Here is a 56,196-nt window from a genome sequence, read left to right on the forward strand (position 1 = left end):
TCGCCGAGCTGGGCCTGAAGTCGTCCGCCGAGGGCCGCCGTTTCGACGTTCCGGAGATCACCCTGTGACCATCCAACTCCCGGACAGCAGCGGGGCATTGCGGGCGTACGAGCCCCGCCAGGAACCCCTCGCCGTCACCTCCGGCACCCCCTTCACCTCTCGTACGGTGTTCTCGGCGGCCCATGTCGTCGCCGACCCCTTCGCCGACACGAGCCCCGACTCGGCCGCCGCCGTCGACTGGGACGCCACCCTCGCCTTCCGCCGCCACCTCTGGTCGCACGGCCTCGGTGTCGCCGAGGCGATGGACACCGCCCAGCGCGGCATGGGCCTGGACTGGGCGGGCGCGGCCGAGCTGATCCGCCGAAGCGCCGCCGAGGCCAAGGCGGTTGGCGGCCGGATCGCGTGCGGTGTCGGCACCGACCAGCTCACCGGCCCGGCGTCCCTGGCGGACGTACAGGCCGCGTACGAGGAGCAGTTGGCGCTCGTCGAGGCGTCGGGCGCGCAGGCCATCCTGATGGCGTCCCGCGCGCTCGCGGCCGTAGCCAAGGGGCCTGAGGACTACCTGGAGGTCTACGGCCACCTGCTCCGTCAGGCGTCCGAACCGGTCGTCCTGCACTGGCTGGGCCCCATGTTCGACCCGGCACTTGAGGGTTACTGGGGCTCGTCCGACCTGGACGCGGCCACCGACACGTTCCTCGAAGTCATCGCGGCCCACCCCGACAAGGTGGACGGCATCAAGGTGTCGCTCCTGGAGGCTCAGCGGGAGATCGACATCCGGCGCCGACTGCCGCAGGGTGTGCGGTGCTACACCGGCGACGACTTCAACTACCCCGAGCTGATCGCGGGCGACGACCAGGGCTTCAGTCACGCCCTGCTCGGCATCTTCGACCCGCTCGGCCCGCTGGCGGCGGAGGCGGTCCGCGTCCTGGACACCGGGAACACGGCGGGCTTCCGCCAACTCCTCGACCCGACAGTCGAGTTGTCCCGTCACCTCTTCCAGACCCCCACCCGCTTCTACAAGACCGGCGTGGTGTTCCTGGCCTGGCTCGCGGGCCACCAGACGCACTTCACCATGGTCGGCGGACTCCAGTCCGCCCGCTCCCTCCCGCACTTCGCCCGCGCCTACGAACTCGCCGACGGCCTGGGCCTGTTCCCCGACCCGAAGCTCGCCGAGGAACGGATGAAGAACCTGCTCGCCCTGTACGGAGTGACCCAGTGAGCAACCCCGACCTCTCCCGCTTCTCCATCAACCAGATGACGGTGAAGCAGCTCGCCATGCCCGAACTGGTCGACGCCTGCCTGGAGTTGGGCGTCCCCGGCGTCGGGCTGTGGCGCGAGCCCGTCCAGTCGTACGGCGTGGAGGCGACCGCGAAGCTGGTCCGCGACGCGGGGCTCACGGTGACAACGTTGTGCAGGGGCGGCTTCTTCACCGCGCTCGACCCGGCCGAACGCGCCCGCGCCCTGGACGACAACCGCCGCGCCGTGGACGAGGCGGCCGTGCTCGGCACGGACACCCTCGTCCTCGTCTCCGGCGGTCTGCCCGTCGGCTCCAAGGACCTGCACGGCGCGCGGGAGCGGATCGCCGACGCGCTGGGGGAGTTGGGGCCCTACGCCGAGGAGCGGGGCGTACGGCTGGCCATCGAGCCGTTGCACCCGATGTTCGCCTCCGACCGCTGCGTGGTCTCGACGCTCGCCCAGGCCCTCGACCTCGCGGAGCGGTTCCCCGCTCAGCAGGTCGGGGTCACGGTGGACACGTACCACATCTGGTGGGACGACCGGGCGCCCGAGCAGATCGCCCGGGCGGGTGCGGGCGGCCGTATCCACACCTTCCAACTCGCCGACTGGACAACGCCGTTGCCCGAGGGCGTGCTCAACGGCCGTGGGCAGATCGGGGACGGTGCGATCGACATGCGGGAGTGGAAGTCGTATGTCGAGGCGGCCGGTTACGACGGCCCCATCGAGGTGGAGCTGTTCAACGACGGGCTGTGGGCGCGGGACGGGCGGGAGGTGCTGGCGGAGACGGCCGCGAGGTTCGTGGAACACGTCATCCGCTGAGCGTCCGGTGCAGTGCGGCGAGGCCGTCCGCGTAGATGCCGTGGAAGAGGGCGATGGCCTCGTCGTCGCTGATGCCGTCCGGTGTGAAGGTGCCGGACCACTCCACCCGGGCGGTGTCCTGCCCGGGTGTCTCGCGCACCGTGAGGGTGGAGACGTAGCCGGTGACGGGGAAGGGCGCCTGGACGATCGAGTAGGTGTAGGTGCGGGCCTTGTCGTCAAAGGCTTCCAGGCGCTCGACGATCACGCCGCCGTCCTCGTTCCGGAGGCTGCGGACGCGTCCGCCGTCGCCGAGTTCGCTGGCGGGGATGTAGGGGAGCCAGTCGGGCAGTGAGTCGAAGCCGCCGATGAGCTGCCAGACGCGGTCGGGCGAGGCGGGTATGTCGAGGGACGCGGTGGTCGTGGCCACGGGATCCTCCTGGGGGCGTAGGGGGTGTAGGGGTGATGGGTCAGACGGTGGTGGGTACGGGGGCGTCCTGCGCTATCAGCCCCTCCGCGCGCAGATCCGTCCAGAACGCGGCCGGGATCGGCTCGGCGAGAGCGGCCAGGTCCTCGGCGATGCGGCTGGGCCTGGTGGCGCCGGGGATCACGGCTGCCGTCGCCGGATGGGCGAGGGAGAACTGCAGCGCGGCGGACTTGATGCCGACCCCGTGCCGCCGGGTGAGCGCCTTGATCCGCGCCACCTTGTCGATGATGTGCGCGGGCGCCTGCTGGTACTCGAAGTGCGTTCCGCCGGCGAGGATGCCCGAGCTGTAGGGGCCGCCGACCACGATGTCGACGTCCTGCGCGGCGGCGTCCGGCAGCAGGCGCTGCAGGGCGCGGTCGTGGTCGAGGAGGGTGTAGCGGCCGGCGAGGAGGAAGGCGTCGGGCTGCGGCTCGTCCAGGTCGAGGGTCAGCTCCAGCGGCTCCACGCGGTTCACGCCCAGGCCCCAGGCCTTGATGACGCCCTCCTCGCGCAGCTTCCGCAGGGCCCGGAACGCGCCGGTGCGGGCGGTCTCGTAGGCGGCCAGCCACTCGTCGCCGTAGAAGTCCTGGGCGACGTCGTGCACCCACACGATGTCGAGGCGGTCCGTCCGCAGGCGCTTGAGGCTGTCCTCGACGGAGCGGAGGGTGGCGTCGGCGGTGTAGTCGTTGACCATCTTGTTCGGACGGCCGTGTTCGAAGAGGCCGCCCTTCTCGCCGAGGTCGCGTGCGGCCGGGTCCTCGATCTCGTCGAGGATGACGCGGCCGACCTTCGTGCTGAGGACGAACTCGTCGCGGGGGTGCTGCGCGAGTACGTCACCGAGCCGGATCTCGGAGAGTCCCGCGCCGTAGAAGGGAGCGGTGTCGAAGTAGCGGATGCCCTGGTCCCAGGCGGCTTCGACGGTGGCCGCGGCCTCCTCGTCGGGGATGGCGCGGAACATGTTGCCGAGCGGCGCGGTGCCGAAGCCGAGGGCGCCGGGCAGGAGGGACTTGATGCTCATGGGGGGATCCTTGCGATGGCGATGAGTACCGATGAGTACCGAGGGATGGCGATGAGTGCCGAGAGGTGGCTATGAGTGCCGAGAGATGGTGATTCCGGCTTATTCATCCGTGAATGCGCGATCCGTCGGTCTTGCGTGTTCGAGGTTAGGATCCCTGGGTGAGACTGTCCAAGACTTGCTTGGACATACTTGAGTCCTCCGAGGTCCTACATGCTTGACCTGCGCCAACTCCGCTACTTCGTCGCCGTCGCCGAGACCGAACACGTCGGCCGGGCCGCCGAGCGGCTGCACATCTCCCAGTCGCCGCTCAGCCGGCAGATCGCCCAGCTGGAGAAGAACCTGGGCCTGACCCTTTTCGAACGCAGCCAGCAGCGCATCCGGCTGACCTCCGACGGCCGGGTCTTTCTGACCGAGGCGCGTGCCCTGCTCCGCCACGCGGACCGGCTGGAGAACCTCGGCCGGCGGCTCGGCCGCGGCGAGGAGGGCGGACTGTGCATCGGTTACGTGGCCGACGCCATGCACACGGGCGTCCTGCCCACCGCCCTGCGCACCCTGCGCGACCGGCGCCCGGGCATTCACGTCGCGCTGTACGACCAGGAGTCGGCCGAGCAGTTCGAGGGACTGCGCCAGCGCAGCCTCGACATCGCCCTCGTGCGCACGCCGCCGCCCGAGGAGGACCCGGACCTGGACGCGGCCCCTCTGCTGCGGGACCCGCTGCTGCTCGCGCTGCCCGCGGAGCATCCCCTCGCGGGGCGGGCGGAGTTGACCCCCGAGACCCTCGACGGGCAGCCGTGGATCGCGGTGGGCGACTCCCAGGACCCGGCCTGGCGCGACACGTTCGTCGCGTCGTGCGTGACCTCCGGCTTCACCCCGGACATCCGTCTGGACGCGGCCGATCCGCTCACCGCGCTGGGACTGGTCGCCTCCGGTCTCGGCCTCGCGCTCATCCAGAAGAGCATGATGCGCGGCACGACCGACGGCGTCGCGGTACGCGAACTGCCCTGGCACGGAGCGTCCGTCCAGCTGTGGGCGGCCTGGCACCGGGTCGATCTACGGCCGGTGGTCGCCTCGTTCCGCGAAACGGTCCTCGCGGGCCGGGGCGCCGCCTGACCGCGGGTGCGGCCGGAATGTGAGAGTCACCTTCACACAGCTCGTTTTTATAAATGCAGATCAGGGTCCGTGCGGTGCGCGCTATTCCTGTGACTAGCCTGTCGATTTAGGTTTTTCGGAGCTTTTCGGAACCGTATCTCCCCAGGTCATGTCTGTAGGATCGTGCTTGCCGCGGGGCCGGGATAAAGCCCGGAAGCGCGGCCTTCCGGGCTTTCTCTTGTATGAGAGAAGCCTGAGAGGTGCATAAGAGAAGTAATTCGAGAAACAAACAAGGAGTTAACTGTGAACGTGCGTATCGCCGCCGTCTCCGTGGCCTCCGCGGCGCTTGTCGCCGTCGGCGCCACCTCCGCCGTCGCCGCGCCCGCCCCGGCGGGCATCACCCTCAAGGCCAACCACAGCACCGTGAAGCTGGGCGACGTGGTCACCTTCACCGGCAAGACCACCGGCCTGAAGGAAGGCAGCAAGGTCACGCTGCAGGTCAAGAGCGGTGCGACGTGGAAGTCGCTGCCGGTGACCGCCAAGGTCAACCACAGCGCCTACAAGCTGACCGACAAGTTCCAGAAGAAGGGCGTCCAGGTCCTGCGCGTCAAGGACGGCGCCGCCGTGTCCAAGGGTGTCTCGGTCACCGTCCGCTGACGTCGGCCACCCCGCACTGACACACCCCTGAGCCCTGCCCCACCCCGTTCGATCCGGGGTGGGGCAGGAGGTCAGGAGTATGCCGTACCGAAAGCCCAACACCCGCACCGCGCGGGTTACTTCTTCTTTGCCGCCCGCTTGGTGAGCACCGTCAGCACCACCGGGACCAGCATCTCGACGACCCGTGCGACGGTCGCCGGCGGCAGCCCCGTCTTCTTGGCCACCGCGTTCGCCACCGGCCTGGCCGCCTTCGCCAGCACCCCGGCCATCAGCCCGCCGGTCGCGAATCCGCCCAGCGTGGCCACGCCCTGGAGCGGAGCCTCCTGAGGCGTCTCCACGGTCTCGGCGACCGCGGCCTCACCGGACAGCGCCGAGGCCGTCGTCCCGACGACCTCCCGCGCGCCCGCCTCGTCCGTGCCCAGCAGCCCCGCGATCTCCTGGACCTTGTCGTCGCCCAGCTCGTCGAGGACGGCGCCCTGGAAGGTCGTAGCAGAGTCTTCGCTCATGTCTGAAACGCTACGTCCGCCCCGTTTTATCGGCACCCGGAGGCCGTCGCGGAGGCGTCCCGAAGCCGTTCTGAAGAATTTTCAAGATGCCGTACAACCCTCTCCCCACCACGCCGGTCCTACTTGGCATCAGGACTCTTGGAGGGGGATCTGGGGGGATCACGAGGGGTTCTGATGCTGGAGGGGAAAACCCGAGGGGGCACGGTCGACGGACCGGGCCCCCTCGAATTTATGGTCTCCGAGGGCCTCTAGAAGAACACCCCGCACCGCAGCAGCACATTCGCGTACGGCCGCGCCTCGCCCGTCCGTACGATCAGCCGCGCGTCCGCCGACAGCTCCTTGAGCCGCTCGTGGGAGACGAGGTCCAGGCCGTCGGGGAAGCGTGCGTCGAGCAGGGCCGTGGCCGCGCGGTTGGCGCTCCGCACCTCGGTCGCCGCCGTCGCGCCCTCCACCACCAACTCGGCCAGCAGCCCGTCCAGCACCTCCGCGAACGACGGCACCCCGGCCCGGAACGCCAGGTCCACCACCCGGGGACCGACCGGGATCGGCATCCCGGCGTCGCACACCAGCACCCCGTCCCCGTGCCCCAACTCGGCCAGCGCGCCGGAGAGATGACGGTTGAGAATCCCTGCCTTCTTCACAGTGCGGCTACCTCGTCCGCCGTCGGGAAGGAGTCCTGGGCACCCTTACGGGTCACGGCCACCGCTCCCACCCGGGCCGCGTACGCCGCCGCCTCGGCCAGGTCGGAACCCGTGCCCAGCTTCCAGGCCAGCGCCGCGGTGAACGCGTCGCCCGCGCCCGTCGTGTCCACGGCGTCCACCTTCACGGACGGCACCCGGGTCACCCCGTCCTTGGACGCCACCAGCGCGCCCTCCGCGCCCAGCGTCACGACCACCGAACGCGGCCCCTTCGCCAGCAGGATCCGCGCCCAGTCCTCGGGCCGCTCGCTCACACACGCGTCCCCGAGGATCACCTTCGCCTCGTGCTCGTTGACGATCAACGGGTCGCAGGCGGCCAGGACTTCGGACGGGAGCGGCCGCGGCGGCGACGGGTTCAGCACGAACCGGCTGCCGTCCGCGAGACTCCGTACGACCTCTACGACCGTCTCCAGCGGGATCTCCAGCTGTACCGAGACCACCCGGGCGGCCTGGAAGAGGCACCCGGCGGCCTGGACGTCCACGGGGAACAGCCGTCCGTTGGCGCCAGGCGACACCACGATGCTGTTGTCGCCGGACGGGTCCACCGTGATCAGCGCGACCCCGGTCGGCGCACCGCCGACCAGCACGCCCACCGTGTCGACCCCGGCCGCCCGCTGCGAGTCGAGCAGCAGCCGGCCGTACGCGTCGTCGCCGACCCGGGCCAGCAGGACCGTACGGGCTCCCAGCCGGGCGGCGGCGACCGCCTGGTTGGCGCCCTTGCCGCCGGGGTGGACGGCCAGGTCGGAACCGAGGACCGTCTCGCCGGCGCCCGGCCGCCGCTCGACGCCGATCACGAGGTCGGCGTTGGCCGATCCCACGACCAGAAGGTCGTAGTCGTACATCAATTGACTCCCCACAGTGGTGACTTGGAGTGTTGATCCGGTCGTTGTCGGGCGATGGCTGTCAGCCGGTGAAACCGGCCACGTTCTCCTTGGTGACGACCTTGACCGGCACCTTCACCGTCGTCTCCACCTTCTTGCCCTGAGCGGCGCGCAGCGCGTTGTCCACGGCAATTTTGCCGAGTTGGCTGGGCTGTTGCGCCACGGACGCGTACAGCGTGCCCTGCTTCACGGCGGTCAGGCCGTCCGGCGTGCCGTCGAAGCCGACGACCGAGACCGATGTGCCGGCCTTGGAACCGAGCGCCTTGATCGCGCCGAGGGCCATCTCGTCGTTGGCGGCGATGACGCCCTGGACGTCGGGGTGCGCCTGGAGCAGGTTCGACATCACGTCGAGGCCCTTGGTGCGGTCGAAGTCGGCCGGCTGCTGGGCGACGACCTGGATGCCGGGGTAGGCCTTCAGCCCCTTGGCGAAGCCCTCGGCCCGCTCGCGCGCCGCCGAAGTACCCGCCTGGCCCTGGAGAATGACGATCTTGCCGGTGCCGCCGAGCTTCGTGGCGATGGTCTTGGCGGCGAGTTCACCGCCGACGACGTTGTCCGAGGCGACGAGCGTGTCCACGGCCGCCTTGTTGACGCCCCGGTCGACGGCGATGACCGGGATCTTCGCCTTGTCGGCGGCCTTCACGGAGTTGCTCGCCGCGTCCGAGTCCACCGGGTTGACGATGATCGCGCCGTAGTTCGAACTAGTGAAGTTCTGCAGCTGGTTGGCCTGTTGGGAGGCGTCGTTCTGGGCGTCCGTGACGGTCAGGTCCAGGCCCAGCTTCTTCGCCTCGGCCTGCGCGCCCGACCGGATCTGCACGAAGAACGGGTTGTTGAGCGTGGAGAGCGACAGACCGAGCTTGGGCTTGGCGGACGTGGAGGAGTCGTTGTGCAGGAAGGAGGTGGCACCGACGATCGCGATGGTGACGACGGCCGCGAGCGCGTAGGTGGTCGCCTGCTTGCCCTTGCTGCCACCGCCACCACCCGTACCGGAGGCGGGAGTTGCCCCCGCCTTGCGGCGCACGGTGTCGAGCAGGACCGCCAGCGCGATGACGACACCGATGACGACCTGCTGCCAAAAGGCGGACACGGAAAGGAGGTTGAGGCCGTTGCGCAGCACCGCGAGGATCAGCGCGCCGATGAGGGTGCCGGACGCCTTGCCGGTGCCGCCCGCGAGGGAGGCGCCGCCGATGACGACCGCGGCGATCGCGTCCAGCTCGTAACCGTCGGCGGCCTGCGGCTGCGCCGAGGAGAGCCGGGAGGCGAGGACGATGCCCGCGGCGGCGGCGAAGACACCCGACAGGGCGTAGATCGCGAGCTTCTGCTTGGAGACGCGCAACCCCGAGAGGCGCGCGGCCTCTTCGTTGCCGCCGATCGCGTACATCGAGCGGCCGATGTACGTCCGCCCGAGGACGAAGGCGGCGATGAGCCCCATCACGATCATCACCAGGACCGGCACCGGCAGCCAGCCGCCGAGCGTGTCACCGAGGTGCGAGACCGAGTCCGGGAAGGCGATCGGGGAGCCCTGTGAGATCACCAGCGACAGACCGCGTGCCACCGACAGCATCGCCAACGTCGCGATGAACGGCGGGAGTTTGCCGTAGGCGATGAGGAAACCGTTGACCAGGCCGGCCGCGATACCCGTGGCGATCGCGAGGACGACGGCGAGGACGACCGGGACGCCGTGCTGCGTGGCGCTCCACGCGAGGACGGTGGCGGACAGGGCGGCCACCGAACCGACCGACAGGTCGATGCCCGCCGAGACGATCACGAAGGTGACGCCGAAGGCGAGGATGGCGGTCACGGCCGCCTGGACACCGACGTTGAGGAGGTTGTCGGTGGTCAGGAAGTCGCCGGACAGCGCCGACATGGCGATGACCAGGACGATGAGCGCGGTCAACGCGCCGTTGTCGAGCAGCAGTCGGCGGATTCCCGAGACGCCACTCGCGCCCGGCGTGCTCTTGAGCGTGTCAGTGGCCACGGTGGCCCTCCACAGCGGTAGTTGCTTGAGCGGTAGTCGCTTCGGTTGATGTGCCGGGTGTGCCGGGTGTGCTGACGGCGAGTGCCATCACGGAGTCCTGCGTGGCCTGTTCGGCGGACAGCTCGCCCGCGATACGCCCCTGGGCCATGACCAGCACCCGGTCGCTCATGCCGAGAACTTCGGGCAGATCGCTGGAGATCATGAGCACGGCGGCACCACCGGCGGTGAGCTGATTGATCAGCTGATAGATCTCGACCTTGGCGCCGACGTCGATACCGCGCGTCGGCTCGTCGAGGATCAGCACCTTGGTGTCGGCGAGCAGCCACTTGCCGATGACGACCTTCTGCTGGTTGCCGCCGGACAACGTCCGCACTTGCTGCCCGAGCCCGGCCATCCGCACGCCGAGCTGCTTCGCGATCCGCGCCGCAGCCTCGCGTTGCCCCTTGAGATCGACAAGCCCACCCTTGGTGGCGGCCCGCATGGTGACGAGCCCGAGGTTCTCCTCGACGGACTGGTCCAGGACGAGCCCCTGCCCCTTACGGTCCTCGGGCACGAGCCCGATCCCGGCAGCCATGGCCGCGTTGACGTCATGCTTGGGGATGAGCCCACCCGAGACGGTGACGGCACCCTGGTCGTACGGGTCGGCCCCGAAGACAGCCCGTACGACTTCGGTACGACCGGCCCCGACGAGCCCGGCGATGCCGACGACCTCACCGGCCCGCACCTCGAAGCTGATGTCGTGGAAGACCCCGTCCCGGGTGAGCCCCTCGACGGAGAGCAACGCGGCGCCGGCGTCCGGCCGTTCACGCGGATACTGCTGCTCGATGGACCGCCCGACCATGAGCCGTACGAGCTCGTCCTCGGGCGTGGAGGCAGGCACCTGCCCGACGGACTTCCCGTCCCGGATGACGGTGACGCGGTCCCCGAGGGCGGCGATCTCCTCAAGATGATGGGTGATGAAGACGATCCCGACCCCGTCCGCGCGCAGTTGACGCACGATCGCGAAGAGCTTCTCGACCTCTTCGGAGGTGAGCACGGCGGTCGGCTCGTCCATGATGAGCACGCGCGCGTGCAGGCTGAGGGCTTTGGCGATCTCGACCATCTGGAGCCGCGCGATACCGAGTTCACGGACGCGCGCGCGGGGAGAGACATTGACCCCCACCCGCTCCAGCAGAACGGCGGCATCGGCCTCCATCCGCTTCCGGTCGATCATCCCGAGCCGACGCGGCTGCCGCCCCAGAAAGATGTTCTCGGCGACCGTCAGATCGGGAACGAGGTTGAACTCCTGGTAGATGGTGGCGATCCCGAGCCGCGCGGAGTCCTGCGCGCTGTGGATACGCACCTCCTCGCCACCGACCACGATCCGGCCGCCGTCGGGCCGGTAGGCACCGGAGAGCATCTTGATGAGCGTGCTCTTGCCGGCACCGTTCTCACCGAGCAGCACATGGACCTCACCCCGACGCAGATCGAAGTCGACGCCGTCCAGCGCGACGACACCGGGGAAGGTCTTGCGGATGCCCTCGATGCGCAGCAACTCGTCCTGGTTGCTCACGACTTGCTCCTTCGAACGGGGGATGACGAGCGAACAGGGGATGACGAGGTTTCGGGCTCACCGGGCCCACCGGGTTCGCCGCACGAGCGGCGCACGACGAGCCTGGCGGGAAGGGTCACGGACTGCGGCGCCCGCCCCTCGATCCGGTCCACGAGCGCCCGTACGGCGGCCCGCCCGAGGTCTCCGGTCGGCTGGGCGATCGCGGTGATCGGCGGATCGGTGTGCACGAACCACCGGATGTCGTCGAACGCGGCCAGCGCGAGATCCTCCGGAACCCGAAGTCCACGCGCGCGTACGGCGTCCAGGGCACCCAGGGCCATCAGGTTGTCGGCGGCGAAGACGACCTCGGGCGGCTCGGCCAGATCGAGGAACCCTTCGGTCACCCGCCGCCCGCTCTCGACCTGGAAGTCGCCCTGCCCGATGTAGTCGTCGGGGAGGGGAATCCCGTACTCGCCGAGCGCGTCCCGGAAGGCGGCGACACGCTCGCTACCGGTGGTCGTGGCCGAAGGCCCCGCGATGATGGCGAGCCGGCGATGCCCGAGCCCGTGCAGATGCGCGACGAGATCCCGGATCGCGGCCCGCCCGTCGGCCCGCACGACGGGCACGTCCAGGCCGGGGATCCACCGGTCCACGAACACCATGGGCGTCCCGGCCCGCGCGGCGTCCAGCATGCCGGGGGAGCCGCCGTCGGTGGGGGAGACGAGCAGTCCGTCGATACGCCGGTCCAGCAGCGTCCGCACGTGGTGGTCCTGCAACTCCGGCCGCTCGTCGGCGTTCCCGATGATCACGCTGTACCCGAGCGCACGGGCCTCTTCCTCGACGGAACGGGCCAGCTCGGTGAAGTACGGGTTGAGCACGTCGCTGATGACCAGGCCGAGGGTGCGGGTCTGATCGGTGCGCAGCGAACGGGCGACGGCGTTCGGGCGATACCCCAGCGCCTCTACGGCGGCCAGCACACGCGTGCGCGCGTCGTCACTGACCGACGGATGGTCGTTCAGCACCCGCGACACCGTGGCCACGGAGACCCCGGCCTCGGCGGCGACGTTCTTGATGCTCGCCATCGCCGTTCCACCTCCTTGTGGAATCGATTACATGGAGGATTGGAATCGATTACATGCGAGTTAACAAGGGGGTGAGACCGAATTGTGATTTAGGGGGAGGGGGTGCGGTGGGTACGAGGGGCTACGAGTCGGATCCCGTCGTGGTGTGCCTCCCTGTGCAAGTTCGTGCAAGTTCCTCGCCTCCACCTGGCACTGGGCGCAAGATCGGGCACAGGTGATCCGACAACGCGTGGAGGCAGCGATGGCTCTGATCAAGCTCGGCCAGGACCCGGAGAGCCCCGACGGCAAGTCGCCCACCATCTACCTGGACGACGAGAAGGGGACCTATCTGGTGCAGGGATGGAAGGTGGCCGACGAGGGGCGGCGTACGCAGTTGGACCTGCCCGGTCACGAGGACGTGATCGAGATCCCGAAGCGCATGGTGCAGTTCTTCCCGGAGGTGAACGGCGGTGGCACAGCCGACTCTTGAGGACCGGCTGAGGCGCTGTGCCCGTTCTGCCGTCCACTTGGAGATGCGTGACGGGTATATGCGCTCCGACCCTCGGTTCGTCGCCTGGCTGAACGGCGTCCGTGACGACCCGGCGGACAGCGACCCGGAGCGTCGCCCATGGCTGCGACTCGTTGCCGACCTCGTGGCCCAGGGGGTGCAGGTACGGCGGGCCCGGATCGTGTCGGAGCCGGTGTCGGACTACATCAGGTTCGAGCACCACCTGACCGCCCCCAACCTGGAGGCCGGTGAACAAGTTCGCTGGCTACCGCGGCGCCGCGCGTCCGGCCTGGCCCTGCCCGGCAATGACTTCTGGCTCTTCGACGCCGACACGGTGGTCTTCCATCACTTTGCCGGCGATGGCGAACTCGCCCCGGATGACGAGGAGTTCACCGATGCCCCGGCGGTCGTGAAGCTGTGCGGGAGCGCCTTCGAGGCCGTTTGGGACCTGGCGGTGCCACACTCGGACTACCAACTCACCTGATCGACAATCCTCAGCGTGACGTCATCAAGTGTCCAGCAAGCACGTCAGGCCCTCGGTCGGCGTCTTCGCGAGATTCGCAAGGATGCCGGCCTCTCGGCGCGTGCACTGGCCCGGCTCGCAGACTGGCATGAGTCGAAGTGCTCGCGGTTGGAGAGGGGACACACACCACCGTCCGACGCGGACATCCGGACATATACAACGCTCTGCGAGGCTCAAGGTCAGACCGCAGACCTGATTGCCACGGCACGAGGTATCGAGGGTGCCTATGTCCAATGGCGGCGCATGGAGCGAGCGGGCCTGAAGCGCGTCCAGCAGTCCGTGGCGCCGCTGTTCGAGCGCACGCGCCGCTTCCGCGTCTACCAGTCCTGGGTGATTCCCGGCCTGCTCCAGTCGGCCGCATACACGCGTGCCGTGCTGAGCACCGTGGCCCGTCTCCGGGATGTGCCGGACGACGTCGAGGACGCGGTGACCGTCCGGATGGACCGACAGCGCGTCCTTCACTCCGGTGATCATCGATTCGCGATGCTCGTCGAGGAGTGGGTGCTGCGCACGGTCATCGGCGACAGCGAAACCATGGCCGGAGCGCTCGGCCATCTGATCTCTGTCGCGTCACTGCCCTCGGTCAGTCTGGGCGTGATCCCCCTGGGCACGCCGCGTGGAGCCGGATGGCCGGTGGAGTCGTTCACCGTGTACGACGACGTACAGGTCAACGTGGAACTCGTCTCTGCACACCTGACCGTCACGCAGCCCGGCGAGATCGCGGAATACACCAAGGCGTTCGCCGAACTCTCCGCCATCGCCGTTTACGGCACCCCGGCCAGGTCGCTCATCACGGCCGCCATCGACGACCTCACATGATCGCTGCGCAAGTCCATACAAGTTCGTAGCCCCAAAGGCGCCGCTGCCTTCAACCTGGCCCCATGGGCACAAAGCAGCAGCAGACGTATCCCGATCCGATTCCGGTAGAGCTGCCGACCGGCTTCAACGCTTGGCTGCTCGACTGCGTACCGGCCCCCGGTTGCAAGGTGTGCGCCGCGAACTGGAAGCAGCTCAACGCGGCGAAGGACGCCGAAGACATTACGAAGGCGGCGAGGCACGCGACGGAGATCCGAGACCACGCAAGTGGGGTGCACTGACGGGCATGCACATCGGACGGCGACGGCTCGACGCGGGCCCCGGTTGAGGAACCCCGCTCCCGGTCCGCCGAGTGCGCGACTGGGAACGACCGGTGACCTGCGTCCGGTGCCTGTCCTTCTCTCCCATGAACTCCCGCCCGGGACAAGGGCGGCGGCGGTCACCGATGGCCGCGTTCAGCCAACCAGGAAGGTGCAGCGACGCAGAACGGAACTGACCTGTACGCGCTCGACATTGCCGGCGCCTCATTCGCGAGGGCGTGCGGCGGCCCCTGCACCGAGGGGCGCGTGACCCTGGCCCGGATCGGTGCGGACGCCTGGGCGTTAGGCGACAGCAAGCGACTCGACGCGGAGCCGCTGAGGTTCACCACGGAGGAGTTGGACGCGGCCGGCATCGACCCGACGCGGTTCGGCCTGAACGTCTGATCCGCCCCTCGATGTCGGCCGGGCAGCCGGGCCCATCCCTCACCCTTGGGCCCGGCTGCCCGGCCGACTCTCCTCGAAACGGGACCAACTCGTGCACCACCACGCCTATTTGTGGACCGGCCCGAAGGCGAGCTTCGACAACGAGGCCCTACGGCGACCCCCGCACCCGGAGTTACCTCCCGCCGGAAGCAAGCCGGAACTGATCCAGCGCTACCGCGAAGTGGCGGCGGAGTTCCCGACGATGGATCTTCCCCCGCTGGAAACGGCGTACTGGCTCATCAAGCCCCGCTCGCTCGTGCGGGCCACATGGGACGAGGCGAAGGAAGCGGCGTCATGGCTCGGTGAACAACTCGCCCGGTACGCACCCCGGTTCGCCTCCGAAACGCAGCGCGACACCACCCATCTGATCCGCCTGGTGAACTCCGCTGCCGAGCGGCTGGAGTCGGGGGCGGACGTCTCACTCGGCTTCTACCTCGAACGCCCCGCGTATCTGTCCGTGTCCCTGGTGACGTGCTCCCCGAACCGTTCAAAGCCTGAACTGCGCTGCCCCGTGCGGTAGTTCGTCCAGCACATCACCTCAAGCGGCATCAAGCTCGCACCACACGAGCTTCCCCTGCTTGCCGTTCCGGGACAGCGGCTGCCAGCCCCACTGGTCGGCGCAGGCCCGGACGAGTGCGAGACCGCGGCCATCCTCCGAGTCGCCGAGTTTCTCCAACGCCCGTGGCGGCTCCGGCGGTTGGGGGTCTGCGTCCCACGCCCCGAGCCGCAGCACCCCCGCCGCCCAGCCCACCCGCAGGGCGGCGGGCCCCTCCGCATGCCGTACGGCGTTGGCGACCAACTCCGTCGCGAGGAGTTCGGCGGTATCGGCCAGCCGGATCAGACCGTGCACGGTGAGGATCAGGCGCAGGGTGCGGCGACTGACGGCGACGGCACGTAGGTCGTTGGGGATGTAGAGGCAGTACTCCCAGGGCGCGGGTGGGTTTTCGGGCATGCGTCAACTCCGGTTCGGTGATGGGGGTTTCGGAGAGCTGCGGGGTGCCGCGGGCGGTGGCTTGCCGCAGCCGTCCTGGCAGGACGGAGCGGTGCGCTTCCGGTGTCCCGGGATTTCCGCAGCGTGTGCGTCGCATCACTGACGGTAGGTCTATAACTTCATGTTCGGCAAGCGGATCGCGTAATCTGCCCCCGTAAGGAGTCGCGCACGCAAGCGCGTTGAGTCGAGGAGCGGCAGATGGCGCTGAGGCGCGAACCAACGGCTCGACAGATGCGTCTGGCTGTCGAACTGCGCAGACTCCGGGAGGCGGCAGGCCTCTCGGCCCGGGAGGCCGCGGGGTTGCTGGGAGTGGGTTCCGCCCAGATCAGCCATATCGAATCCGGCCTCGCGGGCGTGAGCGAGAAGCGCCTGCGCCGCCTTGCGTCCCACTACGTATGCACGGACGAGGCGTTCGTCGATGCCCTGGCCGCCCTCGCGACCGACCGGACACGCGGCTGGTGGGAGGACTACCGAGGGGCACTCCCCACACCGTTCCTCGACCTCGCCGAACTGGAGCACCATGCCACGTTCCTGCGAGAGGTCCAGTTCCTGTTCATTCCCGGCCCGCTTCAGACAGAGGGCTACGCTCGCGCCGTCTACGCCTACCGCGTCCCGGAACTCCCGGACGAGGAACTCGAGTCGCGCGTCCGCCATCGGATGCAGCGCAAGGTAATCCTCGAAGGCCCCAACCCCACCCCGTACGAGGTGGTCGTCCATGAGGCTGCGCTGCGCATCATGGTGGGAAATCGCGCCGCCTCACGAGCCCAACTCGCTTGCCTTGTCGAGATTTCCGAAGCCGACCACGTCACCGTGCGCGTCATCCCCTTCGAAATGGAGGCGTTCGCCGGCGCTGCGAGCGCCATGACTTATGCGGGAGGCCTCGTGCCCAAGCTGGACACCGTTGTACGCGATGCGCCCCACGGCGCGGCCTTCATCGACTCCGAAGCCCAACTGGGCGCCTTTCGAACGCTTTTCCGTAAAGTGGAGGCTGCATCGCTCGACCCTGAACGGTCGCGCGACTTTATCCACAGGTTGGCGAAGGAGCTGTGAGGCACCCCATGGGCACCCCCGACAACTGGAGGAAGTCGTCCTACTCGGGCCCCGGCGACGGCGACTCCTGTGTGGAGATCGCAAACGGCCTCACCCGAGTAGCGATACGCGACTCCAAGACCCCGGCCCGAGCCACCCTCACCTTCCCCGCCGAGGCATTCACCGCCTTCGTCGACGGGCTGGCCAAAGAGCTGTGAGGCACCCCGTGGACACCCGTGACCTCTGGCGCAAGTCGTCCTACTCCGGCGCGGGTGACGGTGACTCCTGCGTGGAGATCGCCAACCACCTCACCCGCATAGCGATACGCGACTCCAAGACCCCGACCCACGCCACCCTCACCTTCCTCACCCCCACCTTCACCACCTTCATAGAGGCCCTGAAGCCGCACCCCCACCCCTGACCACACCCCTGACCCCACCCCCCTGTCAGACCCACCCGCTACCGTCGACCCATGTCCAACCAGGCAGCAAAACCGGGGACCCCCAACGGCGAGCGAAACCTCGCCGTCCTCGAAGGCGTCCTGGAACGGATCACCTACGCCAACGAGGAGACGGGGTACACAGTCGCCCGCGTCGACACCGGCCGAGGCGGCGGCGATCTCCTCACCGTCGTAGGCGCGTTGCTCGGCGCCCAGGCCGGCGAGTCTCTCCGCCTGGAGGGCCGTTGGGGCTCGCACCCCCAATATGGCAAGCAGTTCACCGTGGAGAACTACACGACCCTCCTCCCCGCCACCATCCAGGGCATTCGCCGCTACCTCGGCTCAGGCCTCGTCAAAGGCATCGGCCCCGTCTTCGCCGACCGCATCACCCAGCACTTCGGCCTGGAGACGCTCCAGATCATCGAGGACGAGCCCAAGCGCCTCATCGAGGTCCCGGGGCTCGGCCCCAAACGCACCAAGAAGATCGCCGAGGCCTGGGAGGAGCAGAAGGCGATCAAGGAGGTCATGCTCTTCCTCCAGACCGTCGAGGTGTCCACGTCGATCGCGGTGCGCATCTACAAGAAGTACGGCGACGCGTCGATCTCCGTCGTCAAGAACCAGCCGTACCGCCTCGCCTCCGACGTCTGGGGTATTGGTTTCCTCACCGCCGACAAGATCGCCCAGTCCGTCGGCATCCCGCACGACAGCCCGGAGCGCGTCAAGGCAGGCCTCCAGTACGCCCTTTCGCAGGCCACCGACCAGGGCAACTGCTACCTCCCCGAAGAGCGGCTCATCGCCGACGCGGTGAAGCTCCTGCAAGTCGACACCGGGCTTGTCATCGAGTGCCTCGCCGAACTCGCCCTCCCGGACGAGGAGTCCGGCGACCCCGGGGTCGTACGCGAAAAGGTCCCCGGTCCCGACGGCAGCCCCGACCCCGTCACCGCCGTCTACCTCGTCCCCTTCCACCGCGCCGAACTCTCCCTCGCCGCCCAGCTCCGCCGCCTCCTGCACGCGGACGCGGACCGCATGCCCGGCTTCCACGACGTGGCCTGGGACAAGGCGCTCGGATGGCTGAAGGGGCGTACCGGCGTAGAGCTCGCGCCCGAGCAAGAGGCCGCCGTCAAGCTCGCCCTCACCAAGAAGGTCGCCGTCCTCACCGGCGGTCCCGGCTGCGGCAAATCCTTCACCGTGCGCTCGATCGTCGAACTGGCCCGAGCCAAGAAGGCCAAGGTCGTCCTCGCCGCCCCCACCGGCCGCGCCGCGAAACGCCTCGCCGAACTCACCGGCGCCGAGGCCTCAACTGTCCACCGCCTGCTGGAGTTGAAGCCCGGTGGCGACGCCGCCTACGACAAGGACCGTCCCCTGGACGCCGACCTGGTCGTGGTCGACGAAGCCTCCATGCTCGACCTCCTCCTCGCCAACAAACTCGTCAAAGCCGTACCCCCAGGAGCCCACCTCCTCTTCGTGGGCGACGTGGACCAACTCCCCAGCGTCGGCGCCGGCGAGGTGCTGCGCGATCTGCTGGCCGACGGGGGGCCGATCCCCGCCGTACGCCTCACGCGCGTGTTCCGTCAGGCCCAGCAGTCCGGCGTCATCACCAACGCGCACCGGATCAACTCCGGCCAACACCCGGTGACCGACGGCATGAAGGACTTCTTCCTCTTCGTCGAGGACGACACGGAGGAGGTCGGCCGGCTCACCGTCGATGTGGTGGCGCGGCGGATTCCGGCCAAGTTCGGGCTGGACCCGCGCCGGGACGTGCAGGTCCTCGCACCCATGCACCGGGGACCGGCGGGCGCGGGCAATCTCAACGGGCTGCTGCAACAGGCGATCACGCCCGGCCGGCCCGACGTCGCCGAGAAGCGGTTCGGCGGCCGGGTCTTCCGGGTCGGCGACAAGGTCACCCAGATCCGCAACAACTACGAGAAGGGCGAGAACGGCGTCTTCAACGGCACGGTCGGCGTCGTCACCTCACTCGACCCGGTGGACCAGCGCCTCACGGTGCTGACGGACGAGGACGAGGAGGTTCCGTACGAATTCGATGAACTGGACGAGCTGGCGCACGCGTACGCGGTGACCATTCACCGTTCGCAGGGCAGTGAATATCCGGCCGTCGTGATCCCGGTCACCACGAGCGCGTGGACGATGCTTCAGCGGAACCTGCTGTATACGGCCGTGACCCGGGCCAAACAGCTGGTCGTCCTCGTCGGTTCGCGGAAGGCGATCGGTCAGGCGGTCCGCACGGTGTCGGCGGGCAGACGCTGCACGGCACTGGACTTCAGGCTCTCGGGCCCGTGAGCACAGGCGTTCGGGGCCGCCGTAGGACTCATCACAAAAAATGATCGATCAAATGAGTCGGGAAGGTCACACAGCACTTCCAGATGCCGGGGTGGAGGGGGCAGGATGAGCAGGTTGGCGGCACTGAGTGCCGCCAATAGGCCCAATGGTCGACCCCGAGTGCACTCTCCTGCGCCAAATGGGGGATGGTAGAGACAGTCAGGGCAACCTCGAAGAAGAGGCACAACGTCGGTGAGGGATGACGTGAGCGACAACTCTGTAGTACTGCGGTACGGCGACGGCGAGTACACCTACCCGGTGATCGACAGCACCGTCGGCGACAAGGGCTTCGACATCGGGAAGCTCCGCGCCCAGACCGGTCTGGTGACGCTGGACAGCGGCTATGGGAACACCGCCGCCTATAAATCCGCCATCACCTACCTCGACGGTGAGCAGGGCATCCTCCGGTACCGCGGCTACCCGATCGAGCAGCTGGCCGAGCGCTCCACGTTCGTGGAGGTCGCCTACCTGCTCATCAACGGCGAGCTGCCGACCGTCGACGAGCTCACCGTGTTCAAGAACGACATCACGCAGCACACCCTGCTGCACGAGGACGTCAAGAACTTCTACAAGGGCTTCCCGCGCGACGCCCACCCGATGGCGATGCTGTCGTCGGTCGTCTCGGCGCTGTCCACCTTCTACCAGGACAGCCACAACCCGTTCGACGAGAAGCAGCGCAACCTCTCCACGATCCGGCTGCTCGCGAAGCTTCCGACGATCGCGGCGTACGCGTACAAGAAGTCGATCGGCCACCCGTTCGTCTACCCGCGCAACGACCTCGGCTACGTCGAGAACTTCCTGCGCATGACCTTCTCGGTCCCGGCGCAGGAGTACGACCTCGACCCGGTCGTCGTCTCCGCGCTCGACAAGCTGCTGATCCTGCACGCGGACCACGAGCAGAACTGTTCCACGTCCACGGTCCGCCTCGTCGGTTCGTCGCAGGCCAACATGTTCGCCTCGATCTCGGCCGGCATCAACGCGCTGTGGGGCCCGCTGCACGGCGGCGCCAACCAGTCCGTCCTGGAGATGCTGGAAGGCATCCAGGCCAACGGCGGCGATGTCGACTCCTTCATCCGCAAGGTGAAGAACAAGGAGGACGGCGTCCGCCTGATGGGCTTCGGCCACCGGGTGTACAAGTCCTTCGACCCGCGCGCGAAGATCATCAAGGCGGCGGCGCACGACGTCCTCTCGGCCCTCGGCAAGTCCGACGAGCTGCTGGACATCGCGCTGAAGCTGGAGGAGCACGCGCTCTCCGACGACTACTTCGTCTCGCGCAACCTCTACCCGAACGTCGACTTCTACACCGGCCTGATCTACCGGGCAATGGGCTTCCCGACCGAGATGTTCACGGTCCTGTTCGCCCTGGGCCGCCTCCCGGGCTGGATCGCCCAGTGGCACGAGATGATCAAGGAGCCGGGTTCTCGTATCGGGCGCCCGCGTCAGATTTACACGGGTGTCGTCGAGCGGGACTTCGTCCCGGTCGAGGGTCGCTGAAGCACTGCGACAAGAGCTCCGCTGGGTCCGTTGTTCGTTCACCGCGGGCCCGGTGGGGGCTGGTCGCGCAGTTCCCCGCGCCCCTAAAAAGCAGCGGTGCCCGGCGTCCCCAAGGCAACAGGGCGCTGCAGCACAGCAACAACTCCGGACCACAGCAAGATCGCGCCCCTTCAACCCCCTCGCCTAACGCGGCGAGTGAGCCGAAGGGGCGCGTCGTTGTCGAGAGGCCGAGCGCGCGGAGGCCCGAAGGGTCGAGCACGGTCGGCCTCTCGACAACGACTTCTGCGCCCCGGAGGCGAACCGAAGCCTTAAAAAAGAGAGGTGAAGGCGCCCTGCCGACGGTCCCCCCACGGGCCGGCGTACAGGGCGCCTTCCCATGTCCCGGTGCGGATTCCCCCCACGGGATCCGGCCGGGCGCCTTTGAGAAACCAGCGCCTGAATCGCTGTCGTACCGAAGCTCGATGGATCTGAGCTTCGTTGAGCAGAACGAGCAAAACTCCTCGTACTACTGGGTGTGGTGCCAGTGATGTGTGCGATCTGCCGGGACACCGCACGACGGGAGGGCCGCTCAAAGCTCCCCGGTGTACGTGTCCCGGCAACGCATCTCTGAGGAAGTCCCCCAAGACATCCTCAGATGCCAGTTCGCGCCCCCCAAGACGCTTGCTGACATCGTCAACTTAGACCTTCGAACCCCTTCGATGGTTACGTTCACACCACTGTGATCTGCGTCTCTTGCATATGTCCGTTAGATGCGCAAGAGCCCCGATGTCGTGGTCGGGACCCCAGCGTAAGGATGATGCGCGAGCCTTGTGAAGAGCTTATGTGAGGCCGTCGTCGGTCTCTAGAGGGACTCCTACTTCAGGTTCCCGTAACTCCCGGTAACTTTGCGGAACTTCAGCGAAATGTCCTGAGTCGCAGGCTGTTGGAGACCACGAAGACCGACGAGAAGGCCATCGCGGCGCCCGCGATCATGGGATTCAGCATGCCCGCAGCGGCCAACGGAAGCGCCGCCACGTTGTATCCAAAAGCCCACACGAGATTGCCCTTGATCGTGCTGAGCGTCCGCCGCGACAGCCGGATCGCGTCCGCGGCCACCCGCAGATCCCCGCGCACCAGCGTCAGATCGCTCGCCTCGATCGCCGCGTCCGTCCCGGTGCCCATCGCGAGCCCGAGATCGGCGGTGGCGAGCGCGGCGGCGTCGTTGACCCCGTCGCCGACCATCGCGACGCTCCGCCCCTCGCCCTGCAGCCGCCGTACGACAGCGACCTTGTCCTCGGGCAGCACCTCGGCGATGACGTCCCCGGGGGCGATCCCGACGGCGGCGGCCACGGCTTCGGCGACCGCGCGGTTGTCGCCGGTCAGGAGCACCGGAGTCAGCCCGAGGGCCCGCAGCTCCCGTACGGCCTCCGCGCTGGTCTCCTTCACCGCGTCGGCGACCGCGACGACTCCGCGAGCGGTTCCGTCCCAGCCGACCACCACGGCCGTACGTCCGCCGCTCTCGGCCTCGGACCTGGCGCGGGCCAACTCCTCCGGGAGATCGTCGTAGAGGCGCCCCACGGCCACCTCGCGGCCCTCCACGCGGCCGCGGACGCCGCGTCCGGGCACGTTCTCGAAGTGCTCGGCGGACGGCAGCGGTCCCACCCGCTCCTCCGCGCCCGCGGCGACGGCCCGCGCGACGGGGTGCTCGGAGGCGTGCTCCAGGGCGCCCGCGAGGCGCAGCAGCTCCCGCTCGTCGGTGCCGTCGGCGACGTAGACCTCCTGGAGGGTCATGCGGCCGGTGGTGATGGTGCCGGTCTTGTCGAGGACGACCGTGTCGACGCGGCGGGTGGACTCCAGGACCTCGGGGCCCTTGATCAGGATGCCGAGCTGGGCGCCGCGGCCGGTGCCGACCATGAGGGCGGTCGGGGTGGCCAGGCCCAGCGCGCACGGGCAGGCGATGATCAGCACGGCGACGGCCGCGGTGAACGCGGCGGCCACATCACCGGTGACCGCGAGCCACACCCCGAACGTGCCGACCGCGATCAACAGCACCACCGGCACGAAGACCCCGGAGATCCGGTCCGCGAGCCGCTGCACCTCGGCCTTGCCGTTCTGCGCGTCCTCCACCAGCCGCGCCATCCGCGCGAGTTGGGTGTCCGACCCGACCCGACTGGCTTCTACGACCAGTCGCCCGCCGGCGTTCACGGTCGCACCGGTGACCGTGTCACCCGGTGCCACGTCCACCGGTACCGACTCGCCGGTCAGCATCGACGCGTCGACCGCCGAGGCGCCCTCGACGACGGTGCCGTCGGTTGCGATCTTCTCCCCGGGCCGTACGACGAAACGGTCCCCGACCGCCAACTCGGCCACGGGGAGCCGTACTTCACGCCCGTTCCGCAGAACTGCCACGTCCTTGGCGCCCAGTTGCATGAGCGCGCGCAGGGCCGCGCCCGCACGGCGCTTCGAGCGGGCCTCCAGATAGCGGCCCAGCAGGATCAACGCGACGACTCCGGCGGCCACTTCGAGGTAGATCGTCGAGGCGCCGTCCGTACGCGAGACGGTGAGGCGGAACTCGTCGTGCATGCCGGTCATGCCCGCGTCGCCGAAGAACAGCGCCCACAGCGACCAGCCGAACGCGGCCAGCGTGCCGACCGAGACGAGGGTGTCCATGGTCGCGGCGCCGTGCCGCGCGTTGGTGAACGCGGCCTGGTGGAACGGGAGTCCGCCCCAGACGACGACCGGCGCGGCGAGGGTGAGCGCGAGCCACTGCCAGTTGTCGAACTGGAGGGCCGGGACCATCGAGAGCAGCACGACGGGCAGGGCGAGGAGCGCGGAGACGGTCAACCGCTCGCGCAGCGAGGCGAGTTCGGGATCGGGGGTGTCCTCCGTGGCTTCCGGCTCCGGCGGCGCGGGTTCCTCGGCGGTGTACCCGGTCTTCACCACGGTCGCGATGAGGTCGGCGACCTGGATGCCCGCCGGGTAGCTCACCTTCGCCTTCTCCGTCGCGTAGTTGACGGTGGCGGTGACGCCGTCCATGCGGTTGAGCTTCTTCTCGACGCGGGCCGCGCAGGAGGCGCAGGTCATCCCGCCGATGAGCAACTCGACCTCGGCGGCGGGGGGTTCGGGGGCCGCGGCTATGGGTGTCCCCGCGGTGGTACCGATGGTGGTGGTACTGGTCATGTCCGGACTCCAGACATCGGACCGGACCGCGCGGAGCCAGTATCAGCTGGTCGGCACGGCCCGGTCGAAGAACAGAAGTGTCGTACGGGTGCTGCTCGGGCTGACGCCGATACCGGTCAGGCCTGGCCGGCGAACTCGAAGCCCGCCTCGTCGACCGCCGCGCGCACCGCCTCGTCGTCGAGCGGGGCGGCGGAGACGACGGTGACCTCGCCGGTCGACGCGACGGCCTTCACCGAGGTGACGCCGGGCAGCCCCGAGATCTCGCCGGAGACGGAGCCCTCGCAGTGTCCGCAGCTCATCCCGGTCACCTTGTAGACGGTGGTGACGGAACCCTGGGTGTCGGTCTGGGCGGTCATGTCGTTCTCCTCGTGGAGGCGTGTGAGGTCGGAGTGGCCCACGGTGGCTCACTCTGTCCTCAGAGTATACCCCTAGGGGGTATTTCTCCAAGAGGGGTCGCGCCGGGCCAGCGACCGCACCCAGGCGATGCCGAGCAGGGCGACGATCACCATTCCGCCCACGGAGAACGTCGTGAAGAGATGCTCCTGCTGGTCGGTCGGCCTCGGGATGTACCCCTGGGCGAACAGCTGCTTGTCGAGGCCCGTGCCCGACAGCCGCGCGACCAGCCAGATCGCGATGCCGTGCGTCGAGTCCCACAGGGCGTGCAGCAAGGAGACGCCGAGATACGTGCCGACGACCGGGCCGGTGAAGCGGAAGCGCCCGTTCAGCTGCCGGTACGTCAGCAGGACGCCACCCGCGATCGCCGTCCACAGGCCGTGCCCGAAGGGGGCGAGGACCCCGCGCAGGATCTCGGTCTCCAGGAGTGCCCGCAGATCGATGCCCTTCGTGGAGACGGCCGCGTTGAAGGCATACCCGGCGCTCTCCAGGGCCGCGAACCCGAAGCCGACCGTCGCGCCCAGCACCAGCCCGGCGCGCATCCCGTGCAGCCGGGGCTGCCGGCGCAGCACGAACATCAGCGCCCCGAGCTTCACGGCCTCCTCGATGAGGCCGACGCCGACGAACATCCACAAGGAGGGGTGCAACAGGTAGTACTCCATCACCGAGGCGCCCAGCACCCCGAGCGTGCCGCCGGTCAGGAAGCAGCCCAGGATCACGCTGACGCCCAGGTCGCGCCCGTGCCGCTCGTACGCCCACAGGACGAAGGTCACCGGCACCAGGAAGCTGCCGAGCAGGATCAGCGTCGGCAGCAGGGTGGTGTTCTTCGTCGCGTACGTGACCAGCGCGGTCAGCACCCACAGCGCCAGCCCGCCGCCCAGACAGTGCTTCCACAGTCCGGTACGGATCTGGGGGTACGTCGGCGGCGGCTGCTGCGGCCCGGGGATACGGGCCCGGGGCGCACCGGGCGGCGGAGAGTAGGTCACGGCAAATCCCCTCGTACTCCTACAGGGCAGATTTACCGGCACTTTATGGTAGATACGCTCCATGTCGCAGTCCGGGACACTCGTCCTGATCATGACCATCGCCGTACTGGCGCCCCTGCTGGCCTACGCGATCGGCCGGTGGTTACCGGTCCCGCTGGTCATCTTCGAGATCCTGCTGGGCATCCTCGTCGGCCCGGACGTACTCGGCTGGGCGGGCGACGGACAGGTGATCGACACCCTCTCCAACCTCGGTCTGACGATGCTGATCTTCCTCGCCGGGTACGAGATCGAGTTCGACAAGATCCGCGGCGACACGCTCGAACGGTCGGTACGCGCGTGGCTGATCTCCCTGGCCGCGGGCCTGGCCCTTGCCACTGCCCTCTCCGGCTGGTCCAAGGGCGTCTACATCGGCACGGCCCTCACCAGCACCGCCCTCGGTACGGTCCTGCCGGTGCTGCGCGACGCCGGTGATCTGCACTCCCGCTTCGGTTCCGTGATGCTGGCGTTCGGCGCGGTGGGGGAGTTCGGCCCGATCATCGCGATGGCACTGCTGCTGAGCGGCCGCGCCCCGGGCCGTTCGACGGCAGTGCTCGCCGTGTTCGCCCTGCTCACGGCGGCGGCCGTGTGGTGGGCGATGCGCCCGCGTCCGCCGTGGTTCTCCCGGGTCATCGCCAGGACCCTCCACAGCAGCGGCCAGTTCGCCGTACGACTGGTGGTGCTGCTCCTCGCGGTCATGCTGGGTATCTCCGGCGCCCTCGGCCTCGACACCCTCCTCGGCGCCTTCGCCGCCGGCCTGATCACCCGCCTGGTGCTGCACGGCGCGGCTCCCGAGAGTGCGGATTCGGTCCTGGAGAAGGTCGAGGCGATGGGCTTCGGTTTCCTGGTGCCGGTGTTCTTCGTCGTCACCGGCATCGAATTCGACCTGGACGCCCTCCTGTCCGGGGGCCACGCCCTGCTGCTCCTCCCGGTGTTCCTGGCTCTCTTCCTCCTCGTCCGCGGCCTCCCGGTCTACGTCCTCGCCCCGCGCGATCTCGTACGACGGGACCGGCGCGCCCTCACGTTGTTCGCGTCCACCGCGCTGCCGCTGGTTGTCGCCATCACGACGATCGGGGTGGACGACAAGGTGCTGAAGCCGGCGGACGCGGCGGCGCTGGTGGGGGCGGCGATGGTGTCGGTGCTGGTCTTTCCGCTGGTTGCATTGAGGTTGCGGGGGGAGAGGGTTGAGGGGGAGGGGGCGGGTATGGGTTCGGAGTCGTGGTGAGGGGGATGGGATCGGTTCGCCTCGGACGGGCGGGGTAATGAGCGCCCGGAAGGGGCGCGGGGCTGTATCGACATGCGGCTCTGGCGCGCGGCACGACCAGCCACAATGGACCCGCAGACCGCAACGGCGATGGGAACGCAGATGAGAGCGGTGGTCTTCGACCAGTACGGAGAGCCGGCCAAGGTACGCGACGTACCCGACCCCCACCCCGCACCCCACGGAGTGGTCGTCCGGGTGGAAGCCACCGGCCTCTGCCGCAGCGACTGGCACGGCTGGCAGGGCCACGACCCGGACATCACCCTGCCCCACGTACCGGGACATGAACTCGCCGGTGTCATCGAGGCAGTTGGCGACAGGGTCACCGCCTGGCACCCCGGCGACCGAGTCACCGTCCCCTTCGTCTGCGCCTGCGGAACCTGCCCCACCTGCGCCGCGGGCGACCAGCAGATCTGCGAACGCCAGACCCAGCCCGGCTTCACCCACTGGGGTTCCTTCGCCCAGTACGTGTCGCTGGACCACGCCGACGTGAACCTCGTAGCCATGCCGGACGAGATGACCTTCACGACGGCGGCCTCCCTGGGCTGCCGGTTCGCGACGGCGTTCCGCGCGGTGGTGCAGCGGGGCAGGGTCGCACCGGGCGAGTGGGTCGCGGTGCACGGCTGCGGGGGAGTGGGCCTGTCGGCGGTGATGATCGCGGCGGCCTCCGGCGCCAGGGTCGTCGCGGTCGACATCTCACCCCAAGCGCTCGCGCTGGCAAGGAAGTTCGGGGCGACGGAGTGCGTGGACGGCACGCACACCCCGGACACGGCACGGGCGGTACGCGAACTGACCGGCGGCGGCGCCCACTTGTCCCTGGACGCCCTGGGCTCCCCGGCGACCTGCGCGGCCTCGGTGAACGGCCTGCGCCGCCGGGGCCGCCACATCCAGGTGGGCCTCCTCCCCTCCTCGTCCGGCACGACCCCGATCCCGATGGCCCGAGCGATCGCCCTGGAACTCGACCTCCTCGGCAGCCACGGCATGGCCGCGCACACCTACCCACCCATGCTGGAACTCGTCCGCTCAGGAGTACTCCGCCCCGACCTCCTGGCCACCACCACGATCACCCTGGACGAGACCCCGGCGGCGCTCGCCGCGATGGGTTCGGCGCCGGGGGCGGGGGTGACTGTCATCGAGCCGTGGAGGTGAGGGCGGTCCACCAAGAAATCGACGCGCGTGTGCACACACGGTGTTTCGGCGAGGGTGACCGGAGTCGTTGAACGGTGCGACCGGATCGGAGGGGCGTCGAACGGCGCGGGCCACGAACGGGTGCTGCTAGCTTCGCGTCCGTGATCGTGTATCCGCTGTGGCATGTCGGCCACCAGAACGAAGCCGGCGACGACGGCTCGACAGTGCACGTCGACGAGAGCGGCGTGTTCTGCGACGAGGCGGACGGTGACGACCTGAAGCTGCTCGGTATCTACTCGACTCTCGAACGGGCGGAAGAGCGGGTGCGTCAGGCTCGACTGCTGCCGGGCTTCCGTGACGAACCGGAGTGCTTCTACTTCGACGCCTGCGAACTCGACGAGGACGGTTGGACCGAGGGCTTCGTGCGGGTTCCGCCGGGCGAGTAGGCCCATGGGCCGAGACCCCACCCGGTGAGGTCGGGCGAGGTCGGGTGAGGTCGGGCGGAGCAGGGCACCGATCGCCGCCGGGACCCACGATCGCCTACACCCGCCCCCGGCTCCCCCGGGGCCGGCCCGTCCAACCGACGGACGTGACCGGCCCGGCCGAACCCGAAGTCGGGTCAGTCGTCCCTGCGCCCCCGGTTCCCCGGCCGGGAGGCCACCCACGCCCGGACCGTGTCGGCGTACCAGAACGGCTTGCCGCTCTCCACGTGGTCGGGCGGGGGCAGCAGGCCGTGCTTGCGGTAGGAGCGGACGGTGTCGGGCTGGACGCGGATGTGGGCCGCGATTTCCTTGTACGACCAGAGCCGTCGGTCGGTCATGAGTGCACCTCCCTGCGCGCGCCGCGGCGGCGGCCGGGGGCGGCCGTCGGGGGAGCCGTGCGCTGCGCTGGCGATCACAAAGCCTGTGCCCGGTGAACGACACGGCGTGAGGAAGGGGAAGTGCCTGTGTGCCGGGTGTGACGCAAGACCCGCGTACACGCGACATGTGTGACACGAGGGGGGCTTTTGTGACAGAGGTGACGCAAAGGCGCACGCGGGCGCAGTGGCGCGGCGCGTTGACTCCCGCCGAAAACCAGGACCGGTCCACCGGGGCGGCATGGCAAGCGGGTGGCACGGCGAGCCGGGCGGCGCAGCAAGGCGGGCGGCACAGCAAGGTGGGCCGGACCCGCTGCGCCGGGCCCGGCCCACCGGCTCCCCGCATCCCCCTGCGGCCGGTCGACCCACTGGAGGCCTGCGCGTCCTCAGGGATCAACCGGCCAGGCGCTCAGCCTGCATCAACGCGCCCTGCCGGTCTTGGAAAAATCCGCACTACGGCCCGGCGCGATCAACAGACTCGTCGCCTCACCCGTCATCCGGTCCCCGGCGGGCATCCCGGCCCGCGCCATCGCCGGACTCACCCGGGCCACCGCGAACTGCCCCGGCGTACACCCCGTCATCGCCCTGAACTCGCCGCTCAGATGCGCCTGGTCGTAGAACCCGCAGACCGCCGCCGTCTCCGCCTGGCTGCGGCCGGACGCGAGGAGTCGCCGGGCGCGCTGCAACCTCAGTACCCGTGCCGCCGCCTTGGGGCCGAGGCCGATCTGTTCCCGGAAGCGGTTCTCCAACTGCCTTACGCTCCAGCCCACTTCGTCCGCGAGCCGGGGCACCGGCACCGCGCCCCGGGTCCGCACCAGCTCGGACCAGGCCAGGACCACCCGCTCCGAACTCGGCGTACCGGCCGCCGACCATCGGGTCAACACGTCGTCCCGCAGCCCGAATCGAGCCTCCCAGGTCGGCAACGCGGCCAGCGCGGCGGCCAGTTCGCCGAGTCCGGTCCACTGGGAGCCGAGCGTGTGCGGGAGTTCATCAGGATCCACCACCCGGTCGGCAAGCTCGTGCTGAGCCGTACCGAACAACGTGAACGCGGCCCACGGCATCAACAACACCTCAACTCCCGCGAGCCGTCCACTGTGTTCACCGAGCGCCGCAGTCGTCGTAGGCCCACAGAACACGGATCCCAGCGTCGCCGTAGGCCGCCCCACCCGCGAGATCCGCACCGACCCCTCGAACCCGAGCAGCAACGTGGCCGCCCCGATCGGCGCCTCCAACCGAGCCCGAGGGCGTACGAGGTCCAGCCGCATCCCGCGATAACTGATCACCCCGGGCAGCAGGCGAGCATGGGGCGCCCCAATCGCGGTCTCCCATGACCCACCGACCCCGTACCCACGCCGGATGTGCAAGGCACCAACAGACATCCACTCATAGTCCTACGGGACGACAGCGCCGGTAAGGGGCGCGGGGCTGTATCGATGTGCGGCTCCGCCGCGTGGGCGCGAGCAACCACGACGGACCCGCACCCGACAAAAATGCAAGCCCTTACCCCCAACCCGCCCCGTCTCGTCCGAATGTCTGGACAAAACATTGACAGGGCTCGGCCACCGGGACTACAAACCGTGGAGAGCCGAAATAAAGGGGAAGTCGATGGCGTACGACCTGATCACCATGGGGCGGCTAGGGGTGGACCTCTATCCGCTGCAGACGGGCGTGCCGCTGCCCCAGGTGACGACCTTCGGGAAGTTCCTCGGGGGCTCGGCGGCGAACGTCGCGGTGGCTGCCGCCCGCCTGGGCCACGAGGTCGCCCTGGTCTCGCGCACCGGCGACGACCCCTTCGGCACCTACCTGCACGAGGCCCTCAAGGACTTCGGGGTGGACGACCGCTGGGTCACGCCGGTCGCCGCGTACCCGACCCCGGTGACGTTCTGCGAGATCTTCCCGCCGGACGACTTCCCCCTGTACTTCTACCGGCAGCCCAAGGCCCCGGATCTGGAGATCGACGCCCACGAGCTCGACCTGGACGCGATCCACGAGGCCCGTATCTTCTGGATCACCGGCACCGGCCTGAGCGAGGAGCCCAGCCGTACGGCCACGCTCGCGGCCCTCGCCCACCGCGCCAAGTCCGGTACGACGGTCTTCGACCTCGACTGGCGCCCCATGTTCTGGAAGGACCCGAGCGCGGCCCGCCCCTTCTACGAAGAGGCCCTGCGCCACACCACCGTCGCCGTCGGCAACCTCGACGAGGTGGAGGTCGCCACCGGCGTACGCGAACCGCATGCCGCCGCCCGCGCGCTGCTGGACGCCGGTGTCGAACTCGCCGTAGTCAAGCAGGGCCCCAAGGGCGTCCTGGCCGTGCACCGCGACGGCACGACCGCCGAGGTGCCCCCGCTCCCCGTGACCGTCCTCAACGGACTCGGCGCCGGTGACGCCTTCGGCGGCTCGCTCTGCCACGGCCTGCTGTCCGGCTGGGACCTGGAGAAGATCATGCGGCACGCCAACGCGGCCGGCGCGATCGTCGCCTCCCGCCTGGAGTGCTCCTCCGCGATGCCCACCGTCGCCGAGGTCGAGGGCGCGGTCGCCGCCGGAGCGGTCCTGTGAGGGCCGGCCGCGTGACGGGCGCCGAACACGAGCACGAACACGAGGGCGGCGACGGGCTCACCGACCCGTCGGGCTCCGCCGATCCCTCGCACCCCACCGACCCCTCACGCCCCTCCGGTCACGAGGGCGGCCCCGGCCCCCGCCCCTCCGGTCACGAGGGCGGCCCCGGCCCCCGCGTCGACATCTCCGAGCTCGTCCGCGTCCGCGCCCGGCACCCCGAGGCGATCGCCGAGGCCGCCGCCCGCCGCGTCCGGCGCCCGCTGCTCAACGACGCGGGCCGGCTGATGATCGTCGCCGCCGACCACCCGGCCCGCGGCGCGCTCGGCGTCGGCGACCACAAGCTCGCCATGGCCAACCGCGCCGAACTGCTCGAACGCCTCTGCCTCGCCCTCTCCCGGCCCGGAGTCGACGGCGTCCTCGCGACCGCCGACATCCTCGACGACCTCCTGCTCCTCGGCGCCCTCGACGGCAAGGTCGTCATGGGCTCGATGAACCGCGGCGGGCTGCAAGGCGCGAGCTTCGAACTCGACGACCGCTTCACCGGCCACCGCGCCGAGGACATCGAGCGTCTCAACTTCGACGCCGGCAAGCTGCTCCTGCGCATCGACTACGACGACCCGGGCTCCCTCACCACCCTGGAGTCCACCGCCCGCGCCATCGACGACATGGCCGCGCGTCAACTCCCGCTGTTCGTCGAGCCGTTCATCAGCCGCCGCACCGACGAGGGCAAGCTGAAGAACGACCTCTCCGCCGAGGCCGTCATCAAGTCCATCGCCATCTCCTCGGGCCTGGGCGGCACTTCGGCCTACACCTGGCTCAAGCTCCCGGTCACCGAGAACCCGGACGACATGGCCCAGGTCATGGAGACCTCCACCCTCCCCGCCGTGCTCCTCGGCGGGGAGGTCGGCGACGACCAGGACGGCGCCTACGAGAAGTGGCGCGGCGCCCTCCAACTCCCCACCGTGCGCGGCCTGGTGGTCGGCCGCTCGCTGCTCTACCCGGCGGACGGAGACGTCGCCGCCGCCGTGGACACCGCCGTAGGACTGCTGTGAGGGCCGGCTTATGACGACCGCCGGGCAGCAGCCGTACATCCCCGAGCTGTACGTCCCCAAGGGCTCGGCCGCCAACGCGCAGTACGCCGTGGACATCGACCCCAAGCGGGCCGGCTGGACCCACAGCAGTCTGCGGGTCGTCGAGCTGGAGCCGGGCGGGACACACCACTTCACCACCGGTGACAGCGAGTGGATCGTGCTTCCGCTCGGCGGGGGATGTACCGTGCGAATTGCGGACGAAGAGTTCCAACTCCTGGGCAGGGAAAGCGTGTTCGCCGGAGTCACCGACTTCGCGTACGTGCCCCGAGACGCCCAGGTCAAGATCGCCTCCGGCGCGGGAGGCCGCTTCGCCCTGGCAGGAGCGAAGTGCGAGCGACGACTCCCCGCTCGCTACGGCCCCGCGCCGGAGGTTCCGGTGGAACGACGCGGCGACGGCACCTGCCTTCGCCGCATCCGCAACTTCGCCTCGGCCGACGCCTTCGACTGCGACAAGCTGATCGCGGTCGAGGTGATCACCCCAGGCGGCAACTGGTCCTCGTACCCGCCCCACAAGCACGACGAACAACGGCCGGGCGAGGAAGCCGAGTTGGAGGAGATCTACTACTTCGAGATCGACGGCCCGAACGGTTTCGGCTATCAGCGCGTATTCCCCTCCCGTGAGGGCGGATCCGACGTCCTCGCGGAGGTCCGCTCCGGCGACGCCGTGCTCGTGCCCGATGGCTGGCACGGTCCGTCGATCGCCCAGCCGGGTCACGACATGTACTACCTGAACGTCATGGCGGGGCCGGGTGGAACGAGGGAGTGGCGGATCTGCTTCCACCCGGACCACGTTGAAAGCACAGGTGGTTACCGATGACCTCGACGACGAGGCTGACGGTCGCACAGGCACTCGTACGGTTCCTGTCCGTCCAGTACACCGAACGCGACGGCGTACGGCGGCGGTTGATCGACGCGACCTGGGGCATCTTCGGCCACGGCAACGTGGCCGGCCTCGGCCAGGCCCTCATCGAGTACGCCGATGAGATGCCCTACCACCAGGGCCGCAACGAACAGTCCATGGTCCACGCGGCAGTCGGCTACGCGCGCCAGTCGAATCGCCTGTCGGCACACGCCGTTACGACGTCCATCGGCCCCGGCGCCACCAACCTCGTCACCGGCGCCGCCCTCGCCACCATCAACCACCTCCCGGTCCTGCTCCTCCCCGGCGACACCTTCGCGACCCGCGTGGCCGACCCGGTGCTCCAGCAGCTCGAAGTCCCGTACGCGGGCGATGTGTCGGTCAACGACTGCCTGCGCCCGGTGTCGAAGTACTTCGACCGGATCACCCGCCCCGAGGCCCTGATCCCGGCGGCGCTCCAAGCCATGCGCGTACTCGCCGACCCGGTCGAGACCGGAGCCGTAACTCTCGCTCTCCCGCAGGACGTTCAGGCCGAGGCGTACGACTGGCCGGACGAGTTCTTCGCCGAACGCACCTGGCGCGTAAGGCGCCCGGCCGCCGACCCGGCCGAACTGGCCGAAGCGGTAAGGGCAGTTCGCGAGGCCAAGCGCCCCCTGATCATCGCGGGCGGCGGAGTCCACCACAGCCGAGCGGAGGCCGCCCTCGCGGAGTTCGCCGCCGCCACCGGCATCCCGGTCGCGTCCACCCAGGCCGGCAAGGGCTCCCTGAACCACGACCACCCCCAGGACGTCGGCGGCATCGGCCACACCGGCACCGCGACCGCCGACGAACTCGCCCGGCTGGCCGACCTGGTGATCGGCATCGGCACCCGGTACACCGACTTCACCACCGGCTCCCACACCCTCTTCGAACGCCCCGGCGTCCGCTTCCTCAACCTCAACATCGGTGCCTACGACGGCAACAAGCTCGCCGGTCAGCCGCTGATCGCGGACGCGCGGAGCGGACTCGCCGCGCTGGCAGGGGAGTTGGGCCAGGACGCCTACCGGGTCACCGAGTCGTACATCGCCGAGTACCGCGAGGACAAGGAGCGTTGGGAGCAACGCGTCGACGCCTGCTACGAGGCCGAGGAACCCGACGTACGGCCGACACAGCCCCAAGTCCTGGGCGCACTGGACGAGATCGTCGACGCGTCCGACATCCTCATCAACGCGGCGGGCTCGCTCCCCGGTGATCTGCACAAGCTGTGGCGGACGCGGTCGTTCGACCAGTACCACCTGGAGTACGGCTACTCCTGCATGGGCTACGAGATCCCGGCCGCGATCGGCGTGAAGCTGGCCGCGCCGGACCGGCCGGTGTGGGCGCTGGTCGGCGACGGCACGTATCTGATGATGCCGACGGAGATCGTGACCGCCGTACAGGAAGGCATCGCGATCAAGGTGCTGCTGATACAGAACCACGGGTACGCGTCGATAGGCGGCCTGTCGGAGTCGGTGGGCGGCGAGCGGTTCGGCACCGCGTACCGCCACCAGGCCGACGACGGCACCTACACCGGCGCCCCGCTGCCCGTCGATCTCGCCGCCAACGCGGCCAGTCTCGGGATGCGGGTGCTGCGCGCGAAGACCGTCAGCGACCTGCGTGAAGCGCTTGCCGTGGCGCGGGCGGCCGACACTCCCACATGTGTCTACGTGGAGACCGAAACCGCAGACACTGTGTCGGGCGCGCCTCCCGCGCAGGCCTGGTGGGATGTACCTGTGGCCGCGACCGCGACCCGATCGTCCGCGGTCAAGGCACGTGAGCTGTACGAACGGCACGTCTCCACCCGACGCCGCCATCTGTGAAGGAGCAACTGGGCATGACGAAGATCGTCAACCACTGGATCGGCGGCAAGACCGTCGAGGGCGCGTCGGGCACGTACGGGCCGGTCACCGACCCGGCGACCGGCGCGGTCACCACCAAGGTCGCCTTCGCGACCGTCGACGAGGTCGACGCGGCCGTAGCCGCCGCCAAGGACGCGTACGCGACCTGGGGCACCTCGTCCCTCGCCAAGCGGACCACGATCCTCTTCAAGTTCCGCGCGCTGCTCGACGCCAACCGCGACGCGATCGCCGAACTGATCACCGCCGAGCACGGCAAGGTGCACAGCGACGCGCTGGGCGAGGTCGCGCGCGGCCTGGAGATCGTCGACCTGGCGTGCGGGATCACCGTGCAGCTGAAGGGCGAGCTGTCGACCGAGGTCGCCAGCCGCGTCGACGTCTCCTCGATCCGCCAGCCGCTGGGCGTCGTCGCGGGCATCACGCCGTTCAACTTCCCGGCCATGGTGCCGATGTGGATGTTCCCGATCGCCATCGCGACCGGCAACACCTTCGTCCTCAAGCCCTCCGAGAAGGACCCGTCGGCGTCTTTGAAGATCGCCGAACTGCTGGCGGAGGCAGGCCTCCCCGACGGCGTCTTCAACGTCGTCAACGGCGACAAGGTGGCGGTGGACCGCCTCCTGGAGCACCCGGACGTGAAGGCGGTGTCGTTCGTCGGCTCGACCCCGATCGCCCGCTACATCCACACCACGGCGGCCGCGAACCACAAGCGCGTCCAGGCCCTGGGCGGCGCCAAGAACCACATGCTGGTCCTCCCGGACGCCGACCTCGACGCGGCGGCGGACGCGGCCGTGAGCGCGGCCTACGGTTCGGCCGGCGAGCGCTGCATGGCCATCTCGGCCGTCGTGGCGGTCGGTTCGATCGGCGACGAGCTGGTCGAGAAGATCCGCGAGCGCGCCGAGAAGATCAAGATCGGCCCCGGCAACGACCCCACCTCCGAGATGGGCCCGCTCATCACGAAGGTCCACCGCGACAAGGTGGCGTCCTACGTCACCGGCGCGGCGGCCGAGGGTGCGGAGGTCGTCCTCGACGGCACCGGCTACACGGTCGAGGGCTTCGAGGACGGCCACTGGATCGGCATCTCCCTCCTCGACAAGGTGCCGACGACGGCGAAGGCGTACCAGGACGAGATCTTCGGCCCGGTGCTGTGCGTCCTGCGCGTGGACACGTACGACGAGGGCGTGGCGCTGATCAACAGCTCCCCGTTCGGCAACGGCACCGCGATCTTCACCCGCGACGGCGGCGCGGCCCGCCGCTTCCAGCTGGAGATCGAGGCCGGCATGGTCGGCGTCAACGTCCCGATCCCCGTCCCGGTGGGCTACCACTCGTTCGGCGGCTGGAAGGACTCCCTCTTCGGGGACCACCACATCTACGGCAACGACGGCACGCACTTCTACACCCGCGGCAAGGTCGTCACCACCCGCTGGCCGGACCCGGCCGACGGCCCGTCGGGCGTGGACCTGGGCTTCCCGCGCAACCACTGATCAACACCGAGCAGCACCGAGTGGGGCCGTCCGTATCGCGGACGGCCCCATTTTTTCGCCTACGACGGCTGCGGTTCCCGCACCGAGTCGAACCGGGACCGCCACTGCGTCGAGATGCCGAATAAGCCACTCCATCCACTCTGGATCAACGAATTCCGTAGGTGAACACCCATTGACGTGACGGTTTCGTCAATGTTCCATCAGCGCGTGACCGACACCCTCTCCACCGCCGAAGCCGCCGAAGCCGCCGGAGCCGCCACAGCCGAGGCGCCGGACAGCTCCGAGCGCCCGCAGCAGTTGAAGCGTTCCATCGGCATCGTCGGCGGCACGCTCCTCACGCTCTCCTGCGTGACACCGGCGTCCACGCTCTTCGTGGTCGTCCCCGACCTGTTCGGCTCGCTCGGCACCGCGACCGCCCTCACGATCGCGATCGGCTCGGTCCTCTGCGTCGCCGTGGCGTTCTGCTACTCGGAGCTGGGCACCCTCATCCCCAGCGCGGGCGGCGAGTACGCGATGGTGTCGACACTGGCGGGCCGCCTGGCAGGCTGGCTGGTCTTCGTCCTGTCCCTCCTGGTCGTGATGATCGTCCCGCCGGTGATAGCGATGGGCACGGCGGACTACTTGGCCCCGATAGCGCACCTGAACCCGGCGATGACCGGCGCGGGCGTGATGCTCCTGGCCACGCTGGCAGGTCTGTTGGACCTGCGGGCCAACGCCTGGATCACGGGCATCTTCCTGGTCCTGGAGGTCATAGCGGCAGGAGTCGTAGCGCTGCTCGGCTTCACGCACAGCCAACGAGGCCTGGGCAGCCTGACGTCGATGCAGGTGGCGGGGACGGGCGGCCACACGGACACGGTGACCGCGATGCTGGTGGTGTCCGGCCTGGCGATAGCCCTCTTCGTCACGCAAGGCTTCTCGACGGCGGTCTACCTCTCCGAAGAACTGGAGAACCCCCGCCGCAACGTCGCCCGCACGGTCCTGGCCACCCTCGCGATCTCGACGGTGATCATCCTGGTCCCGGTGGTGGCGATCACGATGGGAGCATCGGACCTCTCGACCCTGACGGGCGGCGACATCAGCACCATGGTGACGGCGTGGTCCAACTCCGCGGTGGGCACCTTCGTCAGCCTCTGCGTAGCCCTGGCGATCATCAACGCCGGCATCGTCATGGTCATCCAGAACTCCCGAGTCCTCTTCGCCTCGGCCCGGGACAAGGCCTGGCCCGCCCCGGTCAACACCCTCTTCTCCAAACTCGGCCGCTTCGGCTCCCCTTGGGTGGCCACGCTCGCGGTAGGCGTCCCCGGCGCGGTCCTCTGCTTCGTCAACCTGGACACGTTGTACGGCGTGACAGGCGTCTCGGTGACCGGCATGTACCTGCTCGTCGCAGTAGCCGCCCTGCTCTCCCGCCGCGGATCCCACAGGCACACGCACGCGTGGCGCATGCCGTTGTGGCCCGCGATGCCGATCCTGCTGATCGCGGTCCTGGCCTACATCCTGACCCAGCAGGAGACGAGCTATCTCCTGTGGACGGGCGGGATCGTCGCCGTGGCCACCCTCTACTGGGCGCTCTACCTGCGCCCGCGCCGCGAGACCCGCTGGTTGGTGTCGATCCCGGAGGACCAGCAGGCGTAGACGAGTTCACCCGTCACCGTCACCCGTCACCCGTCACCGTCACCCATCGACTTCACTACGTGAAGTCCCACGTCACCACCCTGCACGACCCGTCGTCCTTGCCACCCGCGCTGCGGTAGGTGGCGAGGGCGACGTCGTTCCCGGTGTCGATGAGCACCCACATCCCGTAGCAGCCCCGCTCCCGCGCGAGCGCGTCGAGCCGCCGCACCAGCGCCCGCCCGATCCCCCTGCGCCGATACGGCTCCGCGACCGCGAGTTCGTACAGGAGCATCTCGGTGCCCTTGTCGGGGTGGACGGTCTCGACGCCGCTGACGAATCCGGCCACCGATTCCCCGTCGTACGCGAGGAAGAGATGGTGTCCGTCGGCGGTCAGGAAACGCTCGGCCCACTCGGTGCGGACGGGAGCGTCGAAGAGGTGCTCGGCCGCGGTGACTTCGGCGACGGTGGTCGCACGGCGGATCGCGGGACTGTCGATGCCGGTCATGGGACTTCGTACCACGGACGCGGTATGCGGGAAGGGGCCCGTACTCCCCGGGGAGGGCGGAGGTTCGGCCCGGAGGCTGCCTCGGTTGTCAGTCGCGGGCCGTACCGTTGAGGCATGGATCTTCGACTGCCCGCCCTGCGAGGGCTGCTGCGAGGGCCCCGGCGCCTGCTGGCCGCCGGGGCCGCCGTGGTCGTGCTCGCGGGCGCCGGTACCTGGACGGCGGTTGCCTCCGACGACCCGCCTCCGGTGCACCGCTCCGACCGCGTCATGGCCGTGGACGGAGTGCGCCTCGACACCTCCTACTTCACGTCCGGCGGCACCGGCCGCCGCCCCGCCGTCCTCCTGGCGCACGGCTTCGGCGGCAGCAAGGACGACGTACGAAAAGAGGCCGAGGACCTCGCCCGGGACGGCTACGCGGTACTCACCTGGTCCGCCCGCGGCTTCGGCAAGTCCACCGGCAAGATCGGCCTGAACGACCCGTCGGGCGAGGTCAAGGACGTATCGGAACTGATCGACTGGCTGGCGAAGCAACCTGACGTCGAACTGGACAAACCAGGCGACCCGCGCGTGGGCATGGCGGGAGGTTCCTACGGAGGCGCGATCTCCCTCCTCGCCGCCGGTTACGACGACCGGGTCGACGCGATCGCCCCGGCGATCACGTACTGGAACCTCGCGGACGCCCTGTTCCCGAACGGCGTCTTCAAGAAGCTCTGGGCCGGCATCTTCATCAACTCCGGTGGCGGCTGCGCCAAGTTCGAGCCCGCGCTGTGCCAGATGTACAACAGGGTCGCCGAGTCCGGAACACCGGACGCCCAGGCCCGCGCCCTCCTCGAAGCCCGCTCCCCGTCGGCCGTGGCCAAGCAGATCAACGTCCCGACGCTCCTCCTCCAGGGCCAGACCGACTCCCTCTTCCCGCTCGGCCAGGCCGACGCCGCCGCGAAGGCGATCCGCGCGAACGGCGCCCCCGTGGACGTCGACTGGATCGCCGGCGGCCATGACGGCGGCGACATGGAGACGAGCCGCGTCCAGGCACGCGTGACGTCCTGGTTCGACCGGTACCTGAAGGACGACAAGAACACCGACACCGGCCCCGCGTTCCGCGTCACCCGCACCGGAGGCGTCGACTCCACGGACGGCGCCGCCCTGTTGCGCGGCGCGAGCGGCAGCGCGTACCCCGGCCTGGAGAGCGACCCGCGCACGATCGCCCTGACCGGCCGTCGCGAACAGTCCTTCAGCAACCCGGCCGGCGCCAGCCCACCCGCCATCTCGGCCCTCCCCGGCCTGGGCAGCACAGGCGGCCTGTCCCAGCTCTCCTCCCTGGGCATCGGGGTCTCCCTCGACTTCCCCGGCCAGTACGCCGCGTTCGACTCGGCCCCCCTCACCACCGGCCTCCGCATCACCGGCTCGCCCACGGTCACCGTCCACGTCAAGTCGACGAGCGACGACGCCGTCCTCTTCGGCAAGGTCTACGACGTGGGCCCCGGCGGCACCCAACAGGTGCTCCCCTCCCAGCTGGTGACCCCCCTCAGGGTCGAGGGCGCCAAGTCCGGCAAGGACGTCACGATCACCCTCCCGGCCATCGACTACGACGTCCAGAGCGGCCACCACCTGCGCTTGGTCCTCGCTTCCACGGACCTCGGCTACGCCTCCCCGGCGGCCCCGGCGACGTACACCGTCACCCTGAAGAGCGACCTGAAGGTGCCGACGGCCCCCGGCGTCACGACGGCGGCGGCGACGCTCCCGTCCTGGGTGTGGTGGCTCCCGCTGGCCGGCGCGGCGATCGCCCTGGCCCTGCTGCTGACCGGCCGCAGGCGTACGGCATCGACGCCCCCCGACCCCACCCTTGCCGAAGTCCCGCTCCAGATAACCGACTTGAGCAAGCGGTACGCGAAGTCGGCGGACCGGTACGCGGTACGGGACCTGTCCTTCCGCGTCGAGAAGGGCCAGGTGCTCGGCCTCCTGGGCCCGAACGGCGCGGGCAAGACGACCACCCTGCGCATGCTGATGGGCCTGATCAAACCGGACGCCGGCGAGATCAGGGTCTTCGGCCACGCGATCCGCCCGGGTGCCCCCGTCCTCTCCAGGGTCGGCGCGTTCGTCGAGGGCGCGGGCTTCCTCCCGCACCTCTCCGGCCGCGAGAACCTGGAGCTGTACTGGCAGGCGACCGGACGGCCGCCCCAGGACGCCCACTTGGAGGAGGCCCTGGAGATCGCGGGCCTCGGCGACGCGCTCGCCCGCGCGGTCCGCACCTACTCCCAGGGCATGCGCCAGCGCCTCGCTATCGCCCAGGCCATGCTCGGCCTCCCCGACCTCCTCATCCTCGACGAACCGACCAACGGCCTCGACCCGCCCCAGATCCGCGAGATGCGCGAGGTGATGATCCGCTACGCGGAAGCGGGCCGCACCGTCATCGTCTCCAGCCACCTCCTCGCGGAGGTCGAGCAGTCCTGCACCCACCTGGTGGTCATGGACCGCGGCCGCCTCGTCCAGGCGGGCCCGGTCGCCGAGATCATCGGCTCCGGGGACACGCTCCTGGTAGGCCTCGCAACAGACATCCCGGAGCCCTTGGTGGAGAAAGTGGCGGCCCTGCCCGGGGTCGAGTCGGCAACACGAACAGACGGCGCTCTCCTGGTACGCCTGACGGCAGCGCCCCAAAGGGGCGCGGGGCTGCATCCATCAGCGGCTCCGCCGCAGAGCGCGCCCAGCCACGACGGCGCAGCAGACGAACAACTGCAAGCCGCCGCACACTCGGGCACCCTCGCAAACGTCACCCGCGAAACCGACGGCACTGAAACACTCACCGCCGCCCGCCTCCTCGTAGAGCTGGTCCGCCTGGAGGTCCCGGTCTCTTCCCTCGGCCCCCACCGCCGCCTCGAAGACGCCTTCCTCACCCTGATCGGAGGTTCCGCATGAGCACGCTCGCCGAGCCCGTCGAGGTGGCCTCCGGCTACCGGGCCGGCCGCACCCTGCCCCTACGGGTGGAGCTGGTCCGACAGTTGAAGCGGCGCCGCACACTGATCATGGGCGGCATCCTCGCCGCGCTGCCCTTCATCCTGGTCGCGGCCTTCGCGATCGGCGGCACCCCGGGCGAGCGCGGCTCCCAGGTCACGCTGATGGACACGGCCACCGCGTCCGGCGCCAACTTCGCCGCGGTGAACCTGTTCGTGTCGGCGGGCTTCCTGCTCGTCGTCCCGGTCGCCCTGTTCTGCGGGGACACGGTCGCCTCGGAGGCCAGCTGGTCCTCCCTGCGCTATCTGCTCGCGGCACCCGTACCGAGGGCCCGCCTCCTCTGGTCCAAGCTGATCGTCGGCCTGACCCTCAGCCTCGCCGCGATGATCCTGCTCCCGGTCGTCGCCCTCGCCGTCGGCACCGCCGCCTACGGCTGGGGCCCACTGGAGCTGCCCACCGGCGGCGCGATCGGCGCGGGCACGGCGGCCCAACGCCTGCTGGTGGTCGTGGCGTTCATCTTCGTGTCCCAACTGGTCACCGCCGGGCTCGCGTTCTGGCTCTCGACCAAGACCGACGCCCCCCTCGGCGCGGTCGGCGGCGCGGTCGGCCTGACCATCGTCGGCAACGTCCTGGACGCCGTCACCGCCCTCGGCCACTGGCGCGACTTCCTGCCCGCACACTGGCAGTTCGCCTGGGCGGACGCCGTCCAGCCCCATCCCGAGTGGTCCGGCATGATCCAGGGCACGGCGGTCTCCGTTACGTACGCCATCGTGCTGTTCGCCCTGGCCTTCCGGGGTTTCGCCCGCAAGGACATCGTGTCGTAGGTCACCGGAGGATCTCCCACCGGTCTCGACGGGCCATGATCGCGACCCCTTCGAGACGCTTCCGCAACTCCCCGTAACGCACATTCCCGCCCCCTCCGCCGTCACAGTCGCAGAAGCCGACGTCAACGGACCGAGGGGGCACGGGAGATGAAGACCCACCGCACACGAACCGGGCAGGAGCACGCCCACCACCGCACCCGGAAACCCCGGCGACTGCGCGCCACCGTCCTCGCCCTCACCGCTGCGAGCGGTCTGCTCCTCACCGCCTGCGGCGCGGGCAACGGCAGCCACTCCAACACCTCGAACGCGTCGAACCACACCGGATTCCCGGCCCCGGCCCCCGCCACCACCTCCGGCGGCGACAACAGCAGCGAACAGGACGGCGAACAGACCGGCACCCCCGCCGACAAGATCGCCCCGTCCCCCGACTACCTCTCCACCTTCGCCCTCGACGTCGACACCGCCTCCTACGGCTACGCCCGCCGCGTCCTCGCCGACGGCCACCTCCCCGACCCCTCCACCGTCCGCCCCGAGGAATTCGTCAACAGCTTCCGCCAGGACTACGACCGCCCCGACGGCAACGGCTTCACGGTCACCGTCGACGGCGCCCGCACCGACAGCTCCAACTGGTCCCTCGTCCGTGTGGGCCTGGCCACCCGCACCGCCGACTCCACCGACGAACGCCCGCCCGCCGCCCTGACATTCGTGATCGACGTCTCCGGTTCCATGAGCGAGACGGGCCGCCTGGACCTCGCCAAGAAGTCCCTCGACGAGATGACCGACCGACTCCGCGACGACGACTCGGTCGCGCTCGTCACCTTCAGCGACGAGGCCGAGACCGTCCTCCCGATGACCCGCCTCGACGGCCACCGCGGCCAAGTCCACGAAGCCATCGACGAGTTGGAGACCCAGTCCTCCACCAACCTCGGCGCCGGAGTCGAGACCGGCTACGCCACCGCCACCGAGGGCCTGCGCAAGGGCGCCACCAACCGCGTCGTCCTCATCTCCGACGGCCTCGCCAACACCGGTGACACCAACGCCGATTCGATCCTGGAGCGCATCGCGAACGAACGCCGCGACCACGGCATCACCCTCTTCGGCGTCGGCGTCGGCAGCGACTACGGCGACGCCCTGATGGAGAAACTCGCCGACAAGGGCGACGGCCACACCGCGTACGTCTCGGACGACGCCGACGCCCGCAAGGTCTTCGTCGACCAACTCCCGCAGAACATCGACCTCACCGCCCGCGACGCCAAGGCCCAGGTCGCCTTCGACCCCGAAACGGTCGCCCAGTTCCGCCTCATCGGCTACGAGGACCGCAAGGTCGCCGACGACGACTTCCGCAACGACAACGTCGACGGCGGCGAGATCGGCCCCGGCCACACCGTCACCGCTCTCTACGCCGTCCGTACCAGGCCCGGCGCCGACGGCCACCTCGCCACCGCGAGCGTCCGCTGGCTCGACCCCAACACCCGCGCCCCGCACGAGGATTCGGGCCAACTGGAGACCGACGCCCTGCACGACTCCCTGAACAGCGCCCCGACCACCTTCCAAGTCACCGCCGTGGCCGCCTACTTCGCCGACACCCTCCGCTCCGGCGAACTGCCCGGCAACCCGGGCCTCACCGAACTCGCCGCCCGCGCGCACGCGTTGGCGAAGAAAACGGAGGACAAGGACGTACGGCAACTGGCAGAGGCGATCGACGAGGCGCGCCGAATGAACTGAACCCACCGGAACCCCACTCAACCCGCCCGGCCCCATTGACCTTCCCCTACTTGCGAGTAAGTTGACGCCCCAGCCACCGTCTCACCGTCGACCGGGAGCAGTCGTCATGGGCGTACGCAAGGACTTGAAGCGGGCGCGGCAACGCACCGACCTGGCGGCCCGCACCCGGGTCGAACTCACCCGGGACGAGCGGGGCGTCGTACGAGAGGCGGGCACGCTGCCCCTCGCCGCGCGCCCGACGACCGGCAGCACCGCCGACCTCCCGTTCACCAACGCGGCGGAGGCCCCCGACACCGTGGTCCTCCGCCGCGAACAGGCCGGCACCTGGCACCCCGTCACCGCGACCGCCTTCGCCCGCGAAGTCACCGCCACCGCAAAGGGGTTGATGGCCGCAGGCCTCGAACCGGGCGGCCGGGTCGCGGTCATGTCCCGTACCCGCTACGAGTGGACGGTCCTCGACTTCGCGATCTGGGCGGCCGGCGGCCAGACGGTACCGATCTACGCCACCTCCTCCGCCGAGCAAGTGGAGTGGATCGTCAGGGACTCGGGCACCCGCTTCGTCATCACGGAGACCACCGAGAACACCGACACGGTCACCACCGGCACGGCCCGCCACCCCCAACCCCCGCGCGTCTGGCAGCTGGACGCCGGAGCCATGACCGAACTCGCCGCCCTGGGCGAGGAGTTGCCCGACGACGAGATCACCAAGCGCCGCGCCTCCCTCACCCCGGACACGATCGCGACGATCTGCTACACCTCCGGTACCACGGGCCGCCCCAAGGGCTGCGTCCTCACGCACGCCAACCTGCACGCCGAGGCCGCCAACCTGGTCGAGCTGCTGCACCCCCTCTTCACGGAGGTCACCGGCCAGGTCGCCTCGACGCTCCTCTTCCTCCCGCTCGCGCACATCATGGGCCGCACCCTCCAGATCGCCTGCCTGATGGCCCGCATCGAGATCGGCCACTGCCCGAGCATCAAGCCCGACGAACTCCGCCCGGCGCTAAGGGAGTTCAGGCCCACGTTCCTGGTCGGCGTGCCGTACCTCTTCGAGAAGATCCACGACGCCGGCCGCGCGACCGCCGAGAAGATGGGCCGCGCCGCCTCCTTCGACCGCGCCGACCGCATCGCCGTCCGCTTCGGCGAGGCCTACCTGAACAAGTTCCTCGGCACCGGCAAGGGCCCCGCCCCCGCCCTCTACGCCGCGTGGGCCCTCTACGACCTGCTGGTCTACCGCCGTATCCGCAAGGAACTAGGCGGCCGCCTCCGCTACGCGATCAGCGGCGGCTCCCCGCTCGACCGCGACCTCAACCTCTTCTTCTCCGCCGCCGGAATCATCGTCTACGAGGGCTACGGCCTCACCGAGACGACCGCCGCCGCCACCGTCGTCCCGCCCCTGCGCCCCCGCCCCGGCACGGTCGGCCTCCCGGTGCCCGGCACCACGATCCGCATCGCCGACGACGGCGAGGTGCTCGTCAAGGGCGGGGTGGTCTTCGGCGCGTACTGGAACAACCCGGCGGCCACCGACGCCGTACTGCAGGACGACTGGTTCGCGACCGGGGACCTGGGCGCGCTCGACGAGGACGGCTATCTCACCATCACCGGCCGCAAGAAGGACATCCTCGTCACCAACGGCGGCAAGAACGTCTCCCCGGCCGTCCTGGAGGACCGCCTGCGCAGCCGCGCCCCGGTCGGCCAGTGCCTGGTCGTCGGCGACAACCGCCCCTTCGTCGCCGCCCTGATCACCCTCGACCCCGAGGCCCTCGCCCACTGGCTCGCGGTCCGCAAACTCCCCGCCGACACCCCGCTCGCCGACCTCGTCGAGGACCCACGCCTGCGCGCCGACGTCCAGAAGGCCGTCGACCACGCCAACGAAGCCGTCTCCCGCGCCGAGTCCATCCGCGCCTTCGCCCTGATCGAGGGCGAGTTCACCGAGGACAACGGCCTCCTCACCCCGTCCCTGAAACTCAAACGGCACGTGGTGACGGCGGCCTATGCGGAGGACATCGAGGCCCTCTACGCGCGGCCCAAGCCGCAGCAATCGTAGGGGAGTTGGTGCTACGACACGGAAGAGCGGGCCGCCGAAGTGCTCGGCGGCCCGCTCTGTGGTGCGTGGTGCTGAGGTCAGCTGCCCACGGCGCCGTTGCCCGACAGGACCGGGATGTTGTCCAGGATGTGCGACAGCGGCTCGTCGCCCTTGGCCTGGGTCGAGTTCTCGGTGCACTGCTGGTTCTGCGGGGCCGAGAGGATCGGCACGTCCTGCAGAACGGTGACCGGAACGACGCCGACGATCGAGGCGAGGTTCGCCTTGACCGGCAGGCCGACACAGGGCTTGTTCAGGGTGCCCTGGACGAGGGAGAGCTGGGGGCTCATGTCGCCCTTGGTCTCCTGGTTGCCGTACTTCTGCACGGCGCCGTTGCCCTGAGTGGTGGTGACGCCGTCGTCGTTGCCGATGGCCATCGCCGGGGTGGCGACAGCGCCGGTGGCACCGGCGAGGGAGGCGGCAACAGCCGCGGTCGCCCACAGCTTCTTCATGTTCAAACCCTTTCGGAGGACGGACTCCCGTTGCGGAGCCGCGCGATGATCAACTGGGCGATGGCCGGTTTGGTTGCGGCCTTTGCCCTGAATGGAGCAATAAGTCGGCCCGCGTGCGGGCGAGTTGGCTGCCTCGCACGGGAGGTGGCGGGTGAACCGCGGCGGGTCGCTCGGCAGGGGCTGCTGTCCGCGGGGGACCAGCGGACGGGCCGCGCGCAGCTTCCCGAACTCCTCGGCCGCCGTCCGCACGTCCCGGCGAAGGCAAACCAACGGGCCGCCGAGAGAACGGCGGCCCGCTGAGATACGTCCGCGAGGTCAGCTGCCGGCGGAGCCGTTGCCCGACAGGACCGGGATGTTGTCCAGGATGTGCGACAGCGGCTCGTCGCCCTTGGCCTGGGTGGAGTTCTCGGTGCACTGCTGGTTCTGCGGCGCGGAGAGGATCGGCACGTCCTGCGCGACGGTGACCGGCACGAGGCCGACCAGCGAGGCCAGGTTCGCCTTGGCGGGCAGGCCGATGCAGGGCTTGTTCAGCGAGCCCTGGATGAGCGCCATCTGGGGGCTCATGTTGCCGTACGTGGCCTGGTTGCCGTAGACCTGCTCGGCGCCGTTGCCGTTCGTCGTGGTGACGCCGTTGTCGTTACCGATCGCCATCGCCGGGGCGGCGACGGCAGCCGAGGCTCCGACGACGGAAGCGGCGACAGCCGCAGCAGCCATAACCTTCTTGATCACTTGCGTGGTCCCTTCTGGAGTAACCCCGTCCACCGGAGCGACCTGAACAACTGGCGCCGGGCCGCATGGTTGCTCCGATTCACTCCAATGGCCCAGATGAATCCAACCGGGTGAAGACACGCAACCATTCCGGCCGGCCTCTGTTGATGGGGGAGCAGGAATTGTGTCTCTGCCAGGAAAGGACCGCAGAAATGCTCAAGAAGGCAATGGCTGCGACGGCTGTCGCGGCTTCCGTCGTCGGCGTCTCGGCGACGGCCGCCCCGCAGGCGCTGGCCATCGGCAACGACAACGGCGTCACCACGGTCAACGGGAACGGTGCCGAGCAGGCCTATGGCAACGCCAAGACGACCGGCGACATGAGCCCCCAGCTCGGGCTCGCCCAGGGTGACCTGAACAAGCTCTGTGTCGGTCTGCCGGCCAAGGTCAACGCGGCCTCGATCGTGGGCGTGCTGGTGCCGGTCACCGTCCTCCAGGACGTGCCGGTCCTCTCGGCCCCGCAGAACCAGCAGTGCACCGAGAACTCCACCCAGGCCAAGGGCGACGAGCCGCTGTCGCACCTCGCCGACAACATCCCGGTGCTGTCGGGCAACGGCGCGATCGGCAGCTGACCGACCGTCAATCACGCGACCAGGGCGGCCCGCCGGAAATTTCCGTGCGGGTCGCCCTGGTCGTTTTCACGCAGCTGCCCGCTTCCTGGCTCCCCTTGAAGAGAAGCGTTTCTGCGTTTGTGCGGCCATCGCGTCAATTCGGTGCGGACGATCGAGTGAATTGTCAGGTGACACGCGTTCTTGAGTTTCTTCCTGCGTCTATCCCTCGTTTTACAGGCTGCAGGTCATGGTGGGCATGACCGCAGAGAAGGGAACGTTCATGAAGAAGAGCGCTGCTGTTGTCGCTGGTGCGATCATGGCTCTCGGTATGGCCGCCCCGGCCTTCGCCGACGCCGGTGCCGAGGGTGCGGCTGTCGGTTCGCCGGGTGTCCTCTCGGGCAACGTGGTCCAGGTTCCCGTGCACATCCCCGTCAACGTGTGCGGCAACTCGATCGACGTGATCGGCCTGCTGAACCCGGCGTTCGGCAACACGTGCGTCAACGACTGACGACGTAGCACACCAGCCGTTCCGGCTGTGTCACGGCCGGCCTTGGACACGTTTCGTTCCAAGGCCGGCTTTTTTTCCCACTTCTTCAAGCAGGAAGACAACGAGATTGCGACAGACCCTGGGTAAGGGAATGGTCGCGGCGGCCGCCGCGACGAGCATTCTGTCCCTGTGCGGCAGCCCCGCCCTGGCCGATTCGTACACCGGCGGCGCTGCCAAGGATTCGCCGGGCGTCCTGTCCGGCAACAGCATCGATGTCCCGATCGACGCACCGGTCAACGCCTGTGGCAACACCGCCGACGGGGTGTCCGGGCTCAACCCGACGTTCGGCAACTCCTGTGCCGGCGGCAAGGAGGAGCACCGGCACAGCGGGCAACACCGGTGGGTGGAGCCGTCGTACGGGGACTCCGACGACGATTCGGGCGATGGCTACGGCGATGGCTACGGGTACGGCTCCGGTTACGGCCACGGCCACGAGTACGGCCACAACCACGGTTCCGGCCATGGCTACGGAGACGACTCGGGTTACGGGTCCGGCGATCACTCCGGTTACGGCTCCGGTGACTCGGGCCACGGCACTCCGGAGGACTGTGAGGAGACGCCGCCGCCTCCGCCCGGTGGACATCACCACACGCCGCCTCCGCCCGGCGGGCATCACCACACGCCGCCTCCGCCCGGTGGACATCACCACACTCCACCTCCGCCCGGTGGACATCACCACACTCCACCTCCGCCCGGCGGACACCACCACACGCCGCCTCCCCCTTCGGGTGGGCACCACACCCCGCCGCCCCCCACGGGCGGGCACCACACCCCGCCGCCTCCGCCCGGTGGGCACCACACCCCGCCCCCTCCTACGGGTGGGCACCACACCCCGCCGCCCCCCACCGGTGGGCACCACACGCCGCCCCCTCCCACCGGCGGCAACCACACCCCGCCCCCTCCCGCGGGCGGGCAGCACACGCCTCCGCCCACCGGTGGGGAGCACACTCCGCCGCCCGTTCTGGCGCACACCGGCAGTGAGGCCATGCTGGCCACGTCCGGTGTCAGTGCCGCGTTGATCGCGGGTGGCACGATCCTCTACCGACGAGGCCGGGCCGCGTCCCGTAGGTAATGCGCACGGGGTGCCGGACGTCACCGCCCGGCACACCCGCGCCGCCCGTGCCCTTAACGTCGTACGAAGGCCGGCACGCTCCGTCGGCCCGGTGCCGGGATCATCCCGCCGCGCGGCTCCGAGCGCAGCCGGCGTTCGACTCCCCGCACCAGCGCGCCCGCCGTGTACGTGGCGCCGTGCACGAAGCGCATCGCCGGGCCGAAGCCCGAGGCCGTCACCAGGCCCGCCATGAAGAGGCCCGGGTGCGAGGACTCGAAGTCCCGGCCGATGTCCGGGGAACCGTCGCCCACCGTGGCCAGTGATCCCCTCAACTCGCTTGAAAGCAGCCCGAGTCGGCCGGTCGTGGCCTTGAACCCCGTTGCCGCGATGACGTGTTCGGTGTCCAGGGAGCGCGTCCCGCCCGCCCGGCTCACCGTCTCCAGGCGGACCCCGCCCGGCACCACGTCGGCCGCCGCGACCTCGTGGCCGAGGAGCACCTCCACCGCCGGTTCGAACCGGTCCCGCACCCACCAAGCGCCCGCCGGGCCAAGGGCGTTGGCCGCGATCCTGGCCCGGGTCGACTCCGGGAGACGGCGGAAGAGGTCGGGGCGCTCGGAGTAGAACCAGTTGCGCCAGCCGGGGCCCAGGCCGCTGTGCGGGGAGCGGGCCGACTGCCACCACGGGCGCTCCCACGCGGGCGGCACGTCGTTCCAGAAGAGTTCGTCGGCGCGGGCCAACACCCTTACCCGCGTGCCCTGTTCGGCGAGCAGCGCGGCCGTCTCCAGTGCCGCCTGGCCGCCGCCGATCACCGTGACGTCCTTGCCGCGGAATTCGTCCAGCGCGCTGTGGTGGCTGCTGTGCGAGACGAGGGTGCGGCCCAACCCCTTGAGCGCGGACGGGATTTCGACGAACGGCATGACACCGACCGCGAGCGCGACGGTCCGGGCGTGCAGCACCGTGCCGTCGTCGGTCACCGCCTCGAAGCCGCCCGGCACCGGCGCGATCCGCTCCACCGTCCGCTCGTCCACCTCGGGCACGGCGTTGCGCGCGAACCACAGGCCGTAGTCGGCGAACATCTCGACCGGGATCGGCTCCCCGTGCCGGGACTCCACACCCTGGCCCGCGCAGTACACGTCGAGCGGCCAACGGCCCTCAGGGTCTGACAGGTTGGAGGCCCAGGGCTCCGACTTGAGGAACATGCCCCGGGGCATGTGGTCGCGCCAGGACGCCATCGGCCGGCCGAAGACGCGCAGGTTCAGCCCGGCGGCCGCGGCGTGGGACGCGATGGACAGGCCGTACGGGCCCGCGCCCACCACCAGCAGGTCGTACATCAGCAGCTGCTCGCTTTCTCGTCATCGCTCAACTCGGTCAACTTGGTCAACTCGGCCGGTCCGGCAGGCCCGTTGGGGTGACTCTCGCCCGCCTGGCGCACCACCCGCGCCTCCGCCGGACGCGCGGCCGGGGCCGTCCCGCCCAGCCGCTCCCGCACCTTGCGCAGCACATGCCGGCCCCACAGTCCCCACATCGCGCGGCCCGGCCCCGGGTCGTCCGGCGCGTGCCAGGCCAGCTCGCGTCCGCCGAGTGCCGGGCGCAGCGCGCTGAGCGGCGCGTAGTTCTCCACCACGAACGAACGTCCCGGCCGCGGTGCCCCGTCCGGCAGCGGACGGTGGGTCAGGTCGAGGTGCAGGGCGCGGACGACGTCCAGGCCCGCGGAGTCGGCGAAGAGCCGGAACTGGGCGCCGGGCCGCGGGTTGAAGTCGAGGAGGTGATAGCGGCCGGTCGAACCGCAGCGGCGGAAGTCCAGGTCGAAGATGCCGCGGTAGCCGAGCTCGGCGGTGAGGCGTTCGGCGAGCGCCTGCACCTGCGGGTTGGGCGTCCAGCGGCCCACCGCCGTCAGGCCCGCGCCGCGCGGCCAGGCCCGTTGCTTGCGGCCGGGGCCACCGCCGCGCACGGCGCCGGACCGGTCGGCGTACCCGTGGAAGAACCAGTCGCGGTCCGGGCCCGACGGCAGGAACGCCTGCAACAGCAGCTGGCTGCCCGCTTCCTCGGCGCGCAGGTACAACTCGCGCGCCTCCTGCGAGCTGTGCACCACCACCGTGCTGCGCAGCCCGGTCCCGGCCGGCACCAGCCAGGGCCGGCTCCACTTCGCGACCACCGGCAGCCCCAGTTGCCACGCGGCGCTCGCCGCCTGCGCCGGGCTCTCCGGGATCAGCGTCACCGGGTGCGGGATGTCCGCGCTCGCGCACACGGCGGCCAGTTCGGCCTTGTCGGCGACCCGTTCGGACAGCGCGCCGGGCTGCTGCGGCAGCAGATAGGAGGGCGCGAGTTCGTCGCCGAGCCGGCCCACCGCCACGGCGCTCGCGTCGTCCATCGGGATCAGTACGGCGGGACGCGCGATCCGCGCCGCGACCCGCCGCAGCGTGCTCGCGATCTCGGCGGGAGACGCGCCGGGCGACGGCGGCGGATGCATCTGACAGACAAAGCGGGAGCTGCGTACGGGACTTCCGGCGGAATCGGCGACCACATGCACCTCCACTCCCGCCCGGCCCAGCGAACGCACGGCCCCCAGCGTTCCGTGGTGAAAGGGATTCCGGTCGATCCGCAACAGAACTGCGGGGACACGGATGTCGAGCAGCGACACGGACTGTTTCCTTCGGTCGGTTCACCCACGCGGGCGACAAGGACACTCGAAAGCCTCAACGGCGGTGGCGTAATTCATATTCGTATGACTGAGTGTCAAAAAGAGGAAAGAGAAAACGAGAGTGGAGAGAGGAGCAGGCATGGCCCCACAGCAGCGACGGTCCCGCACCGGACGACTCGCCTTCATCGCGGCTACGGTCGCCGCGTCGGCGGCTTTCGCGTCGGGTCCCGGGTTCGCGGCGGGGGTGACGCGGATCACCGATCCGCCTGCTCCCGTCACCACCGCACCCGTCACCACCGCACCCGTCACCACCGCACCCGTCACCACCGCACCCGCGACCACCGCATCTCCGACCACCGTTTCCCCGACAACCGCACCCGCGCCCACCACGCCCACGGGTCCGGCCTTCGGTGCCTTCCTCGACTCCGGTGCCCGCGGGGTGGCCCGCATGGCCGCGCTGAGCAGCTGGTTGGGCGGGGCCGAACTGCGGGTCGGTCACACCTACCTGCCCGGCAACCACTGGAGCGACATCGAGGGCGCCCCCGGTCTCCTCGACGTCTGGGCGGACTGGCGCACCGAGAAGTCCGACCGGATGCTCGTCCTCAACGTGCCGATGCAGGAGCACAACGAGGACGGCGTCTCCGACTGGGAGGTGCGGCGGCTGCTCCAGCAGGGCGCGGCCGGTCAGTTCGATCAGCACTTCAAGGCCCTCGCCGAACGGCTGGTCGACCTGAAGGTGCCGGACACGGTGATCGTGCTCGGCTGGGAGATGAACGGCACCACGTACACCTCTCGTTGCGGGCCGGACCCGGAGGCCTGGAAGAAGTACTGGAACAGGATCGTCACCACGATGCGCTCGGTGCCGGGCCAGAAATTCCGGTTCGACTTCGATCCGAGCCGCGGCCGGGACGCCGTTCCCTGGACGCAGTGTTATCCGGGGGACGACACGGTCGACATCGTCGGAATGGATTCGTACGACCAGCCGTCCGGGCTGACGTTCGACGAACAGGTGAAAGAGCCCTACGGGCTTCAGGCACATGTGGACTTCGCCAAATCCCACGGCAAGCCCATTTCCTATCCTGAATGGGGACTCTTCCGAAACGGCGACAACGCGGAGTACATGAAGCGCATGCTCGCCTGGATGGACGAGCACAAGCCGCTGTACAACACGGTCACCGACTACTGCCCGCACGGTGTGTGGCAGTGCTCCCAGAACCCGAAGTCGTCCCAGGTCTACCGCTCGGTCCTGTTCGGCCGCACCGAGGACCCGACCCCGACCCCGACCGCACCCGTGACACCGACGACACCCACGCCCCCGGTCACCCCGGAGCCGACCAAGCCGACCGCGCCCACCACCCCGCCCACCCCGACGCACCCGGCCAACTGCTCGCCGGTCGAGCTGGGCGACTGGGTGGAGTACTGGCTCGGCGGGAAGCTGTGCGTGAAGTTCGACTGGTGGCAGCGCGACCGCTGAACCAGAGGTGGCGGCGGGCCGCTCAGGGTCCGTCGCCACCGCGTTCCTTCCACTTCCGCACGAGCACCTTGCCCCGCCGGCGCGCGGCGACATCGCAGACCACCGCCGACATCAACGGCGCCGTCCGCCGCCGCGCCAGCAACAGCCGCTGGTTGACGACCGGTTCGGGCCGCCAGTGATGCTTGTACGGCTCGTCCCCGCGCAACAGGCTGAGTGTGCGGGGCTCGTCGGCGCCGGTGTGCTCGGCACACGCGTCGAGCAGCATCACCGCCACATCCGCCTTCCGCTCTCGCAGCCGCGGATGCGCGCCGTAGAGATAACCCCCCGCGAGCCGCCGCGACAACAGCGTCAGATCTACGGCGACCACGTCCTCGTCGAGCCGGAACTCGGTGACGACGGCGTCCCCGGAGCGCACCATCGGCCCGACCGAGCGCACGAGGTGTTCGCAGAACCGGGTCTGGAGATGCTCGGACGTCACCTTCCGTCCCTGCCACTGGAGTTGGTGCAGCTCCAGCAGCCGCCGCAGCGCCGAGTCCACCCCGTCCGGCTGTACGACATGACGCTCCACGCCCAGTGCCGTCAGCTTGCGGAGTTTGGCGCGGACGCGCTGGGCCTTGGAGGAGGGGAGGCGGGCGACCAGGTCGGCCATCGGGACGGCCGGCAACTCCAGGCACAGCGAGTCGTGGACGCGGCGGCGCGGGCCGCGCCAGCGGTCGTAGACGCGCTCGACCGCGCCGCCGGGGCGCACCTCGCGGAAGTCGATCAGCGCGGTGCGGGCGGCGGACGTGAGGCCCTCGGTGAGCGCGGCGACGGCCGGGTCACCGTGGTCGTCGTCCAGCAGCACGTCGCCGTAGTCGGAGATCGCGCCGCCGAGCGGGACGAGGGAGGGCACCGGGCTGCGGACGAGCATCAGGGGTGCGGCGGCGACCAGTTCGCGGCCGTCGCGGACAACGAGCAGGCGCAGGCGGCCCGTTCGGCCGTACGACAGCCACCAGGAGTGCAGCCAGGCGTGGGACTGGAACGGGGTCGCCGCGCCGCACTTCTGGTACAACCGGCCCCAGGCCGGGGCGAGTTCGGCGAACTCCTGGGCGTCGGTGACGAGTTCGGTCGAGTACACCGGTGTCACAGGACGTCGGCCGCGGTGGCCGGGCTGGGGACGGAGGCGGGGCGGCCGGTCTCGTCGGTCGTACGGCGGGGGCGGACGAGCAGCAGCAGGCCGCCGAGCAGGCCGCCCGCGCTCGCGCCGACCAGGCCGGTCACCGCGGCCGAGGCCGAGGTGGGCGCGGTGGGCTTGATGGCGCGGGCGAAGGTCTGGAGTTCGACGTGGGTGTCGGCCTTCGCGTCGTTCGCGTGCACGGTGAGCGAGCGGGACACGGCGTTGGCCATGTCGGCGGCGAGGTCGGCGCGCGAGGAGGTGGCCGTGACGGCGACCATCGGCGCGTCCGGCGAGGTCGCCGTCTGCACGCTCGACTGCAGCGTCTTCACCGGCACACCGGCCCACACCTGCGCGTCCCCGAGCACCGCGAGCTGCGTGGCGACCCGGCCGTAGGCCTGCGCGAAACCGAGCGCGGTCGACGAGTCGGCCTTGTCGGTGGGGACGGCGATGACGTAGCTGGTGGCCGTGTACGTCGGGGTCTTGACGACGCCGTACGCGCCGCCGAGCAGACCGCCGGTCACGGCGCCGGCCGCGAGGAGGGTCCAGGCCGGGAGGGCTTTGGCGCGGCTGAGGGGGAGGTGCTGTCGGATCTCGGTCATGAGGAACTGGCTCCCTGGGGTGCGGGGGACGGCGACGAGGTGGAGACCGCGGCCGCGTACACGTCCATGAGGTGGGCGGCGCTGCGGGTGATGCAGTAGTGGTGGGCGGCGTCCGGGGCGGTGCGCGGGCGCGGGCCCTGCGCGCGGGCCGCCGCCAGCGCGCGGGCGAAGACCTCGGGACCGCCCTGCACACGCCGGGCGGCGGCCGCGGCCTGCGGGGGGAGGTCCTCGATGGCGGGGCAGGAGGCGTAGAGCACGGGCAGCCCGGACGCCAGTCCTTCTACGACCGCCAGGCCGAAGGCCTCCTCGGGTGACGGGGAGGCGAGCAGGTCCATGGCGGCGGTGAGGGAGGGCAGGTCGGGGCCTGGGGTGCCGTCGGGTGTGTAGGGGCGTTCGCCGGTGAACAGCACCCGGTCGGCGACCCCGTAGTCGTGGGCCGTACGGCGCAGGAGGTTCTCCTCGGTGCCGCCGCCGACCAGCAACAGCCAGTAGTCGTCCGGGAGTTGGGCGAGGGACCGGATCAGCACGTCGAAGCGTTTGCCTGCCGCGAGGCGGCCGATGCCGCCGACGACGTACGCGCCCTCGGGGAGGCCGAGGCGCTGGCGGGTGCGCAGGCGTTGGACCGGGTCGAAGCGGAAGCGGGCCAAGTCGATGCCGTTCGGGACGACTTCGATACGTGGGCCGGGTACGCCCCAGCGCTTCAGGCGTTCGGCGACCGTGGGGGACACGGCGACCGTGGAGCGGCCCAGGCGTTCGCTGGCGAGGTACAGGGCGCGGACCCCGGCGCTGAGGT

Annotated in this window: 55 protein-coding genes and 1 pseudogene (2 of these 56 only partly in view); 34 read left to right on the forward strand and 22 right to left on the reverse strand. The window is 69.8% G+C overall.

The genetic code is table 11. The features are described 5' to 3' along the window. The 3 genes in view from ACIBK4_RS32140 to ACIBK4_RS32150 are tightly spaced (at most 35 nt apart) and all read left to right on the forward strand, a layout consistent with a single transcriptional unit that may run on beyond the window. Positions 1-68: the final stretch of a Gfo/Idh/MocA family protein gene (locus ACIBK4_RS32140; RefSeq protein ID WP_399000362.1), read on the forward strand. 1,090 nt of this gene lie to the left of the window's left edge; 68 of the gene's 1,158 nt are visible here — the last part of the coding sequence; its start codon lies off the left edge, out of view; its stop codon occupies positions 66-68. Further along, entirely contained in the window at positions 65-1,219 is a 1,155-nt protein-coding gene (locus tag ACIBK4_RS32145) for a dihydrodipicolinate synthase family protein (protein ID WP_399000364.1), read from the forward strand. The genes ACIBK4_RS32140 and ACIBK4_RS32145 overlap by 4 nt, the downstream gene beginning before the upstream one ends. 35 nt (positions 1,220-1,254) lie before the next feature. Further along, positions 1,255-2,055 carry a sugar phosphate isomerase/epimerase family protein gene (locus tag ACIBK4_RS32150; protein ID WP_399000781.1) on the forward strand — a complete coding sequence of 267 codons (801 nt, stop codon included), beginning with the start codon at positions 1,255-1,257 and terminating at the stop codon, positions 2,053-2,055. On the opposite strand, the gene ACIBK4_RS32155 is transcribed toward ACIBK4_RS32150, so the two are convergent. After that, positions 2,045-2,461, reverse strand: a complete 417-nt coding sequence (locus ACIBK4_RS32155; RefSeq protein WP_399000366.1) for an SRPBCC family protein — start codon at positions 2,459-2,461, stop codon at positions 2,045-2,047. The two genes, ACIBK4_RS32150 and ACIBK4_RS32155, sit on opposite strands and share 11 nt — an antisense overlap. Positions 2,462-2,501: 40 nt before the next feature. Beyond that, complete coding sequence (locus tag ACIBK4_RS32160; protein ID WP_399000367.1) at positions 2,502-3,515, reverse strand: aldo/keto reductase; 1,014 nt, start codon at positions 3,513-3,515, stop codon at positions 2,502-2,504. Positions 3,516-3,725: 210 nt separating this feature from the next. Between ACIBK4_RS32160 and ACIBK4_RS32165 the strand changes: the two genes are divergently transcribed. Both ACIBK4_RS32165 and ACIBK4_RS32170 read left to right on the forward strand, forming a co-directional pair. Next, the gene (locus ACIBK4_RS32165) at positions 3,726-4,625 is read left to right on the forward strand and encodes a LysR substrate-binding domain-containing protein (RefSeq protein WP_399000368.1); all 900 of its coding nucleotides are present in this window, start codon (positions 3,726-3,728) and stop codon (positions 4,623-4,625) included. A gap of 282 nt (positions 4,626-4,907) precedes the next feature. Beyond that, positions 4,908-5,261: a hypothetical protein gene (locus ACIBK4_RS32170; RefSeq protein WP_399000370.1), complete on the forward strand. Its 354-nt coding sequence runs from the start codon at positions 4,908-4,910 to the stop codon at positions 5,259-5,261. 116 nt (positions 5,262-5,377) lie between these two features. Here ACIBK4_RS32170 and ACIBK4_RS32175 read toward each other — a convergent pair whose 3' ends face one another. The 6 genes from ACIBK4_RS32175 to ACIBK4_RS32200 form a co-directional block, all read right to left on the reverse strand. Continuing rightward, on the reverse strand, positions 5,378-5,767 hold the full coding sequence (locus tag ACIBK4_RS32175) for a DUF937 domain-containing protein (protein WP_399000372.1): 390 nt from the start codon (positions 5,765-5,767) through the stop codon (positions 5,378-5,380). Positions 5,768-6,015: 248 nt separating this feature from the next. Then, the gene (gene rbsD, locus ACIBK4_RS32180; RefSeq protein ID WP_399000374.1) at positions 6,016-6,408 is read right to left on the reverse strand and encodes a D-ribose pyranase; all 393 of its coding nucleotides are present in this window, start codon (positions 6,406-6,408) and stop codon (positions 6,016-6,018) included. Next, positions 6,405-7,307 (reverse strand): ribokinase, encoded by a 903-nt coding sequence (locus ACIBK4_RS32185; RefSeq protein WP_399000376.1) that lies wholly within the window; start codon positions 7,305-7,307, stop codon positions 6,405-6,407. The genes rbsD and ACIBK4_RS32185 overlap by 4 nt, the downstream gene beginning before the upstream one ends. Positions 7,308-7,368: 61 nt before the next feature. Beyond that, entirely contained in the window at positions 7,369-9,321 is a 1,953-nt protein-coding gene (locus ACIBK4_RS32190) for a substrate-binding domain-containing protein (RefSeq protein ID WP_399000378.1), read from the reverse strand. Next, positions 9,311-10,873, reverse strand: a complete 1,563-nt coding sequence (locus ACIBK4_RS32195) for a sugar ABC transporter ATP-binding protein (RefSeq protein ID WP_399000380.1) — start codon at positions 10,871-10,873, stop codon at positions 9,311-9,313. The genes ACIBK4_RS32190 and ACIBK4_RS32195 overlap by 11 nt, the downstream gene beginning before the upstream one ends. Then, positions 10,870-11,934 (reverse strand): LacI family DNA-binding transcriptional regulator, encoded by a 1,065-nt coding sequence (locus ACIBK4_RS32200; protein WP_399000382.1) that lies wholly within the window; start codon positions 11,932-11,934, stop codon positions 10,870-10,872. Before ACIBK4_RS32200 ends, ACIBK4_RS32195 begins: the two co-directional genes overlap by 4 nt. A 241-nt stretch (positions 11,935-12,175) precedes the next feature. On the opposite strand from ACIBK4_RS32200, the gene ACIBK4_RS32205 reads away from it, so the two are divergent. The 7 genes and pseudogenes from ACIBK4_RS32205 to ACIBK4_RS32235 all read left to right on the forward strand — a co-directional run bounded on the left by ACIBK4_RS32205 (position 12,176) and on the right by ACIBK4_RS32235 (position 15,023). Then, positions 12,176-12,403, forward strand: coding sequence for a hypothetical protein (locus ACIBK4_RS32205; protein ID WP_399000384.1), 228 nt, complete (start codon positions 12,176-12,178; stop codon positions 12,401-12,403). A gap of 43 nt (positions 12,404-12,446) precedes the next feature. Then, entirely contained in the window at positions 12,447-12,905 is a 459-nt protein-coding gene (locus tag ACIBK4_RS32210) for a DUF6879 family protein (RefSeq protein WP_399000386.1), read from the forward strand. Positions 12,906-12,920: 15 nt separating this feature from the next. Next, a pseudogene (locus ACIBK4_RS32215) lies at positions 12,921-13,118 on the forward strand (helix-turn-helix domain-containing protein); the annotation flags it as partial. Positions 13,119-13,187: 69 nt separating this feature from the next. Then, positions 13,188-13,763: a DUF5753 domain-containing protein gene (locus ACIBK4_RS32220; protein ID WP_399000783.1), complete on the forward strand. Its 576-nt coding sequence runs from the start codon at positions 13,188-13,190 to the stop codon at positions 13,761-13,763. A gap of 62 nt (positions 13,764-13,825) precedes the next feature. After that, positions 13,826-14,041: a hypothetical protein gene (locus tag ACIBK4_RS32225; protein ID WP_399000388.1), complete on the forward strand. Its 216-nt coding sequence runs from the start codon at positions 13,826-13,828 to the stop codon at positions 14,039-14,041. Between the two features lie 216 nt (positions 14,042-14,257). Next, positions 14,258-14,464 carry a DUF397 domain-containing protein gene (locus tag ACIBK4_RS32230; RefSeq protein WP_399000785.1) on the forward strand — a complete coding sequence of 69 codons (207 nt, stop codon included), beginning with the start codon at positions 14,258-14,260 and terminating at the stop codon, positions 14,462-14,464. Positions 14,465-14,555: 91 nt separating this feature from the next. Further along, complete coding sequence (locus tag ACIBK4_RS32235) at positions 14,556-15,023, forward strand: hypothetical protein (RefSeq protein WP_399000389.1); 468 nt, start codon at positions 14,556-14,558, stop codon at positions 15,021-15,023. 18 nt (positions 15,024-15,041) lie between these two features. On the opposite strand, the gene ACIBK4_RS32240 is transcribed toward ACIBK4_RS32235, so the two are convergent. Then, positions 15,042-15,455, reverse strand: a complete 414-nt coding sequence (locus ACIBK4_RS32240; protein WP_399000391.1) for an ATP-binding protein — start codon at positions 15,453-15,455, stop codon at positions 15,042-15,044. A 237-nt stretch (positions 15,456-15,692) separates the two neighbouring features. Between ACIBK4_RS32240 and ACIBK4_RS32245 the strand changes: the two genes are divergently transcribed. From ACIBK4_RS32245 to ACIBK4_RS32265, 5 genes are all read left to right on the forward strand, one after another. Beyond that, positions 15,693-16,544 carry a helix-turn-helix domain-containing protein gene (locus ACIBK4_RS32245; RefSeq protein WP_399000393.1) on the forward strand — a complete coding sequence of 284 codons (852 nt, stop codon included), beginning with the start codon at positions 15,693-15,695 and terminating at the stop codon, positions 16,542-16,544. Between the two features lie 8 nt (positions 16,545-16,552). Beyond that, complete coding sequence (locus ACIBK4_RS32250) at positions 16,553-16,741, forward strand: DUF397 domain-containing protein (protein ID WP_399000395.1); 189 nt, start codon at positions 16,553-16,555, stop codon at positions 16,739-16,741. Between the two features lie 8 nt (positions 16,742-16,749). Next, on the forward strand, positions 16,750-16,944 hold the full coding sequence (locus ACIBK4_RS32255; RefSeq protein WP_399000398.1) for a DUF397 domain-containing protein: 195 nt from the start codon (positions 16,750-16,752) through the stop codon (positions 16,942-16,944). A 51-nt stretch (positions 16,945-16,995) separates the two neighbouring features. Then, positions 16,996-19,260, forward strand: a complete 2,265-nt coding sequence (locus tag ACIBK4_RS32260; RefSeq protein ID WP_399000400.1) for an ATP-dependent RecD-like DNA helicase — start codon at positions 16,996-16,998, stop codon at positions 19,258-19,260. Positions 19,261-19,503: 243 nt separating this feature from the next. Then, positions 19,504-20,793: a citrate synthase gene (locus tag ACIBK4_RS32265; protein ID WP_033287238.1), complete on the forward strand. Its 1,290-nt coding sequence runs from the start codon at positions 19,504-19,506 to the stop codon at positions 20,791-20,793. Positions 20,794-21,687: 894 nt separating this feature from the next. Here the strand turns inward: ACIBK4_RS32265 and ACIBK4_RS32270 are convergent. The 3 genes from ACIBK4_RS32270 to ACIBK4_RS32280 form a co-directional block, all read right to left on the reverse strand. Beyond that, positions 21,688-23,952: a heavy metal translocating P-type ATPase gene (locus ACIBK4_RS32270; protein ID WP_399000403.1), complete on the reverse strand. Its 2,265-nt coding sequence runs from the start codon at positions 23,950-23,952 to the stop codon at positions 21,688-21,690. A gap of 116 nt (positions 23,953-24,068) precedes the next feature. Further along, a complete protein-coding gene (locus ACIBK4_RS32275) occupies positions 24,069-24,308 on the reverse strand; it encodes a heavy-metal-associated domain-containing protein (RefSeq protein WP_399000405.1) in 240 nt (79 codons plus the stop codon). 72 nt (positions 24,309-24,380) lie between these two features. Beyond that, positions 24,381-25,331 (reverse strand): PrsW family intramembrane metalloprotease, encoded by a 951-nt coding sequence (locus tag ACIBK4_RS32280; RefSeq protein ID WP_399000407.1) that lies wholly within the window; start codon positions 25,329-25,331, stop codon positions 24,381-24,383. 61 nt (positions 25,332-25,392) lie between these two features. Here ACIBK4_RS32280 and ACIBK4_RS32285 point away from each other — a divergent pair, with 61 nt between their 5' ends. From ACIBK4_RS32285 to ACIBK4_RS32295, 3 genes are all read left to right on the forward strand, one after another. Next, positions 25,393-26,592: a cation:proton antiporter gene (locus tag ACIBK4_RS32285; RefSeq protein WP_399000409.1), complete on the forward strand. Its 1,200-nt coding sequence runs from the start codon at positions 25,393-25,395 to the stop codon at positions 26,590-26,592. A gap of 141 nt (positions 26,593-26,733) precedes the next feature. After that, positions 26,734-27,777, forward strand: a complete 1,044-nt coding sequence (locus ACIBK4_RS32290) for a zinc-dependent alcohol dehydrogenase family protein (RefSeq protein WP_399000412.1) — start codon at positions 26,734-26,736, stop codon at positions 27,775-27,777. A 140-nt stretch (positions 27,778-27,917) separates the two neighbouring features. Then, positions 27,918-28,202: a hypothetical protein gene (locus ACIBK4_RS32295; RefSeq protein WP_399000414.1), complete on the forward strand. Its 285-nt coding sequence runs from the start codon at positions 27,918-27,920 to the stop codon at positions 28,200-28,202. Positions 28,203-28,375: 173 nt separating this feature from the next. On the opposite strand, the gene ACIBK4_RS32300 is transcribed toward ACIBK4_RS32295, so the two are convergent. Both ACIBK4_RS32300 and ACIBK4_RS32305 read right to left on the reverse strand, forming a co-directional pair. Continuing rightward, positions 28,376-28,576 carry an AlpA family transcriptional regulator gene (locus tag ACIBK4_RS32300; RefSeq protein ID WP_200691293.1) on the reverse strand — a complete coding sequence of 67 codons (201 nt, stop codon included), beginning with the start codon at positions 28,574-28,576 and terminating at the stop codon, positions 28,376-28,378. 455 nt (positions 28,577-29,031) lie between these two features. Then, on the reverse strand, positions 29,032-29,877 hold the full coding sequence (locus tag ACIBK4_RS32305; RefSeq protein ID WP_399000787.1) for a helix-turn-helix domain-containing protein: 846 nt from the start codon (positions 29,875-29,877) through the stop codon (positions 29,032-29,034). Positions 29,878-30,217: 340 nt separating this feature from the next. On the opposite strand from ACIBK4_RS32305, the gene iolC reads away from it, so the two are divergent. The 6 genes from iolC (at position 30,218) to ACIBK4_RS32335 (ending at position 38,105) form a co-directional block, all read left to right on the forward strand. Next, positions 30,218-31,168 carry a 5-dehydro-2-deoxygluconokinase gene (gene iolC, locus ACIBK4_RS32310; RefSeq protein ID WP_399000417.1) on the forward strand — a complete coding sequence of 317 codons (951 nt, stop codon included), beginning with the start codon at positions 30,218-30,220 and terminating at the stop codon, positions 31,166-31,168. Between the two features lie 182 nt (positions 31,169-31,350). After that, complete coding sequence (locus ACIBK4_RS32315) at positions 31,351-32,220, forward strand: deoxyribose-phosphate aldolase (RefSeq protein ID WP_399000789.1); 870 nt, start codon at positions 31,351-31,353, stop codon at positions 32,218-32,220. Between the two features lie 10 nt (positions 32,221-32,230). Continuing rightward, the gene (gene iolB / locus ACIBK4_RS32320) at positions 32,231-33,076 is read left to right on the forward strand and encodes a 5-deoxy-glucuronate isomerase (RefSeq protein WP_399000420.1); all 846 of its coding nucleotides are present in this window, start codon (positions 32,231-32,233) and stop codon (positions 33,074-33,076) included. After that, complete coding sequence (iolD, locus tag ACIBK4_RS32325; RefSeq protein WP_399000422.1) at positions 33,073-34,956, forward strand: 3D-(3,5/4)-trihydroxycyclohexane-1,2-dione acylhydrolase (decyclizing); 1,884 nt, start codon at positions 33,073-33,075, stop codon at positions 34,954-34,956. Before iolB ends, iolD begins: the two co-directional genes overlap by 4 nt. Positions 34,957-34,970: 14 nt before the next feature. Next, positions 34,971-36,473, forward strand: a complete 1,503-nt coding sequence (gene mmsA, locus ACIBK4_RS32330) for a CoA-acylating methylmalonate-semialdehyde dehydrogenase (protein ID WP_399000424.1) — start codon at positions 34,971-34,973, stop codon at positions 36,471-36,473. Positions 36,474-36,680: 207 nt separating this feature from the next. Continuing rightward, the gene (locus ACIBK4_RS32335; RefSeq protein ID WP_399000427.1) at positions 36,681-38,105 is read left to right on the forward strand and encodes an APC family permease; all 1,425 of its coding nucleotides are present in this window, start codon (positions 36,681-36,683) and stop codon (positions 38,103-38,105) included. A gap of 55 nt (positions 38,106-38,160) precedes the next feature. On the opposite strand, the gene ACIBK4_RS32340 is transcribed toward ACIBK4_RS32335, so the two are convergent. Then, positions 38,161-38,589: a GNAT family N-acetyltransferase gene (locus ACIBK4_RS32340; RefSeq protein WP_399000430.1), complete on the reverse strand. Its 429-nt coding sequence runs from the start codon at positions 38,587-38,589 to the stop codon at positions 38,161-38,163. A gap of 114 nt (positions 38,590-38,703) precedes the next feature. Here ACIBK4_RS32340 and ACIBK4_RS32345 point away from each other — a divergent pair, with 114 nt between their 5' ends. The 4 genes from ACIBK4_RS32345 to ACIBK4_RS32360 all read left to right on the forward strand — a co-directional run bounded on the left by ACIBK4_RS32345 (position 38,704) and on the right by ACIBK4_RS32360 (position 46,131). Further along, positions 38,704-41,502 carry a CocE/NonD family hydrolase gene (locus ACIBK4_RS32345; RefSeq protein ID WP_399000432.1) on the forward strand — a complete coding sequence of 933 codons (2,799 nt, stop codon included), beginning with the start codon at positions 38,704-38,706 and terminating at the stop codon, positions 41,500-41,502. After that, positions 41,499-42,362: an ABC transporter permease gene (locus tag ACIBK4_RS32350; RefSeq protein WP_399000434.1), complete on the forward strand. Its 864-nt coding sequence runs from the start codon at positions 41,499-41,501 to the stop codon at positions 42,360-42,362. Before ACIBK4_RS32345 ends, ACIBK4_RS32350 begins: the two co-directional genes overlap by 4 nt. A 147-nt stretch (positions 42,363-42,509) precedes the next feature. Further along, positions 42,510-44,087, forward strand: a complete 1,578-nt coding sequence (locus ACIBK4_RS32355; RefSeq protein WP_399000436.1) for a von Willebrand factor type A domain-containing protein — start codon at positions 42,510-42,512, stop codon at positions 44,085-44,087. Between the two features lie 106 nt (positions 44,088-44,193). Next, positions 44,194-46,131 (forward strand): AMP-dependent synthetase/ligase, encoded by a 1,938-nt coding sequence (locus ACIBK4_RS32360; protein ID WP_399000438.1) that lies wholly within the window; start codon positions 44,194-44,196, stop codon positions 46,129-46,131. Positions 46,132-46,208: 77 nt separating this feature from the next. On the opposite strand, the gene ACIBK4_RS32365 is transcribed toward ACIBK4_RS32360, so the two are convergent. Both ACIBK4_RS32365 and ACIBK4_RS32370 read right to left on the reverse strand, forming a co-directional pair. Beyond that, positions 46,209-46,619: a rodlin gene (locus tag ACIBK4_RS32365; RefSeq protein ID WP_366436616.1), complete on the reverse strand. Its 411-nt coding sequence runs from the start codon at positions 46,617-46,619 to the stop codon at positions 46,209-46,211. Positions 46,620-46,934: 315 nt separating this feature from the next. Next, a complete protein-coding gene (locus ACIBK4_RS32370; protein WP_200711929.1) occupies positions 46,935-47,348 on the reverse strand; it encodes a rodlin in 414 nt (137 codons plus the stop codon). A 191-nt stretch (positions 47,349-47,539) separates the two neighbouring features. Between ACIBK4_RS32370 and ACIBK4_RS32375 the strand changes: the two genes are divergently transcribed. The 3 genes from ACIBK4_RS32375 (at position 47,540) to ACIBK4_RS32385 (ending at position 49,554) form a co-directional block, all read left to right on the forward strand. Then, positions 47,540-47,956 (forward strand): rodlin, encoded by a 417-nt coding sequence (locus ACIBK4_RS32375; RefSeq protein ID WP_399000442.1) that lies wholly within the window; start codon positions 47,540-47,542, stop codon positions 47,954-47,956. A 259-nt stretch (positions 47,957-48,215) separates the two neighbouring features. Then, positions 48,216-48,443 (forward strand): chaplin ChpD, encoded by a 228-nt coding sequence (gene chpD / locus ACIBK4_RS32380; protein WP_033284615.1) that lies wholly within the window; start codon positions 48,216-48,218, stop codon positions 48,441-48,443. Between the two features lie 106 nt (positions 48,444-48,549). Then, positions 48,550-49,554, forward strand: a complete 1,005-nt coding sequence (locus ACIBK4_RS32385; protein WP_399000444.1) for a chaplin — start codon at positions 48,550-48,552, stop codon at positions 49,552-49,554. A 53-nt stretch (positions 49,555-49,607) separates the two neighbouring features. Here ACIBK4_RS32385 and ACIBK4_RS32390 read toward each other — a convergent pair whose 3' ends face one another. Together ACIBK4_RS32390 and ACIBK4_RS32395 are read right to left on the reverse strand one after the other, a co-directional pair. Beyond that, positions 49,608-50,864, reverse strand: coding sequence for an NAD(P)-binding domain-containing protein (locus ACIBK4_RS32390; protein WP_399000446.1), 1,257 nt, complete (start codon positions 50,862-50,864; stop codon positions 49,608-49,610). Beyond that, entirely contained in the window at positions 50,864-52,174 is a 1,311-nt protein-coding gene (locus ACIBK4_RS32395) for an ATP-grasp domain-containing protein (protein WP_399000448.1), read from the reverse strand. The genes ACIBK4_RS32390 and ACIBK4_RS32395 overlap by 1 nt, the downstream gene beginning before the upstream one ends. 139 nt (positions 52,175-52,313) lie before the next feature. Between ACIBK4_RS32395 and ACIBK4_RS32400 the strand changes: the two genes are divergently transcribed. Continuing rightward, complete coding sequence (locus ACIBK4_RS32400; RefSeq protein ID WP_399000450.1) at positions 52,314-53,648, forward strand: glycoside hydrolase family 26 protein; 1,335 nt, start codon at positions 52,314-52,316, stop codon at positions 53,646-53,648. Between the two features lie 22 nt (positions 53,649-53,670). Here ACIBK4_RS32400 and ACIBK4_RS32405 read toward each other — a convergent pair whose 3' ends face one another. The 3 genes in view from ACIBK4_RS32405 to ACIBK4_RS32415 are tightly spaced (at most 5 nt apart) and all read right to left on the reverse strand, a layout consistent with a single transcriptional unit that may run on beyond the window. Further along, complete coding sequence (locus ACIBK4_RS32405) at positions 53,671-54,765, reverse strand: GNAT family N-acetyltransferase (RefSeq protein ID WP_399000452.1); 1,095 nt, start codon at positions 54,763-54,765, stop codon at positions 53,671-53,673. 5 nt (positions 54,766-54,770) lie between these two features. Then, positions 54,771-55,403, reverse strand: a complete 633-nt coding sequence (locus ACIBK4_RS32410; protein ID WP_399000454.1) for a lipopolysaccharide biosynthesis protein — start codon at positions 55,401-55,403, stop codon at positions 54,771-54,773. After that, positions 55,400-56,196, reverse strand: the 3' portion of a protein-coding gene (locus ACIBK4_RS32415) for a glycosyltransferase (protein ID WP_399000456.1). It continues 358 nt past the right edge of the window; 797 of the gene's 1,155 nt are visible here — the last part of the coding sequence; the start codon falls outside the window, past its right edge; it ends in the stop codon at positions 55,400-55,402. Before ACIBK4_RS32415 ends, ACIBK4_RS32410 begins: the two co-directional genes overlap by 4 nt.

Origin of the sequence: Streptomyces sp. NPDC050528 (assembly GCF_044457795.1) — a bacterium.
Classification (GTDB): Bacteria; Actinomycetota; Actinomycetes; order Streptomycetales; family Streptomycetaceae; genus Streptomyces.

Bases quoted from the DNA above. Each gene is read 5' to 3' on its own strand.
- ACIBK4_RS32225 (WP_399000388.1), top strand. From the start codon at position 13,826: ATGGGCACAAAGCAGCAGCAGACGTATCCCGATCCGATTCCGGTAGAG.
- ACIBK4_RS32340 (WP_399000430.1), bottom strand. From the start codon at position 38,589: ATGACCGGCATCGACAGTCCCGCGATCCGCCGTGCGACCACCGTCGCC.
- mmsA (WP_399000424.1), top strand. From the start codon at position 34,971: ATGACGAAGATCGTCAACCACTGGATCGGCGGCAAGACCGTCGAGGGC.
- chpD (WP_033284615.1), top strand. From the start codon at position 48,216: ATGAAGAAGAGCGCTGCTGTTGTCGCTGGTGCGATCATGGCTCTCGGT.
- ACIBK4_RS32375 (WP_399000442.1), top strand. From the start codon at position 47,540: ATGCTCAAGAAGGCAATGGCTGCGACGGCTGTCGCGGCTTCCGTCGTC.
- ACIBK4_RS32390 (WP_399000446.1), bottom strand. From the start codon at position 50,864: ATGTACGACCTGCTGGTGGTGGGCGCGGGCCCGTACGGCCTGTCCATC.
- ACIBK4_RS32270 (WP_399000403.1), bottom strand. From the start codon at position 23,952: ATGACCAGTACCACCACCATCGGTACCACCGCGGGGACACCCATAGCC.
- ACIBK4_RS32360 (WP_399000438.1), top strand. From the start codon at position 44,194: ATGGGCGTACGCAAGGACTTGAAGCGGGCGCGGCAACGCACCGACCTG.
- ACIBK4_RS32175 (WP_399000372.1), bottom strand. From the start codon at position 5,767: ATGAGCGAAGACTCTGCTACGACCTTCCAGGGCGCCGTCCTCGACGAG.
- ACIBK4_RS32210 (WP_399000386.1), top strand. From the start codon at position 12,447: ATGCGTGACGGGTATATGCGCTCCGACCCTCGGTTCGTCGCCTGGCTG.
- ACIBK4_RS32290 (WP_399000412.1), top strand. From the start codon at position 26,734: ATGAGAGCGGTGGTCTTCGACCAGTACGGAGAGCCGGCCAAGGTACGC.
- ACIBK4_RS32275 (WP_399000405.1), bottom strand. From the start codon at position 24,308: ATGACCGCCCAGACCGACACCCAGGGTTCCGTCACCACCGTCTACAAG.
- ACIBK4_RS32240 (WP_399000391.1), bottom strand. From the start codon at position 15,455: ATGCCCGAAAACCCACCCGCGCCCTGGGAGTACTGCCTCTACATCCCC.
- ACIBK4_RS32250 (WP_399000395.1), top strand. From the start codon at position 16,553: ATGGGCACCCCCGACAACTGGAGGAAGTCGTCCTACTCGGGCCCCGGC.
- ACIBK4_RS32285 (WP_399000409.1), top strand. From the start codon at position 25,393: ATGTCGCAGTCCGGGACACTCGTCCTGATCATGACCATCGCCGTACTG.
- iolB (WP_399000420.1), top strand. From the start codon at position 32,231: ATGACGACCGCCGGGCAGCAGCCGTACATCCCCGAGCTGTACGTCCCC.
- ACIBK4_RS32305 (WP_399000787.1), bottom strand. From the start codon at position 29,877: ATGCGGCTGGACCTCGTACGCCCTCGGGCTCGGTTGGAGGCGCCGATC.
- ACIBK4_RS32365 (WP_366436616.1), bottom strand. From the start codon at position 46,619: ATGAAGAAGCTGTGGGCGACCGCGGCTGTTGCCGCCTCCCTCGCCGGT.
- iolD (WP_399000422.1), top strand. From the start codon at position 33,073: ATGACCTCGACGACGAGGCTGACGGTCGCACAGGCACTCGTACGGTTC.
- ACIBK4_RS32410 (WP_399000454.1), bottom strand. From the start codon at position 55,403: ATGACCGAGATCCGACAGCACCTCCCCCTCAGCCGCGCCAAAGCCCTC.
- ACIBK4_RS32300 (WP_200691293.1), bottom strand. From the start codon at position 28,576: ATGACCGACCGACGGCTCTGGTCGTACAAGGAAATCGCGGCCCACATC.
- ACIBK4_RS32160 (WP_399000367.1), bottom strand. From the start codon at position 3,515: ATGAGCATCAAGTCCCTCCTGCCCGGCGCCCTCGGCTTCGGCACCGCG.
- ACIBK4_RS32245 (WP_399000393.1), top strand. From the start codon at position 15,693: ATGGCGCTGAGGCGCGAACCAACGGCTCGACAGATGCGTCTGGCTGTC.
- ACIBK4_RS32260 (WP_399000400.1), top strand. From the start codon at position 16,996: ATGTCCAACCAGGCAGCAAAACCGGGGACCCCCAACGGCGAGCGAAAC.
- ACIBK4_RS32355 (WP_399000436.1), top strand. From the start codon at position 42,510: ATGAAGACCCACCGCACACGAACCGGGCAGGAGCACGCCCACCACCGC.
- ACIBK4_RS32345 (WP_399000432.1), top strand. From the start codon at position 38,704: ATGGATCTTCGACTGCCCGCCCTGCGAGGGCTGCTGCGAGGGCCCCGG.
- ACIBK4_RS32165 (WP_399000368.1), top strand. From the start codon at position 3,726: ATGCTTGACCTGCGCCAACTCCGCTACTTCGTCGCCGTCGCCGAGACC.
- ACIBK4_RS32400 (WP_399000450.1), top strand. From the start codon at position 52,314: ATGGCCCCACAGCAGCGACGGTCCCGCACCGGACGACTCGCCTTCATC.
- ACIBK4_RS32185 (WP_399000376.1), bottom strand. From the start codon at position 7,307: ATGTACGACTACGACCTTCTGGTCGTGGGATCGGCCAACGCCGACCTC.
- ACIBK4_RS32350 (WP_399000434.1), top strand. From the start codon at position 41,499: ATGAGCACGCTCGCCGAGCCCGTCGAGGTGGCCTCCGGCTACCGGGCC.
- iolC (WP_399000417.1), top strand. From the start codon at position 30,218: ATGGCGTACGACCTGATCACCATGGGGCGGCTAGGGGTGGACCTCTAT.
- ACIBK4_RS32205 (WP_399000384.1), top strand. From the start codon at position 12,176: ATGGCTCTGATCAAGCTCGGCCAGGACCCGGAGAGCCCCGACGGCAAG.
- ACIBK4_RS32200 (WP_399000382.1), bottom strand. From the start codon at position 11,934: ATGGCGAGCATCAAGAACGTCGCCGCCGAGGCCGGGGTCTCCGTGGCC.
- ACIBK4_RS32220 (WP_399000783.1), top strand. From the start codon at position 13,188: ATGGAGCGAGCGGGCCTGAAGCGCGTCCAGCAGTCCGTGGCGCCGCTG.
- ACIBK4_RS32150 (WP_399000781.1), top strand. From the start codon at position 1,255: ATGACGGTGAAGCAGCTCGCCATGCCCGAACTGGTCGACGCCTGCCTG.